Source organism: Rhodococcus sp. ARP2 (assembly GCF_001029585.1).
In the GTDB taxonomy this organism is placed as follows: Bacteria; Actinomycetota; Actinomycetes; order Mycobacteriales; family Mycobacteriaceae; genus Rhodococcus_F; species Rhodococcus_F erythropolis.
Window position 1 is genome coordinate 114,337 of record NZ_LEKE01000049.1, and the last position, 57,671, is coordinate 172,007.

Consider the following 57,671-nt stretch of genomic DNA (forward strand, 5'->3'; position numbering starts at 1 on the left):
CCCTCAAGTCGTACAACTTGCTGTCGATGAGCGTGGCCGTTTCCAGTGGTGAGCCATTGTTCGGCGAGTTCGAAGTACTCTCGCCCAAACCTGTCGTGTACTACGTCGGAGAAGGAGGGCAGGCTCCGTTCCAGCGCAGACTGCAGGCTATCGCCTGCGCCTACAAGGTGGACCTCGCAGATCTTCCGCTGCACGCTGTGTTCGAGGTCGGCGCACTGGACAGCCCGGTTTTCACCGACGCACTCAAGCGCAACCTGGATGAGATACAGCCGGGGTTGGTCATCGTTGACCCGTTGTATGCGTTCCACCCCAGTGGAGTTGAGGCACAGAACCTCTATGAACGCGGCCGAATGCTGGCAGGGCTTTCTTCGTTGGTGGCGGACGAAACTGCGCTGATCATCGCGGACCATTTCCGCAAGACGGGTTCCGCTGATCTGGACCTGGACAGCATCGCCCAGTCCGGTATGGGGCAGTGGGCCGACAGTTGGATTCTGCAGAAGCACCGCGAGAAAGCCAATCTGGGCACCGGCAGTTATCAGCTTGCTGTGGAGTTCGGCTCGCGACAATGGGGCGGCAGCCGTTGGGAACTCGACTGGCAGCTCCCAGCATTCGGTCAGTTGGAGGAAGGACAACAGGAAGAGGGCGGAGCGACCGAAGTCGGATGGGAGATTCGCCGTTCTGACGGTGGTGAGAGTGGTCGTGCGACGCGCCGACGCAACAGCGTGGACGTAGGGAAGAAGAACGAGATTCTGGAAGTGATCCGGGCTAATCCGTTCCTGTTCACGAAGAACCAGCTGTTCGCTGAGGTGGGTGGAAACAAGGCGGCAGTAGAGAAGGAGTTGAAATCGCTCGAAGTCGAACGACGTGTGGAGGTCAAGCATGCGGCAGCTCCCGACGCGAACGGACGGATGACTACCCGAGACAGATACGGGATCGGGCCAGGTATCACGTTCTCACCCATTATCAGAGGTTCGTGAGCGCGGGCGATGAAGGCTCGTCAGTGGTGCCACTGCAAAGTCAAGTCGCCCCGGCCTTTTAGGGCGTGTTGGGCCAACTTGGGGTGTGTTGCCTATAACCGCAGGCCAGAGGCGTAGTCGGAGTCGCCCCGCAACCCGACCCGACCCTTGAGCCGGGCTGTTGGGTGCGGCGGTGTGGGCAACATACCCCACCCGCCCTACGCCCTAAGGGGCATGTTGGTTTGGGGCATGTTGCCAGTGTTGTTGAAAAGCAGAGATTTTCGAGACGAAAGGTAGAAGACAATGATCGAGAACAGCTCGCACACAAAGGAATCGGTAGCCGATCAGCGTGCGGTCGTGGAGGTGTCGGTAGAGCCGATTCCAGACGCATCAAAGGTTGGAGGCAAGGAAGGCGCTCTCGCTACGGCATGGTCGGACGGAAGGCAGCCAGCGCGCCCGTGCACTGCGCATCGCACAAACGGCGAACCCTGCCGGAGGGCTGCTATCAACGGTGGGAACGTGTGCGGCACGCACGGTGGACGCAGCCCGCAGGTGAAGGCGAAAGCCCGCGTCAGATTGGAACTCGCGGCGGATCGTATGGCGAAGGAGTTGCTCGGCATCGCCACTGCCAACGATGCCCCGGCAGCGGTAAAACTCGCGGCGATCAAGGACGCGTTGGATCGTGCGGGCTTGAGTGCCAAAACTGCTGTCTCAGTGGAGGTCGGGCCAAGCAAGCCTTTTGAGGAATTGCTTACCGAGATGATGGAGGGTGGCAGCCGAGCGGAAAGCCGTGCAGCGCGGGGTGTTCCAGATGAGCTGTCCGCAGACTGGCGAGACATTTTGGATGCAGAGTTGGTGGACGATGACTACCTGGAAGGCGTCGTTCATGTGCCGAGTCGTACTGTCCGCGAACGACCCGACCAGGCCTCTGAACCGCAGAACCCCACAAGCGGCGGACTGATGCCGATGGAAGACGCACTCAACCAGCTACGGGCAACCACGCCACCGCTGGCACCGCAGGCGCGCCGCCGTAACCGCTAATAGACCGGCCCACCCGTCGCCGCATCGGATTTAATGGGCATGGGTGGGCGGTTGCCTGCACTGTGGGCTGTAGCTACTCAAATCCGAATTCGACACTCAGCCTTCTGGAGTTGTCGAATATTCAAGCGAGACAACATAACTCGACATCATGGGTGCAGGGTGTGCCGGTATGGTTGGGGCGCAAGGGGTGCAACCACCCTTGTGTTGCAACACCCCCCAACCTGCAAGGGAGAGAACGGGTATGAGGATCATCGGGTACGTGCGAGTGAGTACCAAAGCGCAGGGCGACGACGGCTATGGACTTGCTGCACAGCGAGATGCGTTGGAGCGTTGGTGTGAAGCCAGCGGCCACGAGTTGCTGACGGTAACGATGGACGTGGTGAGCGGAGCCAAGGCCGACCTGATGCACGGCAGGTCCGTTGCCATCGCCGCGATTGAGAACGGCGTCGCGGACGTGCTGCTGGTGCGTGCTCTGGACCGGGCAACCCGTGACCAGTTGGACGCCGCCGAACTATTCAAGCGAGCGGAGCGTTACGGCTGGCGACTCATGGACTGCAACGGTGCCGACAGCGGTGACCCGAGTCAGAGACTTGTTGCGGACGTACGCCTGGCAGTAGCGGCAGAGGAACGACGCAAGATCGCCGAACGCACCCGGGAAGGTCTTGAGGCGCAGCGGCAGCAGGGACGTGGACGGCTGATCGCGCCGGCGACACAGAGGCGTATTCAAGTGCTCCATGCAGAAGGTTTCGGGGCGAAGGCAATTGCTTCGCGGCTCACCGATGAAGGGGTGCTCACCGCTACTGGCGGCGACACCTGGCATTACTCAACTGTCCGTAGCGCATTGAAGCGCCTCGGCCTGACAACGAAGGCAGTGGTCTGACATGGCGTGGGTCAAGTCGTACGAGACGAAGCAGCGGAACCGTGGCAAGCCCGTGAAGACCTACAAGGTGATCTGGAAGGAGGTTGAGCGCGATGCCTACGGCCTGCCGATCCCGACCGACCCCGCAAATCCTGAAGGACGGAAGCGCACCCGAAACCGACAGGAGAGCTTCCCGACCAGGGAGGCAGCCGAAGCCCGCCGCGACGAATTGAACGCGGCCAAGCACACTGGCCAGACCAGTTCCTTGGCGGATCAGCGCAAGGCAGGCGATCTTCCGTTCGGTTATTACGCGCAGGCATGGATCGAGAGCCAGCAGGTCAAGGTTTCCCAGGGACGATTAAAGCAGCGCACCCTGGACGACTACGAGAACGTACTCAAGCGGTACTCGTTAGATCGGTTCGGCGGCAAGACAATTGCCAGCATCACTCCGCGGGACTGCGAGGAATTCCTAGCCACACTGGTGAGCCAGCAGTGCCGCCAGTCCGGCACACTCTCCCCCGCTACCGTGAAGCACGCATGGGGCACATTCGGTCGCGTGATGAAATACGCGCTTCGGCACGATGCGATCACGTCCAACCCAGCCGAGCGCGTGGACTTTGCCACCAACCGCGCTACCGGCGACCACGAAAAGTTCGAACATCACCCGCTGACCGCCAAACAGGTAGCCAACCTGAGCGCAGCCATCGCCGGAAGCATCTCCACCAGTGACGCCCGCGTCCTACCGACGTACCCGGTCTATGCGCTGATGGTGGAATTCATGGCGTATAGCGGAGTGCGAGCCAGCGAGAACGCAGGACTGGAGATCCAAGACCTAGTTTTCACAACCCGCCCTGGCCAGGATACCCGTTGCGTGGTCAACATTCACCGGACCAAGGAACGTAAGGGTGGCGAGTGGATCACCAGCACACCGAAGTCGCGTAAGTCGCGGAGGTCAGTCCCCTTGCCCGCGTGGCTGGCTCAGCGGATGCACGCTTATCTAACCGACCATCCTCGCGCCGACGAGCCCGCCGCACCGTTATGGCCAAGCCGGAAGAACGGCGGTGGATACCGGGAGAAGGGCACCCGGTACGCGGTGCCGTTGGACTGGTCACAACCATTGGCGATGGGCACCTTCTACGACACCATCGTGAAGCCCGCTTTGGAGGCGATCGGTCTCCCCGCCAGCCGACCAGCGACCGTTACCGCCCCGGCTCAACAGGGCGTCCGGCTGCACGATCTACGCCACACAATGGCGACAATGCAGCTCATGGCTGGGACGCACTTCATGCAGGTATCACGCTGGCTCGGGCACTCGACGTTCACCCTCACCCTGGATACCTACGGCGACTGGATTCCCGAGGAGGACGGTGGCGCCGGAAACAACCTCCCTGAACCAGAGGCGGTGTCAGCCCCGACGTCCGCGCCTGCGCCAGAACCCGAGCGCTCCAACGTCATCCAACTGTTCGGCCGCTAGCCGCCTATCACCTTTCGTCTAAGATTTCGCGGACTACGTCGCCGATATTGACGGTGACCTGTACCGCTCGCTGCTGCGGCAGCTTCGGGGACGTCGAATCGACCCCGAAGATCCTGTCGCGGTGACGCATGCTCAGCGCACCCAACCCCGAACGCGCCTGCGGCATCTGGAGATCGTACAGCGAATATGTTCGGAAAGTCTCTGCTACACAGTACTTCTCGTATACTTCTCTTACGCGAACGTCGAGAGTTTCGCTCGGTCGGTACCCGATAACCTCTCCCGTATCTGGGTCCTCTACAGGCTTCCCGTTCGCTGACGACTCCACGGTGAACAGTGTCCCTAGCTTGACTCCGTCCCTCGTGCCTTTGTTAATCAGGATCGTGTACTCGTCCTCGACACCGGCCACTTTGCCGACTATAGGATCTCTAACCCTCATGCTTCCCTTCTCTCTTGGCTATTCGTGTATTCGGGGCCGGAGCTATCGTCGGAAGAGGAAGCGGAAGCTTGTGGGTTGTCACCCTGTTTAACTCTTGGCCTTGTGGCGTTTAGAGCTTCACGGTTGACGGCGAAGAGTGCCTTGACGGAGCTTATTACGGTGTCATCCAATGCTAGTGCGCCGAGTTCATGTAGCGTCTGATGGGATGTCCCGTAAGCCAAGTGGACGGCCATCTCTGCTGCCCGCAGGTTTCCAACCTGTTCCATTGACTTCAGGTTGTACGCTCCTTCAACGGCAGCTTTGATTGGCTCGAGCGCGCTATCAAGGGCGTACTGAATACTGAGCGTTGTGTACGCGGCAAGGCGCACCTTCTCTTGGACCTTTCGCTCGCCCTCTTTGCGGTAGTAGGCGTCCGCTGCGAATCCGCCAAAGGCAAGTGCGCAAAACGGCACCCCGTAGCTTTGGGCCGTCGTCCCCCAGACGTCATCACGAACCACTCCCAGCACGACGCAGCCAATGAACGCAACCAGCGCCAGCGCGGCGAACCATGCGCTTATCGGCAACGCGGCGAGCCTCAGATTCGAACGACCGCCGTCGCCCGCGCTGCCTGCCGGTTGGCCTTCGTCTCCCATGCGGTAGATCATCTCACGAGCCCCGACCGCATTGTGGACATACCGCCGGTGGGTAACATGGGGGTAGCACGGGCACTACTCCAACTTCACCACCTAGCCCACGAAAACTCCTCTAACAGCGTCTACGCGGTGCCCCCAGTCGGACTCGAACCGACACTTGACGGATTTTAAGTCCGTTGCCTCTGCCAATTGGGCTATGGGGGCCTTGACGCACCCGACTGGTCGGGTGCGTCGGGAATCAGACTATCGGGTGGGTCTGAGCTATCGACATCGCGATGCCGTCGAGGATGTCGTGTTCGCTGACAACCAGTTCGGTGATCCCGGCTTTGGCTTCGAATGTCTGAGCCAACACCGTGGTGATGATCGCTCCGCCGCCGATGACGTCCACCCGCCCCGGATGCATCGGGCCGAAGGCGGCGCGATCAACCCGAGGCATGGCGGTAAGTCGCTCGCACACGTCGAAAAGTTGCTTGAACGGAATCCTCGACAGGTGCACCTTCTCGGCGTCGTACTCCGGAAGTTCCTGAGCAATCGCGGCCAGCGTCGTCATGGTTCCAGCGACACCCACCCAGGTGTGCGCCTTCTCGACGGGCACGGCCTCGAATGCCTCGGCCAATTTCGCGGTCGCAAAAGCCGTCGCCTCGGAAACCTGCTCTGCCGTAGGCGGATCCGACGGTAGGCACCGCTCAGTGACGCGCACACAGCCGATGTCGGTGGAGTACGCAGCCTGGACGCCCGACGCGTCGCCGAGGACAACTTCGGTGGACCCGCCGCCGAGATCGACTACCACGAAGGGGCCCTCGGAGGGATCAAGTTCTCCCACAGCACCACCGAACGAGAGTCGCGCCTCTTCGTCGCCGGTGATCACCTCCGCTCCGGATCCGGGAATCACCGCACCGAGCACGTCCCGCGTCATCGTGAAGAAGTCTTCCCGATTCGCAGCGTCGCGAGTAGCCGACGTCGCGACCATTCGAACGGCGGTTGCTCCGGCATCGGCGATCATCGACGCGTACTCGACCAGCGCGACCCGGGTGCGTTCGATGGCCTCGGGCGCGAATGTCCCTGTCGCATCAACACCCTGACCCAGTCGCACGACGCGCATCTCGCGCCGGACATCCACCAGACGGCCGTCGTCGCCGACGTCGGCGATCAGCAGTCGAATGGAGTTGGTACCGCAATCGACTGCGGCAACACGGCGAGTCACCGGTCGGCGGTGTCGGCGTCGTCGATGCCAGGCCAGTCCGCGGGAATTGCAGTTCCGCGGAGCTTTCCGTGGCCGGCCAAGGCAACGGACTCGTCACCGAGCGGATTGACGCCGGGACCCTTGGCAAGCGAATGCGCCATCAGCACGTGCAAGCACTTGACGCGATCCGGCATCCCGCCACCGGCAAAGTCGGTTCCGAGAGATTCGATCGCGTCCCGCTCGGCAAGGTACGACTCGTATGCCCGCCGGTAGGCCGCGGCAAGTTCCGGATCCTGGGTCAGGCGTTCGGTCATTTCACGCATGACGCCGGCGGATTCCTGACGGCTCGCTTCGGCCGTCAGTCGCGGGTCGGTGAGGTAGTACAACGTCGGGAACGGTGTTCCGTCCGGAAGTTTGGGGGCAGTCTTGACGACGCCGGGCTGACCGTCCGGGCTGCGGTACGCGATCTCGATCACTCCGCGTGGCTCACGGCCCAATTGAGCGGCAACGGCGTCGAGATCCGCTTGTGAAACCTGTGGGGAATTTTCGGACGTGTTGCTCACCCGGTGGGTACTCCTTGTTCTTCTGGCTCTATCGGCGCCAACGGCATCGGGGCCGGTGTCGTCGTCTCGGGAACCACTGGCGGTTCCGAAATCGTTTGCCACAGATCGCGATACCACGGACCTGTCAGCGGTGTTTCCTTTTCCTGCTTCTTCTCGGGTTCCTTGTAGTCGCCGGGAAGCTGAACCTGAAACGGGGTCTCGCCCGGTTTGACGTACCGAAGGCGTTCTCGTGCAAGAGCTTCGATGTACGCAGGGTCGTCGAAGCGCGCGTTCTGGCCCTGCAGCTTTCGCAGTTCTTCCTCGAGCACCTGACGTTCGGCCGCCACCTGCGCGGCATCCGAACGCTGGCTGATGTACGTACGCAGCGGCACTGCCAGTGTCAGCGCCAGCATGAGCACAACCATCGCGAGCACAACGGCCCGACTGGTGGACAAGCCGAAAATGGTGTTGTCCGACTTCGGAAGCCGAGACCAGAACTTGTTGGTTCCGCTCTTCCCCCGGGCCGACCTCGACCCACGCGCCGACGCTTTCTCGGCGGCGACCCCCGGTTGCGCGGGGTCTGTCGCAGCGGAATCAACTGCTGCCGGATCGACCGAAGATGCCGGTTCCGACGCGCGTGGGCGTCGAGCGCTGTCACGACGCGCACGCGACGGTGTGTCCCCACGACGGGAACCACGACCCCCCGGACTTCCGCCGGGGGATCGTGGCTTACCGCGCTGTGCAGACACTACTGAATCTTAGATTTCCGTCAGGCCTCGAAAGCGAAGCGCGGGAACGCAACCTCGCCGGCGTAACGTGCTGCGTCGCCGAGGTTCTCCTCGATACGCAGCAGCTGGTTGTACTTGGCAACGCGCTCGCTGCGGGCCGGAGCACCGGTCTTGATCTGACCGCTGCCGACGGCAACCGCGAGGTCGGCGATGGTGGTGTCCTCGGTCTCGCCGGAACGGTGGCTCATCATCGTCTTGTAGCCGTTGCGGTGAGCGAGATCGACGGCGTCGAGGGTCTCGGTCAGAGTGCCGATCTGGTTGACCTTCACCAGGAGTGCGTTTGCCGCACCCTTGACGATGCCTTCTTCGAGGCGCTCTGGGTTGGTGACGAAGAGGTCGTCGCCGACGAGCTGGACCTTGTTGCCGATCTGATCGGTGAGTGCGACCCAGCCGTCCCAGTCGTCTTCGTCGAGCGGATCCTCGATGGAAACGAGCGGGTAGGCGTCGATGAGCTCGGCGTAGAACGCCGCCATCTCGGCCGCGGTGCGGTTCTTGCCCTCGAACTTGTAGTCGGTGCCGTCGGTGTAGAACTCGGTGGCGGCGACGTCGAGAGCGAGCGCGACGTCGGTACCCAGCTTGAGGCCGGTCTTGTTCACGGCGATCGTGATGAGGTCGAGTGCTTCCTTGGTGCCCGCGACGTCGGGAGCGAATCCGCCTTCGTCACCGAGACCGGTGGAGAGGCCCTTCTCCTTGAGGACCGACTTCAGGGAGTGGTAGACCTCGGCACCCCAGCGCAGCGATTCCTTGAAGCTCGGTGCGCCGATGGGAGCAACCATGAACTCCTGGACGTCGACACCGGTGTCTGCGTGCGCGCCACCGTTGAGGATGTTCATCATCGGGACAGGGAGAACGTGAGCGTTGGGGCCACCGACGTAGCGGAACAGCTCGAGGCCCGAGGACTCGGCAGCGGCGCGAGCCACGGCAAGCGAGGCACCGAGCAGAGCGTTTGCGCCGAGACGCGACTTGTCCGGGGTGCCGTCTGCGTCGAGCAGCGCCTGGTCGACCGTGCGCTGCTCGGTTGCGTCGATGCCGATGATGGCCGGAGCGATCTCGCCGAGCACAGCCTCCACGGCCTTCTCGACGCCCTTTCCGCCGTAGCGTGCGCCACCGTCGCGCAGTTCGACGGCTTCGTGCTCACCGGTGGAAGCACCGGACGGCACCGCAGCCCTGGCGAAACTTCCGTCTTCGAGCAGAACCTCGACCTCAACCGTGGGGTTGCCACGTGAATCAAGGATCTCGCGAGCTCCGACCTGCTCAATACTGGCCACTGTGTGGTTCTCCTTCGAATGGGCTTCGCATTGTGGCACGCTCTGCGTGCTTGACACTTGGGCTCCGACCCCTCCGGTCGAAAGAGGACCACGATCGCGGCTGGGCCTCTGCAGTGCCAGCACCTCTGTAGTGCCAGCACACAGCCTAACCGCACGGGCCGAAGGCTTCTTTATCGACGCGCGGTCACGGGCCCGACCTGCGGATCGATCACCGTCAGTCCGGCCGTACCCCGACTGAATACGCCGACGCGCGATCACGAACCAGCGCGAGATAGTCGCCCGAGAGGTTGTACGCCATGAGCGCCTGCTGCCACCCGGCAGCGGCAGTGAGGTCTCCCCCGCGTGCACACAGGTAACGAGCGGCGGTGAGGGCAGCGTCGTCGATGTTGTCCGGGTCCACCCGGCCGTCGCCGTTGGCGTCGACTCCCCATTTGAGCCACGTCTCAGGGATGAACTGCATAGGCCCCATCGCACGGTCGTGCACTGGATCGCCGTCCATCGCCCCGCCGTCGGTGTCGGGTATCTCGGCAACTCCCGGGCCACCGTCCAGAGGGATTCCCCGAATCGTCGGGGCGACCTGGCCGAACGCGTCGACCGACGAACCGTCGTAGGTCCCGTGGCGGCTCTCGACGCTGCCGATACCGGCCAGCGTTGTCCACCCGATTCCGCAGCTGGGAAGCGTCTCGGCCATGACCGCAGCGGCGTACCCGTACGCCTCGAGTGCCGTGGTCCCGATCCCGATGTCGTCCGACAATCCCGCGGCCCAGTCGGCGAGTTGATCAGCACTGCGGCCGGGGGCATTGATGTCGATCGGCGGCGTCGGAGAGCCGGTACCTGGGGGTATGCCCTCCGGAATGGCTACTTTCGGTTCGTTCGATCCACACGCCACGATGCCTGCGCCCAGCAAGGCTGTTCCGGCAGCTACTGCGGCTACGACTCTCGAGAGACGCCGGGGACTTCTGCGGGCTGCGGGAGTTCGGTACACCCTTCCATCATCCACATGCGAGCGAAGTACTCCCGAATCCCTTGGTAAAGAACAGCAAAAGTACAGGTCAGGGCGTGGTTCACCATCGATTGTGGAGTATCTTCTTCTGAGTTAAGGCTGGCCTAGCCTCATACGTTCGGCAGAAGCTGTCGCACTCACTCAGTCAGGAGTCGCCCGTGCCCGTGTCGGTACTCGCTGCCGCGAGCACACCATCAGTTGCCACCCAGTTATTCGGCAGTGGACTGATCGGTCTGCGCGAAGGCCTCGAAGCGGGCATCGTGGTGATGATTCTCGCTGCCTACCTCGTGAAAGCTCAGCGCAGGGATGCACTCAAATGGGTGTGGCTCGGCGTCGCGATCGCCGTCGCAATGGTGGCGATCATCTTTTTCGCGATCCACTACGGAACGTCGACGGTCGACGGCCTGACCGCAGAGATCATCGCGGGCGTTGCCTCCCTGGTCGCCGTCGTCATCGTCACGATCATGGTCCTGTGGATGCGCACGGCTGCGAAGAACATTTCCGGCGATCTGAAAGCGGGGATGGAGAAGGCGTTGATCGCCGGCCCCGTCGCCATCTTGTCGCTGTCGTTCTTCGCGGTCGGTCGTGAAGGCGTCGAGACAGCGTTGCTCATGGTCGGTTACGCCGAGAACACCGCAGGCAGCTCCTGGCCGTTGGTCGGACTGCTCCTCGGAATTCTCCTGGCCGCTGTCTTGACCGTCGCCATGTACTTCGGCGCCCTCCGGCTCAACCTGACGACGTTCTTCCGGTACACGGCGATCTTCCTCATCGTCGTAGCCGCCGGAATCCTCTCGTACGGTGTTCGCGCTCTACAGACCGGAAATGTGCTTCCGGGCGGTTCGAATCTCGCGTTCAACCTGACGCCCGGCTACGACCCGTCGACCTCGTACGGCACCGTCCTCGCCGGAATCTTCAACTTCCGCCCGGATCCGACGGTCCTGCAAGCCGTCGCGTGGGTCGTCTACCTCGTAGTCGTCCTAGCACTCTTCCTGCGTCCCCTTCCGTCGAAGCCAACCGAGCCGACGGCCCCGCCTGCGCACGACACACACGTTCCCGAAAAATCCTGAGAGGCATTGCCGACATGCGTAAATCAACCCTCGTACTGGCCACGGCTGCGGTACTTCCCTTCTCCCTCGCCGCGTGCACCGAGAAGACGACGGCGAGCGACGGCGACATCGTCGTCACGGCCACCGACGATTCGTGTGACGTCAGTGCCACCACCGGAACCACTGGCAGTTCGACGTTCCAGGTGACGAACAACGGCTCGAAGGTCACCGAGTTCTACGTCTTCGCCGAGGGTGATCGAGCGATGGGCGAAGTCGAGAACATCGGCCCCGGCCTTACCCGGCAGCTGATCGTCTCTCTCCCCGAGGCTGCGACCTATCAACTCGCGTGCAAGCCGGGCATGGTCGGAACCGGCATCCGCCAGGACTTCGTCGTCACGGGCGATTCGCAGGCGGCCACCGACGAGAGCGGACAACTCGCCGAAGCTGCCGACGGCTACCGGCGGTACATCCGCAGCCAGATCGTCGCGCTGCAGGACACCGCAGCTCAGTTCGTCGCCGCCGTCCAGTCCGGCAACGTCGACCAGGCGAAGGCACTGTTCCCGATCGCACGTACCTACTACGAGCGCATCGAGCCCGAAGCCGAGAGCTTCGGCGAACTCGATCCCAAGCTTGACCTGCGCGAAGCGGACCTGGAGCCCGGTCAGGTCTGGACGGGATTCCACCGCCTCGAGAAGGATTTGTGGGTCACCGGACTTCAGCCGGATACCAACGCAGTCGCCGATCAACTGCTCGAAGACATTCAGTATCTTGCCGATCAGGTGAACGCCGAGGACTACACGATCGACCCAACCAAGATCGCCGGCGACGCCCAAGGACTGCTCGACGAGATCTCGACCTCCAAGATCACCGGAGAGGAAGACATCTTCTCGCACACCGACCTGTGGGACTTCCAGGCCAACGTCGACGGCTCACAAGCGGCGATCGCGGCACTGAACCCGATTCTGCAGGAACGTAATCCCGAGCTCGCCCAGCGCATCGCGGACCGCTTCGCCGACCTCGACGCCGCTCTGGCGCAGTTCCGCGTCGGCGACGGATTCGTGTACTACGACACCGTCACCGAAGCGCAGCGTCAAGAACTCTCGCGTAAAATCGATGCTCTGTCCGCCGAGGTCAGCCAGGTCCAGGAAGTAGTCGCGGGACAGTAGATGACTGATTCACCAGAAGGCACACCCGCTGCGGAAAACGCAGCACCGCATGCGGTCTCACGGCGCCGACTGTTCGGCGCCGTGGGGGCCGGCGCCGTCCTGGCCGGTGCCGGTGCCGTCATCGGGCGGGTGACCGCCGACGAGAATTCCGGCACCGATCACGCAGACGTGGTGGCATTCCGCGGCGAGCATCAGGCAGGCATCACGACGCCGGCCCAGGATCGCATGCACTTCGTCGCTTTCGATGTGACGACGAAGTCGCGCGACGAACTGATCACGCTGCTGCAGACGTGGACGGCGATGGCCGAACGAATGACAGCGGGTCAGGAAGCAACCGAGGACGGAGCGACCGGCGACGGTCCGTACGCGCCACCGAGCGATACCGGTGAGGCACTCGATCTCGCGCCGTCGCAACTCACCCTGACCATCGGATTCGGACCGTCACTTTTCGACGACCGTTTCGGGCTCGCAGACAAGAAACCTGCTGCCCTGCTGGATCTCCCCCACTTCCGCGCGGACAACCTCGATCCGAATCGCAGCGGGGGCGACATCGCCATCCAAGCGTGCGCCAACGATCCCCAGGTTGCCGTCCATGCGATCCGCAACCTCGCGCGAGTCGCTTTCGGGACCGCGTCGGTCAAGTGGTCACAACTCGGGTTCGGGCGAACGTCCTCGACCTCGACGACGCAGGCGACACCACGAAATCTGTTCGGGTTCAAGGACGGAACAGCCAACATCAAGGCGGAAGATCCAAACGCACTCGCCCAGCACGTCTGGGTTGATCCCACTGACGATCAGGCCTGGATGGCAGGCGGATCATTCCTCGTCGCCAGACGAATCCGCATGCTGATCGAGCAGTGGGATCGCGCAGTACTCAAGGAACAGGAAGCTGTCATCGGCCGCTCCAAACGCAGCGGAGCGCCACTCGGCGCCAAAGACGAGTTCGACGAACTCGATCTCGATTCCAAAATGGGCCACGACTTCGTCATCCCGGAGGATTCACACGTGCGCCTGGCCTCTGCCGAGGAACTCGGTGGGATTCAGATCTTGCGCCGCGGATACAACTTCACGGACGGCTCCGATGGCTTCGGCCACCTGGACGCGGGACTGTTTTTCGTTGCGTACTGCCGGAATCCGGTCGAGCAGTTTGTTCCGATGCAGCAAAACCTTTCACGACACGATGCGCTGAACGAATACATCCAGCACGTCGGTTCTGCGGTCTTCGCTTGCCCCGGCGGTCTCGCCGACGGCAAGGACTGGAGTTCCCAGCTGTTCACCTGATGCGCGTCTCCGGGTTCAGTATCTCCACGAACGCACCAAATTGACCGGTGCCCGATTCCGCTCGGTCAGTGGATCGATTGCCTTGGTAGTGGTCGGCGGCAACAACTCGGCGGTAGGTACCGGCGCGACAATCTCCGTTGTTTGGGTCAGCGGTGGTTCCGCCTGCGCAGGATCCGAGAACGGGCGCAGCACCGCCCACGCGAGGAAGCTGGTCAGTGCAACCAGCGAGAACCCAACGCCTACAAGGATTTGCATTCTCCCAAGCCCACCAGTAGGCAGCGAATCCGATTCCGTGCCTTCCTCGGTTTCACCGACACTGCGCACAACGGCCTGATCGGAAGACATGTCTACCGCATCCGTTGCGATTTCCGAGTCGGAGACGCCCGAAACCGAGACTTCCGAAACCGAGACTTCCGAAACCGAGACTTCCGAGCTGTGGTGCTCCTGATGTAAGACCTCGGCTATCAATGCTGCACCCTTGGCCGAGGCGAGCTCGGGCTCGGCCGGCCTGATCACCGGTACCGAAAACTCCCGCTCGAGTATCTTCTCCACCAGTGAAATTCGGGCGCCTCCTCCGACGAGAACCAAAGCGTCAGGGACACACCGGGCTCGTGCCGCAACTTCTCGGATCACCATCAGAGTGTCTTCGACTTCCCGCGTGACAACCGAATCAAAACGGATGCACATGGATTCGGGAACGGGCATCACCTGCGCACGACGGGAGCCACTGGCGAGGTATTCCTTGACTTCGCGGGCGTCGAACGCTGCATCAGCGTCGAGGGCTGCATCAGCCGTGGTTGCGGAGAGTAACTCCACGACTACCCCGTCGAGTCTGTCACCAGCGAGCGCCGTCGACCGCGTGGATGCGATAGTTGTCGCGGTTCCGATCTCGATCATCGAGACAGTCACCCCGGTTCGACCGATATCGAGAACTGTAAGTAACCGAAAACCCTCGGCCGCACCCGAAGTCCGTACCAGCGCAACAACGGCCACCGCTTCCGACACCGTGACAGCACCCTCGATACCTCGGGCACGCAATTCTGATTCGAGCGCCACGTTCTGCCGCTCGTCAGGAACCGCGATGACCATCCGTGACGTGTCCCCGCGAACCGCAGCAACTAGGTGAATCGCGGCTGTCCTCACCGGAGAGGCGTCGTATGCGTCTACCGTCCGAGTCAGGAATCGACCGCTCGCGGATCCGGTTTCCGGCTGAGAGTCGGCCCGAACAATACGAACCGATGCAGCGCCCAACGACGCACCGAACACTGGATCCATCGCTGTACGCACCCCCATATCCAACTCTTGCACTGCTTATTCGTCGCAAAACATACTTGCGGTATGTTATCCGTAGCGGGAAGTTTACCGGATCCTCGGGAAACCGGAGAACTACGCGAAACTGGCAGGCTGAATCAATGTGTGGAGAGGTCCTTGAACAAGTCGATGGCCAACATGACAAGCGCGATATCCGCACTACACGTCCCTCATCTCACCCCGCTGGAGACCACCCCTCGACACTTCCGCCACCGCCAGACACCGACCGGGATTCGCACGATTGACACTTGGATTCCAGGCCCAGGCGATAGGGCTCTGTTCGCCTCGCTTCACCTGCCTTCGGATGGTGCCGTGCGCGGCGCCGTCGTCATATGTCCACCCCTTGCGAAGGAACACATCAGCGCTTACCGGGGACTACGCCAACTCGCCCAAGAACTTGCCGAGTACGGATTCCTCGCGCTTCGTTTCGACTATGCAGGACAGGGTGATTCATCCGGCTGCCAGGATGACCCGCTCGCAGTTGCGCAATGGCAAGCCAGCGTTGCGGCAGCCGTTGCGTACGCGCGGCGCGCGGGCATCGAGTCCGTTGCCGTCACAGGTTTGCGCGCAGGGGCACTGATCGCGGCGGCCACCGTCGATACGCTTGGCGACCTACGTGCGATGGTCTTGTGGGATCCGGTCATATCCGGTCGGTCCTACGTTCGCGAACTGACTTCGCTGTACCGCGTTTCGGTCGACGACGACCCTCACCACGACGATTGCACATCCATCGTCGGCGGCGTGCTTGATTCCGCTGCGGTGAAAGACCTTTCCGGACTCGACCTCAGCACCTTCGATCCGGGTTCCTCGACGAAGGTCCTCGCCGCGATTCGCCCTGAATTCGCTGCTTCGCCCCGCACTGTTCGGATGCTCGCGCGATCCGGCGCAGACCGCATGTTCGTCGAACGCCAGAATCAGTTCGTATCCCCCAGCAGTTTCGTACTCTCGGTGCCAACGCACGACATCAAACAGATTTCGAGTTGGGTGTCACGTCAATTCGGAGAGGACAAGACTGTCGTCGATCCAGAGATCACGTCGGCGGCGCATGTCGCGACGGCTGACGACGGCGAAGAAATCTGGGAAACCTTGGAAAGACGGTCCACCGGATCACTCTTTGCAATCTCCACCGCCTCCCGCACGACTACGAGTCACGCTGCCACTGCGGTCTTTCACAGCACCGCGAACGAACACCGGATCGGGCCGGCCAGGCTGTGGGTCGAGTCCGCTCGAACTCTCGCAGCGCACGGCATCCGCTCGGTTCGCTTCGACAGGATGGGCACAGGAGACAGCGGAACTGTCCTCACCGACGAGAACACCCCCATCGTGTCTCCGGAAGCGCGCCGCAATGTGTTGGATCTGATTGACACTCTCGACGTACCGCCGTCCCGCCGGATGCACGTCGGAATGTGTTCCGGCGCATGGATGGGTGCCTACGTGGCAAGCCAGCGCGGCGCACGGTCCGTGGTGCTTCTCAACATCGTGAATTGGTCGATCAACAATCGACGACCACCAGTGAAGAAAGCACATGTCGATGCAATGGAGTCTGACGTTGCAAACCGAATTTTCGTCGTGGCCAGAACAATTCGCAATGCCGGACGACGAGCCCAGCGGTACGTGCCTTACCCGGTGTGGCTCGGTCTCGGCTTCCTCGGACTGGTCAACGCCCCTGAGTCGATGCTTCGCACCTTGACCCGCCGCGGGACGAAGACCGCAGTGTCCCTCGCGCCTGAAGACGAAGCGTGGTTCGAGGCGAACAGAGGCAGACAAGGTGTCACGCGTCTTTCGAGCTCGAAGAATCCCCCGCACGTCTTGTTCTCAGGCTCCGGTGATCACAACCTGTTCCATCGCAGTTCTCGAGAACGCGTCGGCCGGTTGATAGTTGCCTCTGCACTCGATGCGTTCGGAGACCGAAGACTCGCCGTGTCGAAGCACGACAAGGAGGGACTCGGAGCATGATGCGCACGTCTACCCGGGACGGAATTCGAACGTCGTCCTACGTATTCGTAGTCGTTGCAGCGACAACCGCGGCGCTTCTGACCGGTTGCGCTTCCGACACAGCGCCCGCCGAACCGGCTCCGACGTCCGCACCTCTTCCCTCGATCAGCGCCGACGCCGTCGCGGCCAGAGGCAAACTCGAAAGCACGTCCGCATTCGACAACGTCGATCCACTGATAGCCGGAGTGGGCGCGACTGCCCACCAGATCACGTACCGATCAACCTCAGGCACGGACGGAAGCTCAACGATCGTCTCTGGAGTCGTCTTCGTTCCGGAAGGCGATCCACCACCCGGCGGGCGATCTGTCGTCACCGTCGGTCACGGCACAACGGGAGTGACTGCGGAGTGCGGACCTTCGATGCACCCGGATCTCCTGGGCTACGCGAGTACGATCGTCCCTTTGATGAAACTGGGATTCGTGGCAGTCATGACCGACTACCAAGGGTTGGGTCCGGCAGGCGGCATCACCCCGTACCTCGATCCCAACACCAGCGCGTTCAACCTGATCGACGGAGTTCGCGCGGCGCGAGAAATGGTCCCGGACACGTCCGGGAAATGGGCAGGACTCGGCGTGTCGATCGGTGGGCAAGCCACATGGGCGGCGGCAGAGTTGTCCGGTTTCTACGCGCCCGAATTGAACTTTGTCGGATCGGTAGCGCTGGCTCCGGCCGCAGATCTTTCCAAGCTCGCCGACTTGGCCCAGTCGCAGTGGCTGACGCATGAACAGCAGATCATGATGTCGTACGTAGTATCTGGGCTGACCGTCGCTCGACCCGGCACCGATCCAGGCAACTACCTACACGGTGCGCTGTCGAGTAACTCTGAGATGTGGTTGGCATGTGCGGGCCCGGCGTTGAAAGAACGCGGCGAACAAGCATCACGACTGAATCCCGCCGATACCCTGCCGAGCTCCGACGAGGCCGGAGCAGTCCTGCGCGACTGGCTCACATCGATCGCCCTTCCGCAGCGTCCGGCCGGAGGACCACTCCTGGTCATCAACGGCGACGCTGATCAGACGATCCGCCCACAGTGGGTGCAAGAGGCCGTCGACAATGCCTGCGCGTTCGACGATTCGGTGCAGCACATCGTCAGGGCAGGCCAAACTCACAACAATCTGGATCCGGGGTCCGAGACCGCAGTCTGGCTCCAAGCGCGCTTCAGAGGCGAGCCACCGCCGTCGGACTGCTGACTATCGTCGAAAACTCGAATCGACCAGGTACTCCATGTTCTGAACCGCAGGAGTGGATGCGACGTCGGCATGTGTCTTCGCCGAAGACACTTCCGTCCCGTTCCGAACCACGCTGACCGAGACGGCGCCGACCGCCGATGGAACCGTGCAGATGTCCATCCCTGTATCGGCCCTGCACGTGGTCGTCGTACCGCCGACCGTAACTTTCACTTCGGCACCTTCGACCAAGAAGGTCAAAACCTCGATCGTGTCGCGAACCGGGGACGACCCCGCACGCAGAATCATCGGCGATACCGAGGGTAGTGCGGGTTGCGCGGACGACAGCTGGTTCCGATAGGTGACGTACGCGATATCACGTGTAATCGCCGGTGCCGTTCCGGTCTTGAACCAGTCGACAAAATATGCGTTCAAATCGAGCAGCGCACGACCGTGCCCCTCGCTCGGTGCAAACGCCGTACCTTCGCTGTAGTCGTTCCACGAAATTAGTTGCACCCATTCGCTATCCGATTCGCGCGCAATCTGCCAAGTGTTTCGGAGATTCCCAGTGTTCTGCGCTTCGTCGAAAACCGATTGGCTGGGGCGCGCATCCTGGAACGAGACCGACTGCATCCATATCTTGCCGAGAGCGTGCGCTCGGTTCACCTGATCCAGTGGCGAGCCGATCCCGGTGTCCGTCACTGGATTGAAGGAAGGGTTACGTCCACCCCACGTCGACATTCCGTAGCTTATCGACGCGAATGAATCCATATTCGTGGTGGAGTTCAGGAAGAGTGGAACGAAGGCCACCTCGATCCCGTAGCGGGCCTTCATGATTTCGAGAAACTGCGACCACCACGCCGGGTCGTGTTTCTCGGCAAGAAACGGCGAAATCACCACCCGGTTGTCCGTCAATCGAAAAACCGACGGCGATGACGCGTACTGCGACAACTCGCCTGCCAGATTCGCGGGGTCCAATGTGCCGAGTTCGCCGTTCATATCCGGCATCAGCATTATTTCGAACGCAGGATCAACCGCAGCCGAAGCAGCGAGAAGTTCGGACGGAACGGACGAAGACCACAACGGGTTCGACGACTTCGTCAGAATGTCAACCGAGAACCCACTGATTCCTGCGTCGATTGCCTGCCGCACTTCATCTTCGAGATCTCGCTGCCTCCACTGTGCGTCAGCTGAAACGGGCCGTGGTTGCGGCCGGTCTCGAAGAAACCCTCCGAATGCGGCGTATGAACCTCGTTCACCGTTCGGATTGAGATACTGAGTGGCGTAATAGTCTTCGCCCGACGGTAGGTTGTCGATCGAAAGGGGATACGGCGGGAAGTAGTGCGCAAAGACCATTTTGCCGGTCGACTGTCCGTTGTCCGGAAGCTCGACGGCGGGATGTGATGACACCGCCGCGTCAACCCTCGCGTTTGGGTCCACCCCACCAGAGAGCCTGAGGCCGGACGCTACGAGAAGCGCTGACGACACCAGCGCAATGCCGATTGCAACTGCACGAAATTTCCTGCCCCGCGAACCTTCGATACTCACCCGTTTCCGTTTTCGAGCATCGGCGTTCACCGAATCAGCCACCCCTTCTCACACACGGCCTTACGACGCAATGTCCGGTGAGTTGACATCCCGAACCTGGAAATCGAATTCCAATTCAATTCTGCTGCACAGAATCCGAAGCTTGCGTGGGGTGACTCGACATGGAATCGGAATCGCCGCTTTCACCAGGTGATCTTACCTGCCGCTCATCGGTCGGCAACTCGTCGCTCGACCGGTTTACCTTCGGCGCGACTTTCGTCCGGAGCATCGAGCGCGGGATCGCCACCGTGGGACTGTCCAGATCACTCCGCGTGTAGCGCTCTTCGGTCTCTGCCGGCTCCCATTCGTCGAAATCGATTCGCACACCGTCGGCAATAGATTCACCGGAATCGGCCGAATCATGCTTGTCCACTTCATTCTTCCCGGTCGAGCCCATGCCCGGTTCTGTATGGACCGAATGCGCAGCGGCTCCCCGTTCGACGGGGGGCCACGCGCCGACTCGTTCATTCGATGCATCATTAACCGGAGGCTCGCTCGGCGAAGGCTTGTCGACCACGCTCACTCGGCTGCGGCCCTTGACCGAGCCACTACGTCCGGCACCCGTCAGCACAGCACCCAACAAGTTCGCGCCGGCAGCGCGCAGAGTGGCCACTGCCCCTTCCACCTCGTCCACCGACGAAATACTCTGTGTTGAAACAAGAACCACACCGTCGACGACTGAGCCGATCACAGTCGAATCGGTATAGAGCGATAAAGGTGGGCCCACGACGATCGTGTATTCGAAATTCTCGATGACCTCCAAAAGCACCTCGCGTGCTGAGACCGATGCGATGGCGTCACCGGAATCGGATCGTATCGAGCCGGCGGGCAGCAGGGTCAATGAGCGACCAGGTACCTGAACGAGCGCGTCCACGAGCGGAATTGCGCCGGCAAGAACGTCGGAAAAGCCGGCTGCCGGTTTCATCCCCAAGTATGAATCCAAGCTCGGCGACCTCAAGTCACCGTCCACCAACAGTACTCGACGTCCCGCTTCGGACAGGACAACCGCGAGATCGGCTGCGATGCACCCCGCAGGCTCCGAGTACCGAGGCGAGGCGATAAGGACCGAACGGATCGCGTCGGCACTCGGGCCGGCGAACTCGATACCTGTCCTGAGCTTGCGTATCGACTCGGCATAGGCGGTCGCGCCGTCGGCGGGGAATGTCAACGCGTGAGATCCCCGCGAAGCCGATTCCGGAACTGTCGCCAAAATCGGTACACCCGCAACGGCCGAGAGCATGGAAGCGCTTCGAACGGATCGATCGAGCCGCCCGAGGAGCACCCGGACGCCGACGCCGACGACCAGGCCACCGACGAGGCCGAACAGGGACGTCATCACGAGATTCGAACCCCCACTGGCATCTTCAGCGTTCGCCTCGGTGACCACCTGGACAGACGTATTCGGACGTCCACCACCGTTAGGGGTCTCCAACTGCCCGACATATTGTGCAAAATTCTTCGCATACGCATTGGCGATACCAGCCGATCCTTCGGCCGTCGAATCCGTGACAGAGACCTGCAAGAGCACAGTTTTCTCCACTGCTGCCGCCGAGACCTGCGAGGCCAACTCGTGTCCGCTCATTGGAAGACCCAGGTCGTCGATCACCTTGACCGCGAGATCGTCGCTCGAAAACAATTGGGCATAGGTCGCCGCTCGTTGTTGAGAAAACAGATCGCCCTGATAGGCACCGGCCGAGTCGGCGCTGATCGGCGAGCCGATGAACAGCACAGTTGTCGACGTGTACGAAGACGGACTCGAAATGGCCATGAAAGCACCGAGGATCAAGCCGAACACCGCGAAGACAGGTACTGCCCACCCCCGCCTCAGGATTCGCGCGGCAGAGCTGAGTGCATTCATGTGTTCGCCTTTCTTGGAGACCGCTGTGTGCGTGTGTCTCCGTCGCGCCGTGGCGTGTGACTTGCCACCGAGTCAGTTGTTTCGGGCCGACCGCCGGGCAACACTGCCCCTCGCTGCCCTCGGCGTGTGGTGGTCAGGAGGACCGAACCTTCGATTTTCGCACCTGCGATTTCCAGATCGTGAATCTTCGTCATCAAGTCCTGCCTGTTCGTCGAATGAGACTGAACGACAAGGATTATCGAACGACACACCTTGGCCAATCGGCTCGAGTCAGCGTACTGCGTCCCGCCGGAGTCGAAGACAACCACAACGTCGAACCTGGCACTCAGATCTCGCAACATGCGTCCGAACGACTCCGACTCGAAGACTCGCTCGGGAGTTTCGGTCGGCGAACCGCTCCGGAGGAGAGTCGGCTGCAGCGGTGTCGAGATCAGAACATCGTCGAGGACGCTGTCCGACATGACGATGTCGGTGACCCCCAACTCGATATGAGCACGCGAGGATCGGAAGTTGCAGTCGACGAGAACCACCGAATACCCCAGAGCGCAAGCAGCATCGGCGATACCGCCAGCTGCGAACCTGCTGATCTCCCCCTCGTCGGCAGCGGTCACGAGCACAGGTGATGCCGGCGTGCCTGACCCGATGAGATCTCGGTTGAACTGCAGTCTCTCGAAAGAACTTCTCGATGCCGACTGAGCACCTTCCTCGGCGGACAGTCCCCTGTCACCGAGGTACGGGATGGACTCGAGCACAGGTAGACCCGTCCAGGCCGCCAATTCGTCGACACCCTGAACTGCTCTCGACCTCGCAGCAGCCAAGATCACACCAGTCACTCCAACCATCGATCCGACGACCAACCCCAGAAGAAGGTTCGGAATCGTCTGCGGGCCAGACGGGCTCGTCGGTGCTGACGCCGTGACGACAGTCAGCGGCTGAACCGTCGGGATCAAAGTCCCACTCGGCGTCTCGAGCCGCCGGATCGTCTCGTTCATCTCATCCGAAGCCGCGTTCGTCAGTTGCAGCGCCCGATCTGCACTGTCGGCGGTCCCAGAGATTTCGAGCAACACGGTGTCGGGCACAACGCGAACCGAAATGCTCTCGACGTCACGAAGACCACTCTCGCCCAGACGACTTGCGACACGGGCCGAGAAGTCGGCACCTTCCGCCAGACGCGTGTACGTACCGGCTCGTTGCTGCGAGAACTCGTCACCTTGGAAAGGGCTCGAATCGGCATTGCCCAGAGTGGTCGGTGTTCCCCACCCTGGCGTGGTGAGAAAGAGTTCGGTCGAGGACTTGAAAGTGGTCGGCGTGAGCATTGTCAACAGAACGCCTACCAGCAGGCCGAGCACTGTCGAGATGCCGACGACAATCCACCTGTCACGAAGGACTTCGAAGAAACGGGACGGGTTCATCGGAGAATCCCACCATTGGGCGCGCCGTCGCGAATCACACCGGAGGCAGTCAGCGATTCCACCAGCTTCTGAGCAATCACTGCATTCCCCACTGCATTCGGATGTACACCGTCCTCGAATTTCAGTGATTCGAGGTCGACGTCGGCGTACCAACCGTCTGCAACGGGATCGATCACGGTCGCGGCAACCGATTCCCCGTAACTTCGCAGCGCTGACACGAATTGCTCGTATCCTTCGTACGGCACTGGTGTGACGTATGTCGGCACGATGATCACCAGACGCGCATCCGGCCATGCATCCCGGACGGCGTCGATGTACGACGTCATGACGGGAAACAAATCCATCGGACTCATGTGCAGATCGTTTCGCCCACCGTCCACGAAAATGATGTCCGCTCGATACCGCTCGATCGACACCGATAGTCGATTCGCGAATCGTGTTGTAGTTCCCTGATACTCCGGTGCGCCGTCGTTGGCGAAACCGGTGCTTCCCTGTGCATCGACATTGCAGTCCCACCCCATCCGGACGCAGATGATTCTCGGGTACGCCCCGAGCCCGATTCCGTTGATCCCCGCAGTGAAGCTGTCGCCGAACCACATCGATGCCGGCGCTGTGTCCGCCGGCAACTGAGGAACCGTGGTCGCTGCGGTGAGGGCGGACCGGCCGTTTTCGGCAGCCGAATTCTGACGCACGGCCAGCGCCGTCGCACAGACGACCAATACCACCAGCAGAACAAGACCCACGAGTTCCAGCGGGCGACGGCCAGAGATTCTCGACGAGAATCGGCTCGTCCGAGTCATCGAGTCGCCTCCCGTCGTGAGACGAAGAATGCACAGCCGATGATGACGAGGAAGTACGACATCGCTTGCAGCAGTGACCCTCTGAGAAGGATGATCAGGTAGAAGGGCAGGATGCAGGCAAGAATCGTCGGCGCCCTGGACTGGCGCAGCGACAGTTCGATTCTTCTGTCCTGAATCCCCGCGATCAGGCCCAGAGCAACCATTCCGGCTATCAACGCGATCCACCCACCGTTGACGAACAACTCGGACCACAACGGCGCAGAAAGGTTCTTGACCGTGTAGTTGCGGCTCTCCGCGAGCAGGATGCCCGTGTCCGTAGCTTTGCCGGGCCAGATGGTCCGCGGAATCCAGAAAAGAACAACTCCGAGTGCCTGCTTGCCATCGGTAACCCCGTGCGTATTCACAAAGTTTACGGTGTTGTTGACCTGTGCAAATGCGTCGTAGTCCGGAGACGTGAGCGATTCGAGTGGCGAGCTTGTCTTGAACTGTGCCGACGTGCTGTACCTGAACGCATCGGCGAGCGGAAAGACCAGAACAAGTGCCGCCACGGCAAGCAGGGCAACCACACGGAATCGAACGCGGGTCGCGAAGAGTCCGAAAAGTGCCGCCACGGCGAGTGCTGCAGTACCGAACAGATACCTCGCACTCGAGATCGGATTGAACGTCAACAACAGCACGGCTCCGAGCACGATGGCGCAGAGAAGAAACAGACGATCCGCTCCGGGATTCTGATCACGGTATTTGACCACCGCGATGAATGCGACGAGCAAGGACATCATCGCGACGGCGCCGATGATGCTGGCGACCGTGGATTGCCCCAGCGACGCACTCGCCTGCTCCACCACGGCACTTCGGCTCGACAGAAGCGTCCCTACACCGAGTTTCTTGATGTAGTACGCGTTGGCGACAAGGGCGCAACCGGCAAGAATCAAAACCCGAACGGGATCCACACGCACGCTCGTGGCGTTTCCCCATCGCGTGTCTCTGATTCGACGCCAGACCGCACCGGAGAACACTAATCCCACCAGGAAGCCGACGATCCCCAGAATGACGATCGAGACCGCCGTCGAGTTGAGGGACGGATCCACTCGCGGCGTCGTAGGAGGAATCTCTCGCAGGCGGAGCTGAGCAAGTGGTGCAAGACCCATGAAGACATAGGTGAAGACCCAGAACGACATCTCGACGAGCCGACGAAAGCCCTCGCCGACAATCCACGCGTAGCGCAATCCCGAAATCGTGGTGACGGCAAGTACCGCCATCCACACGCGCCCTGGGGGTGTCGGAGTGAACTCGACGACTGCGAAAGGCACGATGATCACCATGATCACCGCGGTCCAGATCGCAATCAGTGGTGGCATCAACGAGTCTCGCCGATTGACGTCGAATTCCGCGAACTCGTGAGGCTTTGTCCGCCCGCTGGAAATTGTTTTCACGTGGTCGTCCCGGCCAGTGCGCCTGTTCGTGTTCGGCGCAGGTCGCCGGGTTCGGAACGATCAACAGTGGACGGCACGATCGCAGGGCTTTCGCGGCCAGAGTGCTTCCGTTGGGCAGCAACCACCAGGCAGACTGCGACCAAGATGGATGAGAGCGCCAGTCCGATCGCGACTCCGACCGCGGTTCCAGTGAGGGCTGCAGCCGCACTGCAGATGACAATTGCCGTGAGACTCTGGACGATTCGCAGTTTGAGCAGTCGTCCACTGGCTCCTTGAGTGCGGTAAAGATTGTAAACGCCCGCTATCCAACAGATCGCCGCGTACTCGAGTCCGAGAAACGGCAGGACATGGCGCGCCTCGGCCCAGGACTCTCCGAGAACGACCCGGCCGAGTGCATCTGGAAGGAAGGGAGCGGCAAATCCGATCGTTGCCGCCATCGCGGATGTGAGCCACGCCGCATAGCGCAGTGTGCTCCACACCTGGCGCGCGGTGTGGCCGGCCCGAACGGATTCGGGAATGACGATCAGTGGTAGCGAACTGATCAGCACGGCGAACGGACCCAGAACGGTCACTGCTCCGCGCAAAGACGCGGCAGCCACCGTTCCGATGAAGGCTGTGGACACCGCGACGATCACGATTGCGGCCAGTTGGTCGATACCGCTCTCGAATCCGAACCGGATTCGATGGGTCCAGAACGACGTCCACCAGCGATACAGACCAGTCAGTCGCGGTAGCGTCTGTACGCGAATCATCAGGTAAACGAGTGCAAGCGCTCCGGCGAGGGACCACAGCCAGATCATCTCAGCGATCGAAAGTGCCTCTGGTCGAAGCCAAGTCACGACAAGCACACCGAACGCCACACTGGCCCACAACGCGTCGCTGAAGAACGCATGTTCCGGTTCTCCCATCGACATCGCGGTGAACCGCAAGGCATCCTGCGCGAGGACAACCGGTGCAGCGACGGCGTATGCAATCCCCACCTGCGGTTCGTGCAGGAAAACAGAGACTCCGAGGGCAACGATCCCGACTACGATTCCGAAGAAGGCCGCACCCGAGATCGCATGTCTGCTCTCCGTGCGAATCCTGTTGCGGCTGTATGCACTCATCAACAGCAGCGGTGTGCCCACTGCGCCTCGAACGAATCCGAGCGCAGCCGTGAGGATGGAGAAAACGAGGATCGCCAGACCGAACTCACTCACGGACGACGGGCCTGCCATCGCGAACAGAATCAACGCGTTGCTGACACTGGACAGCACCTGATCACCCGCGCTGAACAGCACGCGCAGTTTGAGACCCGCCACGTCTCTCACGTCCCCCCTTGCGCTCGCCGCATTCCAAGACTTCGATGTTCCGCGACCGAGATTTCAAGACCGAGATCAATTTGAAACCATCGGTCGGCTCAGTTCACTCAAAACAGTCTATAGGATTGTTTACTGCGAAGTAGCCGAGGAGTACGAAGTGCCTGCAGACGCACCGTGGGACGCTGGTTTCCGCTATCGCTCGCCGAAGTGAAATCCTGTTTCCATCGTGACGTCGGCACCCGACAGGCCAGAGGCAGTCTTCACCGCCGCCATCAGTGAAGCCTTCGCGACATGTCCACCGGAATGACTGAACGTGCAATCGGAGACGTTCCCAGTCGCCCGAATGTTGATCGACAGCGCGTTCGGGGCGTAGGTCTGCATGCCACCGGAGTACACGAGTCGGCCATCCAGCTTCGCATACGGTCGATCGGCTGGGAGACGAAAACACGACATACTGGTGGTCAGAGGCTGTTCCACAATCTCGTCACCTTCGCCTGACCCACCGCTGGATCCGTGCCTGTAGTCAGCTGCGCGCGCAACCACCTCGCCTACTGATCGACGGATCAGCGCCTCACCCGACCGAATTCGCGACGACAGTTCACGCGCTACGTCCGCAGGGTCATCGACCGACCAATCGGCCCGAAATGGTATGTGACTGAACGCATTCCCATCGGTGAGCCCGAGAACCGGGGAATACGAGCGAAGGTCCGCCACCACGTGATGACTCTCGTGAGCCCCACGTCGCAACGCGGCGAGTAGTGCGCAGTAGAAGTAGACCGACGGCAATTTGCGATCAGTACTGCCCTCGAGCCGGGCGAAATACCACCACGCGCGCGAATCCAATGCATCAATGCCCGACTCGTCCGGGCGAGCAACAGGACGCGGAACCTCCTTCCGCATAGCGACAATCTGCCGTATCGCGCCGAAAGATGCTTTGGGACGAGCGACGGACATCCGAAGTCCGCCCTCGACGATCCTGCGCGCAGTCAACGGCCGCCGGTCCTGACGATCGGGCGCATAGTCAGGACTCAACCCACTCAATGCCAGAAAGAGTCGTTCCGACTTCGGCATGAACACGGTCTCGTCACCGAATCGGTGCGAGTAGATCAGTCCGAGCATTCCGGCACTTACGACCAACACGATTGTCGACGGGTCGACGAGGCGACTGTTGTGGAAGAAACTCACGAAGACCTTGTTGAATTCGTCGACATCGACGGTGTCGAACTCGTCGGGGAGATCGCCTGCCACGTCGTCGAGCACCAGATGCTCGGGTTCGATTTCGGATTCATCGACTCGGCGCACCAGCACGACGCGCACACGGATGTCGTCCGCGGGATCGAAAACATTGCTGATCCACACCGAAATCGCGTCGTCGACTACTGACGGTACAACTGTCGCAAACGCCTGCTGAGTATTGCAGCAGTAGATGTTCCCCCACGGATCAGACCTCATCATTTCCCCTCTGCCGCTGAATACACACAAACCGCAAGACGGTCAAAGTGCGATCGAACATTCACGCAGACCATTGCATGAGCACAGAATTGCACATGGTGCGAGAGCGCAGAATCCGGACCCGCCCGGACGCACACCACCCACCTCGACGCAACTATCACCAGAATCACATCCATCCAGTTATTTTTCGGCTAAATCAGTCGTCCAGACGGTTGCATGTCGGAATCCACCAGAGCGATTCGCCCATTTTGTCGAGTCCATCCAGCTGACCAGGTTGATAAACCGCCCTACTGGCGCTTAAATAGCTTGAATAAAACCGTTTGACTGTTTAACGCGCATTTTCCAAACCGGAGGTTCGTCATCAGTACACAGACCGACCAGATGCACGAGCACCCTGTCGACGATTCGGCGATTCCCGAGTTACCGACAAGTGCCACTGTCGGCTCGCTGAACATCACAATCCTCGGCATCAACTACGCGCCGGAAACCACGGGGATAGCTCCGTACATGACGGACCTTGCCGAATCGCTCGGTGAGCGCGGACACGAGGTGCACGTTGTCACCGGGTACCCGCACTATCCGGCATGGGAAATCGACGCTTCGTATCAGGGACGGTCGATAGACGAGGTCGTGAACGGCGTTCATGTTCACCGACGCCGCCACTTCGTGCCGAACCCACCGAACGCATTGGGACGAATCAAAATGGAGCTGAGTTTCGGCGCACGTGCCGCCAGCTCCGGGTGGAACACACCTGATGTGATCGTGTGTACCAGTCCGGCATTGCTGGCCACTGCGATGGTCCTCGGACGTGCTCGGCTGACGCCCAAACGTCCGGCCATCGGGGTCTGGGTCCACGACTTGTACGGACAAGGCGTCGTAGAGACCGGCGCGATGACAGGCCGCAGTGCCCGCGCAACGTCGAAGCTCGAGGCGGCTGTCGTGAAGTCCGCCGACGGAATCGCCGTCGTCCATGACCGTTTCGTCGACCACGTCGTCAACGAACTTCACGTCCCACGCGAACGAGTCACCGTCGTTCGGAACTGGACGCATGTGGCACCGATCGATGTGGACGATCTCACCGCCGCACGCACCAGATTCGGGTGGTCGCCCGACGAAACCATAGTTCTGCACACCGGAAACATGGGCGTGAAGCAAGGTTTGGAGAATGTGGTGGAGGCGGCTCGACTCGCCGACGAGCAGAATCTGCCCATCCGATTCGTTCTGGTCGGCGACGGCAATCAGCGACCGAACCTCGAAGCCGCGGCAGTGGGAGTCAATCGAATCGACTTCGTCCGTCCACTCGACGACCAGGACTTCCGTACTGCCATGGCCGCCGCTGACGTTCTACTGGTCAACGAGGCACCCGGAATCGTCGGGATGGCAGTGCCGAGCAAGTTGACGTCGTACTTCAGCAGCGGTACCCCGATCGTCGCCGCGACCGACGTGGCATCCACGACTGCTGACGAGATCCGTGCTTCCGGTGCCGGCGTCGTCACGCAGAACGGCGATCCCGCCGGCCTGCTCACCGCGGCCCTACAACTCGCGGGCGACGCGGAGACCTCCGCCAGACTTGGCGCCGCCGGGGTCCGGTACTGCGCTACCGCGGTCGGTAAAACCGCGTCCATCGACAAATGCGAACAGTGGATCCGCGACCTGGTGGCCGGCCGGAGTCAGCACGCGAGCCACTCGGAACAACACGTCACACATCTCGACGCACATCTCGACTCGGATCCGAAGACGACGAACACAGACAAGGCAGCTGACGCTCGATGACCAAACGCGCACTCATCACAGGGATCACCGGACAGGACGGTTCCTATCTGGCAGAACTGTTGTTGGCCAAAGGTTATGAAGTACATGGATTGATCAGACGCGCATCAACTTTCAACACGTCACGCATCGATCACCTCTATCAGGACCCTCACGAACAGGGCGCACGGCTGTTCTTGCACTACGGTGACCTGTCCGACGGCGCACGACTCGTCACGCTCTTGTCGAAGATCGCACCAGACGAGGTGTACAACCTCGCTGCGCAGTCGCACGTGCGGGTCAGCTTCGACGAGCCCGAACACACCGGCAACACAACCGGAATCGGGTCTATTCGTTTGCTCGAAGCAGTCCGCATGACGGGATTGCAGTGTCGCTTCTACCAGGCTTCGAGTTCGGAAATGTTCGGAGCCAGTCCGCCTCCACAGAACGAGGACACTCCGTTCTATCCTCGGTCGCCGTACGGTGCCGCAAAGGTGTACTCGTATTGGGTCACCAGGAACTATCGCGAGGCCTACGGAATTCACGCAGTGAACGGGATCCTCTTCAATCACGAGTCACCCCGCCGCGGTGAAACATTCGTCACGAGAAAGATCACGCGTGCAGTCGCACGGATCCAGGCCGGGATCGAAGATTCGCTGTACCTGGGCAATTTGGACGCGGTAAGGGACTGGGGCTACGCACCCGAGTACGTCGAGGGTATGTGGCGGATGCTTCAAGTCGACGAACCAGATGACTACGTGTTGGCCACTGGAGGAAACTTCACGGTCCAGGATTTTGTCGTGGCCTCATTCGAACACGTTGGTCTCGACTGGCAGAAGTACGTCAAATTCGATCCTCGTTACCTTCGCCCGACAGAGGTGGACGCTCTGGTCGGCGACGCAGGCAAAGCCGAGGACAAATTGGGCTGGAAAGCGACAGTACAGACCCCAGAATTGGCTCGAATCATGATGGACGCCGACATCGCAGCAATGGCACATGCCGGCACACCGTGGATCGACACGCCACATCTCCCTGATTGGAAGATCTCGCTCTCATGATCACGACGAAATCGATTGCACCTCTTGATCGCAGCGCCCCGACATACATCGCCGGACACAAGGGGCTAGTGGGATCCGCGCTGTGGCGCAAGCTCGAGCAGAGTGGCTTCACCGACCTGATCGGCCGCACATCTGCCGAACTCGATCTGCGAAACCGCGCAGACGTGTTCGCCTTCTTCGAAGCCACCACACCGTCGTGCGTTGTCTTGGCTGCCGCGAAGGTCGGGGGAATCGTCGCGAACAACACATATCCGGTCGACTTCATCTCCGACAACCTCCAGATCCAGACCAACGTGCTCGACGCAGCACTGCGGCACGGCGTGCGTCGATTGCTGTTCCTCGGGTCCTCGTGCATCTACCCGCGCCTGGCATCACAGCCGATCACCGAAGATCAATTACTGAACGGCCATCTCGAACCGACCAACGACGCATATGCGATCGCCAAGATTGCGGGAATCATCCAGGTCCAGGCCGTTCGCAGGCAGTTCGGGTTGCCCTGGATCTCGGCGATGCCGACAAGCCTGTACGGACCCGGCGACAACTTCTCGGAGAATGTTTCGCACGTACTTCCTGCGATGATCCGCCGTCTCGACCAAGCCAAGAAGGATGGAGTTGAATCCGTCACGAACTGGGGTTCTGGGAGCCCACGTCGAGAATTCCTCCACGTGGACGACTTGGCCGACGCACTCCTTCACCTACTCGACACCTTCGACGAGTCCGGACACATCAACGTCGGTACCGGTCACGACGAAACCATCAAAGATCTCGCAAACATTGTGGCCGAAGCAGTCGGATACGAAGGCCGAATGGACTGGGACACAAGCAAGCCCGATGGTGCACCGCGCAAACTACTCGACGTGTCCACACTGATGGCCACCGGTTGGCAACCACAGATCTCAACCCGCGAGGGCATCGAGTCGACCGTTGCCTGGTATCGCGAACACGTACGGGACTCGTCTGCAGCGGTCCGACTGTGAGCACAATCCGCACTCTGTCCGGATTCACCGGTGCCGGATACGACAAGGGACGCGGTCCGCTGGTTCAAATCTCCTGGCTCGTGATTTCCGGTGTACTGCTTTCTCATTGGTGGTGCCCCAACGGGATACGCGTTGCAGTTCTCCGGCGGTTCGGTGCAGACATCGCCGACGGGGTCCTGATTCGGCACCGCGTCCGTATCCACTGGCCGTGGAAGCTCACGGTCGGAGCAGACTCGTGGATCGGCGAGGGAACCTGGATACTCAATCTCGAACCCGTCACGATAGGGGCGAACACGGCTATCTCGCAGGATGTCCTCCTGTGTACGGGCAGTCATGATCACCGAAGTCCCACATTCGAGTTCGACAATGCCCCCATCGTCATCGGCGACCAGGCATGGATCGCCGCCCGCGCGACGATACTCCGAGGTGTAACGATCGGAGACAACGCAATCGTCGGCGCGACGGCTTTGGTGACGTCCGATGTTTCCGCCGGAACCACGATGTTGGCGCCACGGGCCGGCGCTGCACGATGAAGATACTGCAGATCGTCACTCTCTTCTCACCGGACGCCGCTTACGGAGGGCCTATCAGGGTCGCCCTCAATCAGTCGAAAGCATTGCAGGACAATGGCCATGACGTAACTATTGTCGCAGGTGAGCGTGGGTACGCGGTGCCCCCGACACGCGAGCAGGGTATCGCTCTGAAATTGTTTCCGGCGCGAACCGTGATCCCCAAGATCGGGTACGCGGGAATCGGCGCGCCGTCGATGCTTGTGTGGCTTCGCAAGCACATCCGAGAATTCGACGTCGTGCACATTCATCTCGCGCGCGACCTGGTGACCCTTCCTGCCGCCAAGTTGGCTCTGGCATACGGCATTCCAGTTTTCGCACAGACTCACGGGATGATCGACGAAACAGACAAGCTGCTGGCAAGACCGTTGGACGCTGCTCTCACGATCCCGGTCCTCAAACGCGCACGGACAGTGTTCTATCTCACCGAACGAGAACATGCAGACCTGCAGTCCGTTGTCGGAGACGGTCGCCTCAACTTGGTGGAACTCAACAACGGGATTCCGGAGGCGGAAGACCTCGAGTCGCCGCCTGTGGACAGATGCGACCCGCCCGAGGTCCTGTACCTCGCACGATTACAGGCAAGAAAGCGACCCCAGGTCTTCGTCGAAGCCGCAAAAGAGTTGTTGGACAGCGGACACACGGCGCACTTTTCGATAGTCGGACCGGATGAGGGCGAAGCAGAAGCCGTCAACCGACTGATCGACCGCTCCGGGCACAGCAGTGTCATCCGGTACGAAGGCCCACTTCCGTTCGACAAGTCTGCCGCACGATTTCGTCAAGCCGCGGTATACGTCTTGCCCTCCGTGAACGAGCCGTTCCCAATGTCCGTACTCGAAGCGATGGCCGCTGGACTGCCCGTAGTCGTCACCGACACGTGTGGCCTCGCACCACTGATTCGCGACGGTCGCTGTGGCCTCGTGATCGACAACGCCACCGAGTCACTGACTGCGGCGATCTCGTCGCTCTTGAAGGATCCCGTCGTCGCAGCAGAGATGGGCGCCCGCGCGCGAAAGGTTGCTCGCGAACGACTAGGAATGCCTGCCGTTCGTGCGGTGCTCGAAACCCAGTACGGGCTCTGAGCGGCTCCCACATCTGCACTACAGGAAGTAATTGTGAAATCCACTCGCCCCAAGGTCCGTCGACGCATACTCGTTCTCAGCGGGATTGTCGGCGGACTTACTGCAATCACTGCCGCCGGCTGGCCGGTCTACGTCGATCCGGTGATCGACACACCCGAAATGGCCGACGCGATAGTTGTTCTCGGCGGTGATCACGACGGCAGAGAAGAGTACGGACTGTCCTTGGCCGAGCAGGGCTACGCGCCCCAGATCATCTTTTCGAATCCGTATCGAAGCAATGATCCGAAGATCAACGCGATATGCGAGGGAACCTACGACTTCGAGGTCAGCTGTTTCAAGCCAGATCCGTCGACCACGCGTGGTGAAGGACAGGAGATTCGGCGTCGCGCAGAGGCACAGGGATGGAAGCGCGTCATCGTTGTGACCTTCGTTCCCCATGTCTCTCGCAGTCGCTACATCATCAATCGTTGTTGGGACGGTGACATCGACGTAGTCGCGGACCCCCGACCACTTCCGGTCTGGGTCTGGGCCGCGAACTACGTGTGGCAAACCGCCGGGTATGTTCGCGCCCAGTTCCAGGAATGCTGACTGCCTCTGGCCGGTCAGTACGCTCCGTCACTCCTGAGCACTGCGGATACGGTCTTGGTGATGATCAAGATATTCTGCGCCGCAGACCAATTCTCCACATACGACGAGTCGAGACGAACAGATTCCTCCCAGGAGAGATCACTGCGACCACTTACCTGCCAGAGACCGGTGATGCCAGGCTTGACCAGCAGGCGCCGGGCAACCTCGTCGTCGTACATCTCGACCTCGCGCCGCAACGGCGGCCGCGGACCGACAACGCTCATCTCGCCGCGAATGACGTTGAAGAACTGTGGTAGCTCGTCGATGCTCAATCGACGAAGGATCTTGCCGACGGACGTGATTCGTGGATCCTCCCGCATCTTGAACAACACGCCTCCCGCGCCTTCGTTGTCCCCCATCAGATCGACAACCTGCTGATCGGCGCCTTCCACCATGGTACGAAACTTCAACATAGGGAACGGTTTCCCGTTGATGCCGATGCGTTCTGCCTTGTAGAACACCGGGCCTTTCGACGTGAACTTGACCGCAGCGGCGGCGGCGACCATGACCGGCGCCACGAGGAGGATCATCAGCATCGAGAACACCGCGTCGAAAACAGCGGGCGCAAGCCGGTTGGCGCCCTGGTAGCGCGGTCGCGCAACGTGAATCAACGGGAGCCCTGCCGCCGGGCGAAACATCAAGCGAGCCTTCGACACGTCAGCTACGACCGGTGAAACCACCATGTCGACGCCCTCGGCTTCGAGGTCCCACATCAGCTTCCTTATGCCCACCTGCCCGAGGTCTTCGGTTCCGGTGACGATGACGGTGTCTGCGCCGCTTGCGCGCATCGCCTCGACCACCTCGAACTCGTTGCCCAATACCGGGACCGCTGCGCCGTCGACGACGATGTGATCGTCCAGCGCGGTCGCCCGACGCGGAATACACGCTCCCACAACGTCGTAGCCTGCCGAGGAGTCCCGCACGAAGGCTCGCGTAGTAGCAACGACGGACGCGTGTCCACCGACCAACAGCACCGAGTTGCGGCAATCCCCGCTCGCACGCTTCTTTCGAATGTCGCGTCGCCAGAGGTAGCGCCCGAGAAGCAGCGCAGCGAGCCCGACAGGCAGTGCGATCATGAGATAGCTACGCGCGATTCCTACGCCGAGAATGATCCCGGCCAATGCGCCCACTCCGAAGACTTGGCCGGTAGCGAGCAGCACCTTCTCGTACTCGTCGCTGCCCTCGCCCAGCATCGACTGATGACGGCTGCGTCCGCGTGCGAGCGCGATCATCCACAGGCCTCCCAGCGCTGCAGACGCAATCACCTTGAGTGGTGTCAGCCACTCGATCGGATGCGGCCACATGCTGCCGATCTGTGCGAGCGCGATCACGAACAGAACCGTGATCGAATCGCTCACGGCAATCCGCTTCCGGTATGCCCGACGCCAGTCGGTGCCGACATGAGCGGAATCCTGCAATGATGCCGACCGGCTCTCCACCTCAGCATGAACGCTCATTTGCCATCAGTCCTTCTAGTCATTCGAATGACTTCAGCGGGTCGAACGGATTCAGCGGATCGCTGATCGGTAGCCACTGCGAGCCTCCAGGTACGGCAACACCCCGCCGGTTGCCGTACCTCGCTGCTCGCAGTGCAGAAACGAACCGTCATCGGACCCCCCTACATAACCGCCGATCAAAGGCCACTTCGTGCGACAAAACGACCCAGTGTTGCTCATTTCGTACGTAAACATACCTTAGGTTTGTTTCAACTGCACTCACCGAGTCCAGGCTATTTCCCGGTTGCCAGATGATTACCGGGCAATTACGTCAAAGTGGGCTAATCCTCCATGTTTTGGAAACGTCTTCCCTCACGAATCCGAATGTCGGCGATCAACATGTCCAGGGCGCCCAGGAGTGCAGTGTCGGCGCGTCGGCACTGTTCGATCGAAGCTTCCAGATCAGCTTCATCGGCGCTTTCGATCACACCGGCTTTGGCGGCCCTGCTCAGTACTTTTTCGGCGAGGAGCAACGGCGGTTGCGACCGAGCGATGCCGTCCATGGACGACGCGCGCGCCTTCTCGGCAGCCTTCAAAGCGTCCCACGCCCGCTCCTGCTCAGCGATGTCGACCACTCCGGAACTGACCAGGTGCGGGCTGCGGTGCACAAGTTTCGCGATCAATGCGCCGGCCACGTCGTCCAATTCGAAAACGTCGTGAGATTGAGCGATCCGCGAGTGGAACAACACCTGGAGCAACAGATCGCCGAGTTCCTCACGGAGATCGCTCTCGTCGTCGCTTCGAATCGCGTCTAGTACCTCATAGGTCTCCTCGACGAGGTAAACCGAGAGGCTCTCGTGCGTCTGGGTCGACTCCCAACCGCCGCGATTCCACAACCGGTCCATGATCGACGCCGCTTCCACCAGTCGATCGCCGTGAATGGGTTCGGCGCGAATCATCTTTACCCCAGCGGCAGACAACGCCTCGATCTTCGGCTCGGCGGTGTCCATCATCACAGTCACCGCGGCGCCGGGCGTCGTGGCCGGCAGTGCGCCGCGTACTGAGTCGGGAACGTCCGGGTCGATATCGATCGCGCCGGACAGGAACGGGAGCGCCTCCAGCGGAAAGACATGCGGCCGCAAAGGATCGAGCAGTACGACGACGGGCGATTCGTTCACCGTGTGCTCACGCCTCGACCAGGACGGCACCGGCGGCGCGCCCGTCTATCGCCAGGATGAAGTCCGCGATGTACTGAAGTAGTTCGACGTCCCGCAGGCGATCCGAGCCGACTCCGCCGGTGCGAGGCAGCGGGAGTTGCACGAGCCCGGTCGTTGCCCGGTACTGCGCGCTCGGATAGATCCTCTTGAGCCTGATCTGCTTGGAATCGGGCAGTGACATCGGCGAGATCTTGAGCTGAGTTCCGGTGACGGCGACTTCCTCCAGTTGGTACTCGCGGCAGAGCAGTCGAAGCTTGGCCACCGAGATCAGCCGTCGAACCTCTTCGGGCAGTGGGCCGTAGCGATCGACCAGTTCTTCGACTACGGCAGCGATGCCGTCGGAATCAGTTGCCGCAGCGAGCTTGCGGTACCCCTCCAACCTGAGCCTGTCACTGGTGACGTAGTCGGGCGGGATGTGCGCGTCCACCGGTAGGTCGATCCGGACTTCCTTCGTGCCCTCGTCCATGGTGATCGGTTTGCCGTCGGCTGCAGCCCGGAAGGCTTCGACCGCCTCACCGACCAGCCTGACATACAGATCGAACCCGACCCCTGCGACGTGGCCGGACTGCTCTGCGCCCAGAACGTTTCCGGCTCCACGGATTTCGAGGTCCTTCATCGCGACTGCCATACCAGCGCCGAGGTCCGAATTCTGCGAAATCGTTGCCAGTCGATCGTATGCCGTTTCCGTCAACGGCTTTTCGGCCGGGTACAGGAAGTATGCGTATCCACGTTCACGACTACGCCCGACGCGTCCGCGAAGCTGATGCAACTGCGAGAGGCCAAGCGAGTCCGCACGTTCGACGATCAGTGTGTTCGCGTTCGAGATGTCCAGACCGGTTTCGATGATCGTGGTACAGACCAACACGTCGAAGTCGCGTTCCCAGAAGCCCTGCACGGTGTTTTCGAGAGTGTCCTCGTTCATCTGACCGTGCGCGACGACGACGCGAGCCTCCGGGACGAGTTCACGGATCTTCTTGGCTGCCTTGTCGATCGAGCTGACACGGTTGTGTACGTAGAAGACCTGACCGTCGCGCAGAAGTTCACGCCGGATGGCCGCGGCAACCTGCTTGTCCGCATACGCGCCGACGTAAGTGAGGATCGGATGACGTTCTTCCGGCGGTGTGAGGATCGTGGACATCTCACGGATCCCGGCCATGCTCATCTCGAGAGTACGAGGAATCGGGGTAGCCGACATCGTCAGGACGTCGACGTGGGTGCGTAGTGCCTTGATATGTTCCTTGTGCTCGACTCCGAATCGCTGTTCCTCGTCGACGATCACAAGCCCGAGGTCCTTCCAGCGAATACCGGTCTGCAGCAACCGGTGAGTACCGACGACGATGTCGATCTCGCCTTCGGCCATGCCGGCGATGATTTCCTTCGAGTCTTTGGCGTCGGTGAAACGGGACAGCCCTCGCACCTTCACCGGGAACGACGCCATTCGTTCGGTGAATGTCTGAAGATGTTGCTGTGCAAGCAGAGTCGTCGGGACCAGTACCGCCACCTGCTTGCCGTCCTGGACTGCCTTGAACGCGGCACGAACGGCGATCTCCGTCTTGCCGTACCCGACGTCACCGATCACCACCCGGTCCATCGGAACCGGCTTCTCCATGTCGGCCTTGACCTCACTGATGACGGTCAACTGGTCGATGGTCTCGGTGAAGGCGAACGCGTCTTCGAGTTCCTTCTGCCACGGCGTGTCCGGGCCGAACGCATGCCCCGGGGCCGCCTGACGCGCAGCGTAGAGCTGAACCAACTCACCCGCGATCTCACGAACCGCCTTGCGGGCCTTACGCTTGGTGTTCGCCCAGTCGGATCCGCCGAGCTTGCTCAGCGCAGGCAACTCTCCACCGACGTACCGGGAGAGTTGATCGAGCGATTCCATCGGGACGAACAGACGATCACCCGGGTGACCACGCTTGCTCGGCGCATACTCGATGACCAAGTATTCACGACGCGCCCCGCCGATGGTGCGTTCGACCATCTCGACGAACCGGCCGATACCGTGCTGATCGTGCACGACCATGTCCCCTGCAGACAGCGCGAGGGGATCGACCTGATTGCGGCGCTTGGCCGGCAAGCGCTTTCCGTCGCCGACCGCTGCAACGCGGTTGCCCGTCAGATCGGACTCGGTGACGATCACCATCCCCGGCGTCGAGTCGTCGCCGGCGAGTACCAGTCCGTCGTGCAGAGACCCGCGAAGCACCGCGACCTGTCCGCGGGCAGGGGTCGCTCCGCCTTCGAGCATCTTTGCGGGCACTTCGGCTTCACCGAGTCGCTCGACGACTCGGCTTGCTGTGCCGGCGCCTGCCACCACGATCGCCGCGCGACCGCCCGTGCTCACGTGTGCCCGGAGGCTGACGAACAGCTCGGCCAACAGGTCGTCGGAACCACGTACCTGCGGTGCCGCCTGAACCGGGATTTCAAGTTCTTCACCATTTCCCGACGCCAGCGGGCTGACCGTCCACCACGGACGGCCGGCAGCTTCGGCAGATTCGCGAACATGACGAAGCGACCGGTATGCGGAGGCACCGAGATCGACTCCCCCGCCGTTGAGGATCGACGTGTCGAGCGGTGCAGCGCCGCCGATCGACGCCGCCGTCCACGACGCTTCCAAGAATTCCTGGCCGGTGCGCACCAGATCGGTGGCGCGGGTGCGCACCTTCTCCGGATCGCACAGAAGGATGTGCGCCCCTACCGGAAGGACATCGGAAAGTAGTTGCAGTTCACCGGGTTTGAGAACCGGGAGCAGAGCTTCCATCCCCTCGACGGGGATGCCTGCCGAGATCTTGTCCAGCATCTCGACCAACGAAGCGTCAGCCTGATTCTCAGCAGCGAGTGCCGCAGCTCGATCGCGAACATCAGCTGTCAGAATCAGCTCACGACACGGCGGCGCGATCACGGAATCGACGTCGACGTCCGGTAGCGAACGCTGATCGGCGACAGAGAAGTACCGAAGCTCCGATACCTCGTCACCCCAGAATTCGATACGTACCGGATGATCCGCCGTCGGCGAGAACAGGTCGAGAATGCCGCCGCGGACCGCGAACTCACCACGCTTTCCCACCATGTCGACACGGCTGTACGCCATCTCCACCAGACGAACCAGAACAGAATCGAAATCGATCTCGGTGCCGACGCGCAACGTGATCGGCTCGATCTCGCCAAGACCCGGCGCCATCGGCTGAACGAGAGAGCGCACCGTGGTCACGATCACCCGAAGAGGCGAGCCGTACGAGGCGTCGTCTGGTCTGGCGAGTCGGCGCAGTACCTCCACCCGTCGCCCGACGGTGTCCGCGCTCGGCGACAGTCGCTCGTGCGGCAATGTTTCCCACGACGGGAACTGCGCGACGCCTCCACCGAGCATCTCGGTGAGTTCTGACGTCAGATCGTCGGCTTCGCGACCGGTGGCCGTCACCAGCAGCACCGGAGTGCGCGCGGCAAGTGCAGCGGCGATGAATGGTCGAGCCGGCTTCGGCGCCACGATGTCCAGGGCAGGCGCACCGATCGAGTCGATCACTGGAGTGAACGCGGCGTCTGCGAGGGCGACCTCGACGAGTCCAGCGAGCGCAGTCTGGGCAGAGGACAAGGAAGTCAACGAACGCGCTCCTGAACAGTGATGACGGGTTGCGGACGCACAGCCCGAGCGCAAGATCTCCACCGAGGCAGAGTTGTGCGCCGGTTCGATTCTATCGGTGCGCGATCTCGCAGCGCAGTCCGATCCGTTCAGTTTCCCGTAACGCTCGGCTTCTTCGTCGTCCGCTTGGCCGGTGAAGATCGGGTGGCCGGGGCGCTCGGCGGTGCCACGGCCACGCTGGTGTGAGAGTTGAGCGCCCGAACCCGGCCGATTACCTTCGTTGCCTGGCTGGTTCTCCGTAGACGTACAGTCCTGCGACCGTTCGGCGCGAGGTGGAACCAGGAGTCTTCGGGCTCGAAGCCCTGCAGTTCGAGGGCAACGTATTGGGCGGAAGCATCCGTCGAGACGTCGACTACCCACTCTTCGTCGCCGACGTTGCGCGCCGTGGCGACAAGTCCGACCGACCGCTCGAGGGGCCGTGCCGGGCTCCCCAGGAGGTGCACCACTTCGTCCACCATCTCTCCGTCTTCGTCTTCGAGTGTGACGGTGACGGCGTCGTATGTCCGCGCCCCGAACTGAAAGACGTGAGTGAGGTCGGTGAAACGGCCGACAAGGCTGTCCACGGACCAGGTCAGACTCGAGTGCGATTCCACCTTGACCGGTAGCGCGACGTCGACTGGGACGACACCTGACCGACTGTGCGCTCGAAACCTGATCTCGCCGACGACAGGTTCGGCAGTCTCGTTGATCGCGTCGAGCCTCAATCCGTCCATACCGTCGTCCGTGACGAGGAGCGCGATCGGTTTGGCGCTCCTACGGAGCACGAACCACGGAGCCTTGGGGCTGCCGCTCCAATCGAGGACCCCCCATCCCGGTCCGGGCTCCAGGTCTCGCAGTGCGAGTGTCAAGGCGCCGTCGCACCGAGAATCCGGGCGACGCCAGTAGCCGAGCGTCGAGGCGAACGCCTCACATACGGCTGCTCGCCCCAGGTCGAGATAGCGTTCCGGGTCGGACCACCGGACTTCACGAGCGTCTTCGCCGAAAAGCGCGTGGACGTAGTGATCCCGAACATCCTCGAAATCCCACGACGATCCGTTGTCCCGCGGCACCGCGGCTTTCCATGCCGGGTGGTGCCCTGCGACGGCGAGCGAACCGAATTCGTTCTCGATCACGGCATTCGACGGTGGAATCGAAAATGCCAATGATTCGGTCGCAAAACGTACTCGCGCGCTGAGCACGTCGGCCAGTGGACGACGATAGGCACCCACCCCGAAGTAGTGAGCGACCCCGCTTCCGACATGCGTTGCCAATTGCTCTCCCCCGCGAGGCGCCGAGGGCGACGACGTCACGTATTCGAGTTCAGGTGCCACCGCTGAGATCAGCTCCGGCAGTCTCGAATGAATGAGCGGGATGTGTTGATCGACCAAGCCCAGCATGGTCGGCTGCTGTTCGGTCTCGCTGCCGCCGCAGAAGACTGCCAAAGCGGGATTTCCACGCACTCTGTGCAAGAACGCGGTGACCTCTGCTGCAACGAGTTCGAAGAATTCGTCGGTGTCGGGCGGATCAAGCGTCGCCAACATCATGTCCTGCCACACGAGAATGCCCAGTCGCGCGCATTCCTCCCAGAAGTGGTCGCTCTCGTAGACCATCGTCCCCGGGATTCGAATCATGTTCAGGCCCGCCTCAGCCAGGCGTTCCAAGACACGAGTGGTGCCGGCGTCGTCTTGAAGCGAGATCGGGTCGGTCGGCACCCACACCGAACCACGGCAGTACACCCGGATGCCGTTGACATTCAAACGGAATCCACCATCGGATCTGTCGGCCTCCACCGTCCGGAAGCCCACTGAACCGAGATGCTCGGAGACTCCGATCGTTTCTATCGTCACCGGATACGTGCGAGGAGCGCCATGAGTGTGCGGCCACCACAACTGCGCGTCCGGCACTTCGACGACGCCGGACACCTCGAGGAATCCGTCCGGTCCGGCAATTACAGCCAATTGTCGCGAGTGTTCGCCGACGCGCACGGTCACGTACTCCAGCGAGGCCGGCAATCCGGTGAGCCGAGCGCTGACGGCAACGTGACCGGTTGTGCCGTCGACACTCGCGTGCTTGACAGCCGAGACTACGGCGGCAACTCCCTTGTCCAACAACCGGATACCCCGCCACGGTCCCACCGGTACCGGAACGCCACTGAATACGGGAGCCATACCGAGCATCGTGGTTCGGATCCACCGAAGACCCTGTTCACGGACCATCGACGAGCGCCAACGTCCTCGAGGACGCCTCGATCTCAGAATCGCGGACAGAGAATGAAAATGAATAGCGACCTGGACGCGTTTACCAGCGCCGACTACGGCCGGAATGCTCACTTCCCCAGGCATGAACATGGATTCAGTGGACGCGACATGGACGCCGCCGATCCAGACATCGGCAAACGCCGTCACACCGTCGAACTGGAGCAGCCACGACCCCTCACCGGTCGTGGCCACGGTAGTCACGAACCACCAGTCCGATGATGCAACAGACGATGATGAAACCGACGACGATGCAACGGACTTCGTGCGTCCGGCGTCCGTTTGCGCCGCCTGTATCGCACCAACGACTGTCCCAGGCACAGACGCTGCGACCCACTCGGTCACGGTTTCGAGGGCATCCGGATCAGATATGGATCCGGGTTCGGTTGCAGCGCATCGCCATATCGCGCCGGCCAGCAGGTCTGCTGACGAACGAGGCACTGTTAGACCAACCTCAAGTGTCGATGCGAGTCGACGCCGACTGTGTCGGCAACGACTTCCATCGCTCTCTTCCACGACACGGCCATCTCGTCGAGTTGCTCACGCGGGTCCACCGCGCGGCCCCTGGAGGCACGCGCCATCTGAAACTGCACGCTCTTGGCCCCGGACGCCACTTTGCGGAAATCTGGCGCAGCTTCGCCTGTCCCGGAGAAACCTGCAGTGTCCAAAAACTCGCTGGCGTCGGCTGCCAGCTCCGCGCTGGCACCACACTGACGAAGTAGCCCGAAGGACCAGAGGTGAAAGGCATCCATACCCGCCCCCTGCACCCATTCGAGGTCGTCGATCACCCGGCGTCCCAGCTCTCGCACGGGATTACCCGCGGCTCGAACCGCTACGTTCCGCCGAGCCACTTCGGCGATGTTTCCGGCGTTGGTCGCGTGAACCGGATTCAACCTGATCTGTTCGACGTAGGGCACGAACGAAGGAAGTGAGGAACGATCGAGATCGAAGACACCGGAGAAATCGTCGCCTCGCAGCAAGTAGTACCCGCTGTTGTGGAAGTATTCGAGCTCGCCGGCAACGCGATCGATCCGATTGGGCACGATCGTGGTCTTGGTGTGCCCCTCGTGATAACTCGTTCCGAGAGTGTCGGGAAGCCAGTATCCGTCGACTTCAACCGTCGACAGCATCCCAACCGCGAGGTTGTCCTCGACATGGATCAGCGGGGCCCGCCAGACGTTCATCTCGGCGACTTCGATTCCGTACAGCGCGTAGATGTCCTCGGCCTTGAGCTTGAGGAACGTCCACTGAGTCCCGTCGAACCGCGATGAGAAGGCACATGCCAGCGCCGGGACGGGGTCCAATCCCAGCGAATGCAACACTTCGATCCACAGATCCGTATAGCAGTTGGTCTGCGCCCACACCCGGTCGTCCTGGTGCAACGAATGGGGTTGGTAGCGATCAGGTGAAATGTCGATGAGCCGGGACATCAGATGCCCATTCGTTCGCGTACGGAGGTTGGCCACGCAGCCACATCAAGACCATGAGTCCGCAACAAGGACAACGCGATTCGCTCCATCCCGAAGCCGACGCACGAGCTGTGCGCCACCTCCCCCTCCGCCGTTCGGATGTCGAAGTTGACACCGAAATGGTCGAGATGGTTGTTCGAGGACACGATCGCCGTGCCCTCGTCGAGATCTCCGTAGAGCCGAACCGTCAGTTCCGTCTTGAGATTCTCTTCACGCTGGTTGGCTGCAAGCATCTTTCCGGCGCGTCCGAAGAAAGGATCATTGGCAATCACCGGGGTGGCGTCGAGTTCGAGCCGGCCGAGCACCTCGAGCCCCCGCTCGATCCAGTGCTCGCGATGCGCTCGCGCTGCCGCGGCGTCACCGATCGTCACGAACTCGTGCATCCGAAACGCTTGCATGCGAGCCGGATCGATCGCCGGTTCGTGCCGGAAGCAAAAACCGTAGATGTCCAGCAGCACCCCGCCTTCGGGGAGAACTCCGGTGTATCGCGCATAGGCAGGATGGCACGCTGCGGAGACGAGCATGGTCTCGGTCGGCTCGAGGTGGCGATCCCACGATTGTCCGTCGGCGCGATCGGCCAGCAGTCGCGCGTGATCGCGATTGGAACCAGCGAAGGTGTTGATGGCGCCGGTGAGGTTGGGAAACGAAGCGATGTAGTCGGTGCGCTCGAAACTGCTACGAGGGAACACCGGCGGGAACCGCAGCCGAGTCGCGGCGGCGCCTGGCCCCGCTGCAACCACCACTCGGTCGATACCGTCGACGATGTCCTCGAACACGCCGGAACGCCCGTAGAGTCCCGGTACCTCTGTCTCGACTAGTAGTCCTTCGACGAGCAGTTCGCGTTGAAATGCAGCCCGAGCCCGATCCAGATCGGTCTCGCCTGTCACAGTCTCGGTTGTCACATTCTCCGTCGTCATAGCGTTCCCCGGTATCCGATAGCCATGTGCGCTGAACCTGCCATGATTCGATCGTTGTTCACCATCACCGCTGCGCCGTGCGCGTCACGAAGGTGCCGACCGAGCGAAAATTCGGTGTCCTCGCGATATCCCGAGATGCCACAGATCAGCATTGTCTGCCCCACGATTTCCACCACCGCGGTGGAGGCTGTGACTTTCAGGTTGTTCATCGCGAGCGAAAAGCCCACCGCTCCTGTCGCCTCGAAATCGGCGGCGCCTTCCGCAGCGTGGACTGCGCGGTCGTACCTGCGTGCAGAGGCGTCGACGAGATCGGCGAATTGTTGTGCCGAAGCAGCAACTTCGGCGAGCCGCAGCGCTCCGGGGGAAGTGACTCCGGGCTGCTTGCGGGCGGCGGCACGCACGTACTTGCGTGCCTTCTCGACTGCAGCGTCGGCAATTCCCAACCACACCGAGCTCCAGACGACGTGCGAGACCGGAAGCATCGTATGGGTGGAGATATCGGAATACGGTACGTCGGCGACCATCTCGGGCGTCGAGGTGGCCCGAAGGATGTAACCAAGACTGCAAGTTCCCCTGAGTCCCAGCGTGTTCCACTCGGTGGTGCGTTCGAGCGTCAGGTCTGGGGTACGACACACAACGAGAACCTGATCGTTCGGCTGACTCTCCGGGGTTCGCCGAGCCGTCACGACTATCGCGTCGGAGTGTTCGCCGTACGAAATGACAGGCGCGTTCTTGATCAACAGCAGATGACCGCCCAAGTCTTCGACCGCGCAATAACTCCGGCTGACGTCACCACCGATTCCCAGCTCAGTGGTTGCCGATGCCAACAGCAGTTGCTTGTCGACCGTTTCTTCGACAAACCCGCGTAGCGCTTCGGTGTTGCCGTGCTTGACCAACGAGTAGATCTGCGTCTGATGCATCGCGAAAATCATTCCGCTTGCTGCACAGCGTGTTCCGATCACACGGGCGATCTGCGACACTTCCTGCAGCGAGAGTCCTTCGCCGCCTAGTTCCCTCGGCACAGCTACGGACAGCAGCCGTTCGCTTCGCATGGCGTCGACAGCTTCACGCGGAAACCTTGCCTCGGCATCGACTTCGTCGGCCCACGCCGCTGCAACTTCGTCGGCCAACCGTGTGGCTCGCTCGAGGGCCGTCCCGGTGGCGCACTGCGATTGCGGAGCGTTCATGCAGCACCCAACTCCGTCAACGCACCCTCGATCGCCTTGACGCTTGCGAAAGTACTCTTCCGCAACAACTCGTCAGGAAACTCGATGTCGAACGAATCCTCCAGCGCTAACATGACATTCACGCTCGCGTGCGACGTCAAACCCAACTCGTAAAGATCGGCCTCTCCATCGATCGTGCTCACGTCGACTGCCAGCCGACCGTGCTCGACGAGCACTTTCCGAATTGCCTGATCAATCATCAGCGATGTCGTCCTTCTTTTCGATGCGAGCGCCCGAGCGTGTTGCGATCACCATTGCGATGGCCACGTCCGCTTCGTGCGAGATAGATACTTGAAAATCGTGCAGATCCTGGGCCCGCGCGAGTTCCGCGGCATTACCGGACAGCGTCACCCCACAGCCACCCCACTCGGCCCGAGTGATTTCGATGGAATTCCACGGAACGGGGACGTCACCAGGCCGCAGTACCTTCACAACAGCCTCTTTGGCGGCGAAGCGTGCAGCCAATCGTTGATCCCGTGCCGGCCCGGCGCACGTCTGCAATTCGTGCGGGGTGAAGGTCCGATCGAGATACCTCCGCCCGAAGAGTTCGATACTTCGAGTGACATCTACGACGTTCACTACGTCACAGCCGATCCGCGGGCCGATATCGAGCATCGGCGTCGGCGCAGTGTCACCCATCTGTTGACTCCCCATCTGGGGTCGTACACGCCGGGCAGCCCCCTATGCTGCCCGGTGCGCCGACGCCGTCACCCTGCCCTGACAAACCTTCATTCTCAGCAATTCTTCAGCTACCGGTAGAACATACCGCAATCCGAAGATGATGGGCAAGATCAGACTTCCAGATTCCCATCCACACTATAAACATACTCTTAGTTTGTTTCGAATGCAGAACAAAGAGAACAATGTCGCTACCAGGACATTTGCAGCAAACTGACCAAAGGAGCAGTACGGAGAGCCAGTGATTTCAGTGATCGCTGGCAAGGCGGCGGGCCGCGAATTGCCTGAAGTACTCCACTTTCGATTCCGGGACCACGATCGGAAGTATCAGGTTCCACGATGCCTTCATGGAGTCCGAAAGCTCACGAACGGTCCCGGTCGCGGCTGCCATCAGCCGAACTCCGGACGCCACTTCCAACAGGAAACGAGCGATGTCAGCAGAATCCGCGTCCGAACGCAGATCACCTTCGTCTGCCGCACGGCTGGCAAGTTCACGGTAAATGTCGAGCCACACGTCCAGAGTCGCCGGCCCGGAGCCCCGATAGTCCCCGATCTCGACCAACAAGCGGAACGTCGCTCTAACCATGGCGTCATGCGCACCGATGTCGACGATGACCGACGAAATACCGATCAGCGACTCGAGTGCGGGAGTGCGACGGTCCAACCAGAGCTCACATTTTGCGTCGAAACGCGCCGAACCCTCGTCGATCACCGCCCGCGCGAGTTCTTCCTTGGACCCGAAATGGAAGTACAGCGCGCCTTTGGTCACCTGCGACTCAGCGATGATCTCGCTCAAGCTGGCATTGGCATAACCCAGGCGCAAGAACACACCCGCTGCTCCGCGCAGCACCGAATCACGGGTGGCTTCTGCCCGTTCTTGCCTCACCATCGATCCGGCCTCCAATCACCACACATCGAACGAATCCTTGGTCTTACCCGTTCACAGCGTCAAAATGGAAGGCACGGTTCGGCATTCAACCCACCCTGCAAACAAATGAGACATTTGCCCATCAAACGATCGTGATACAGCGAACACAGCTTAGACCGCGATCCATCTCTGCGCGGCAGGCGCGCCTGGTTAACCCTCCAATTGTGGGTCGGCTTCCAGATTCGTCAGCCCATTCCAACACAAATTCACGAGGTGAGCGGCGACAACTTCCTTCGACGGAGTCCGTTCGTCGAGCCACCAAGTAGCCGTAGTGGACACCATGCCGACAAGCGCCTGTGCGTACATCGTTGCTAGTCCGGGGTCGAAACCGCGTCTGGAGAAGTCCCCCGCAAGCAGGTAGCCCACCTGACTGATCGCATCGTTGAGCAAGCTCGAATACGTCCCACTGGGCGCGACGACGGACGAATCGCGCACGAGTATCCGAAATCCGTCAGTGTGCTCTTCCACGTAGGTGAGCAAAGCCAACGCAACCCGCTCGACTCGAACTCTCGAGCGATTTTGCGAGAGCGACGACGTGATCATCTCGAGGAGTCGCGACATCTCCCGGTCCACTACTACGGCGTACAGCCCCTCCTTGCCTCCGAAGTGCTCGTACACGACCGGCTTGGACACGTTTGCTCGCTGGGCGATCTCCTCGATCGACGTCGCTTCGTATCCCCGTTCGGCGAACAATGCCCGCCCGATCTCGATCAGTTGTTGCCGACGTTGGGTACCGGTCATCCGGATCCGTGTCACTCGTTCGGGAACTGGATCCCCGCCACCCGAACCGGACACCGCCGCCATTGTCTTCCTCTCGCCGACACACAAATTACTGCTGTGGACGCTCAGCCTATCGGGACTTCGGGGACCCAATCAGAGGAGCGGTTCGACCTACGGCGGGTCGGCATGCGATTATTCTTGCGCGCGTTCGGCCGCAAGGCTCGGCAATGCGTGGCAATCCGCCGTGGTGTAATGGCAGCACCTCTGATTTTGGTTCAGATAGTTCAGGTTCGAGTCCTGGCGGCGGAGCTGGTGAACAACATGCATTTTCCGAGCGGAAATGCGTGTCTTGATCGACAGTTTGATCGACAGTTTGATCGACAGAGGGAGCTCAAACCAGTGCAAACCGCCGTGATCGTTCTCGCAGCGGGTGCCGGTACACGAATGAAGTCGAAGACTCCCAAGGTCCTCCACACTCTCGCCGGACGCAGCATGCTGGCACATTCGCTTCACGCGGCAACCTCACTGAACCCCACGCACCTGGTGACCGTCGTCGGTCACGATCGTGAGCGTGTCACCGAAGCAGTCAACGCAGTCGCGAGTGAACTGGGCCGGCCCGTCACCGTCGCCGTTCAGGACGAGCAGAAGGGCACCGGGCACGCCGTCAGTTGCGGACTCGAGGGTCTGCCGGCGGACTTCGCCGGAACCGTACTCGTGACGGCCGCCGACGTGCCGCTGCTCGACGGCAAGACCATCGCAGACCTCCTCGCTCAGCACACTGCCGCCCCCGCGGCTGCGGTCACGGTGTTGACGTCGACTGCCCTCGACCCCACTGGCTACGGACGGATCCTTCGCACGACGGACGGCGAAGTCAACGCCATCGTCGAAGAGAAGGAAGCCACCGATTCGCAGCGCTCGATCACCGAGGTCAATTCAGGTGTCTACGCCTTCGACTTCGAGACTCTGCGCGATGCGCTGGCGTCTCTCGACTCCAACAACGCACAGCACGAGTTCTATCTCACTGATGTGATCATGATCGCCCGTCGCGCGGGCAAGCGTGTTCGCGCGCAGCACATCGCGGATTCGGTTCTCGTCGCGGGCGCCAACGACCGCGTGCAGCTCTCGACGCTCGCCCGCGAGATGAACCGTCGGATCCTCGAGACGTGGATGCGTGCCGGCGTCACCGTCGTCGATCCGGCGAGCACGTGGATCGATTGCAGCGTGCACATCGCACAGGACGTGACGCTCCTGCCCGGAGTTCAGTTGACCGGCACAACGTCGGTGGGCGAGGACGCCGTGATCGGCCCCGACACCACCTTGGACAACGTGAGCGTCGGGGAGCGCGCGCAAGTCGTCCGCTCCCACGGGACCGACTCCGTGATCGGAGCCGACGCGACCGTCGGTCCTTTCGCCTACCTGCGGCCGGCTACACGCCTCGGTGACCACGGGAAGATCGGCGCATACGTGGAAACGAAGAACGCGGACATCGGCGAGCATTCGAAGATTCCGCATCTTACCTACGTCGGCGACGCCACCATCGGCCATCACAGCAACATCGGGGCTTCGAGCGTCTTCGTCAATTACGACGGCGTGAACAAGAGCCGTACTGTGGTGGGGTCGCATGTGCGAACCGGCTCCGACACGATGTTCGTCGCCCCGCTCACCGTTGGTGACGGCGCATACACCGGGGCCGGAACCGTTCTGCGAAACGACGTACCGCCAGGGGCGCTTGCCGTCTCGGGTGGTTTGCAGCGCAACATCGAGGGCTGGGTTCAGAAGAATCGTCCCGGCACGCCCGCGGCCGATGCTGCAGCAGCAGCTGCACAACCGGACGGCCCTGCAACAACCTGACAGCCCTGCAACAACCTGACAGCCCTGCACTACCTGACAGCACAGATCACCACCAGATCGACCGGCAAGTACAAAAGGATGGCATGAACCAGTGACTGCGAATTGGATCGACAACCAGAAGAACCTGATGTTGTTCTCGGGTCGCGCACATCCCGAGTTGGCGGAGCAGGTGGCGAAGGAACTCGACATCCGCGTCACCCCGCAGACCGCGCGCGACTTCGCGAACGGTGAGATCTTCGTTCGATTCGAAGAGTCGGTTCGCGGCTCCGACGCGTTCGTCCTGCAGAGTCATCCGGCACCGCTGAACACGTGGGTGATGGAGCAGCTCATCATGATCGACGCTCTCAAGCGTGGATCGGCAAAGCGCATCACTGCCGTTCTTCCGTTCTACCCGTACGCCCGCCAGGACAAGAAGCACCGCGGACGCGAGCCGATCTCCGCTCGCCTGATCGCTGACCTGCTCAAGACCGCCGGCGCCGATCGCATCATCACGGTCGACCTTCATACCGATCAGATCCAGGGCTTTTTCGACGGCCCCGTCGATCACATGCACGCACACAGCCAGTTGGCCAACCATATTCGCGCGGGCTACAACCTCGAGAACATCACGGTGGTCTCCCCCGACTCGGGCCGCGTTCGCGTCGCCGAGAAATGGGCCGACTCGCTCGGCGGAGCGCCGCTGGCGTTCATTCACAAGACGCGCGATCCCTTGGTACCCAACCAGGTCAAGTCCAACCGCGTCGTCGGTGATGTCGAAGGTCGCACCTGCATCCTGATCGACGACATGATCGACACCGGCGGAACCATCGCCGGCGCGGTCAAGGTACTCAAGGAGGCCGGAGCGGGTGACGTCGTCATCGCTGCAACCCACGGCGTCCTCTCCGACCCTGCTGCCGAGCGCCTGTCGACGTGTGGCGCAAAGGAAGTTGTTGTCACCAATACACTTCCGATCGACGAGTCGAAGAAGTTCCCGACGCTGACGGTGCTGTCCATCGCACCGCTGCTGGCTCGCACCATCAAGGAAGTTTTCGAGAACGGTTCTGTGACTTCGCTGTTCAACGGCAGCGCCTAGTCTCACGCTGCTCTACGGGCGCGTACCTGTGACTTCACGGTCACTGGTACGCGCCCGTCGTCGTCTTCGTGAACACCACAGAAACAGACCACCCGGTCATCATGAAACCACCTGCGGGACACACGAATACCACCGAATACGGCATTCAGCATGATCTTGATCACGCCCACGACCAGAAACCCAGGTCGATGTTGGGGCGGTGTTCACCGCGCCGCAATCTTCGCCTAGTGTGGCTCGTCGTGATCGACGCGCAAACCCTGGAATCCCGGCCCGAATCTCATTCCCTGAATTCATCAGTTCCGACGATCCGGCGGTGGCGCCCAGGATCTTGTGTCTGGTGCGGAGACGACAACTCCGTGGACATGTTCCGCAACGAACCCCGCTGTGGAAAATGTCGTGAAAACGAAGGCATCATCGACGACGCGAAGCGCTTCCTCGGTATGTACGGTCTGCGCCCGCTCGGCGGCACGCTGCAGTCCGACGACGACGAAGAACGCGAGTACCGCGTCAACGCTCGCGAGGCTCGCCGAGTTCTGAACGAGATCCGCATGGACGTCCTTCCCGATGCGGCCGCCGTTCGCAAGGCAATTCGACCCCGTGCCGCAACGGTTGTCGCCGACACGTCACCCGCACGGGCTTCCCGCCCCGCCAGCACGGGCACAGCGACGCGCGTTGCCGCTCCGGTCAAGACGGACACCGTGGACATCGACACGCTCCAGGCTCGCGTCCTAGGGCTTCTCGATCAGCTCGGTTCGATCGACGAGCAGATCAAGGTCGCCGAACTCGCACAAGGGTTGCCGGCGCGCGCGCGACTGAGCGATCTCAACAAGCAGAAGGCCACGGTTCTTCGCACGCTGGCCGCTCTCGAGAAGGCTCGCATCGCCGCCTCCAACTAATTCCTTCGCGTCCGTCCCACGGCCCCGTCTCCCTTGCGAGACGGGGCCGTTCTGTATGAGCAGGTACCTTTACGAATCGTGAATGACATCACCATCACCTTTGTCGTGCTTGCACTGGTCGTGGCGCTGTTCGTGATCGGCCGAATCCCGGTCGGCATCATCGCGATCGGCACTGCCCTGGCGCTCTACGCCACCGGTGTCATCACGATGGAGCAGGCGCTTGCCGGATTCGGCGATCCCACGGTGGTGTTCATCGCCGCGCTCTTCGTCGTCAGCGAAGCCCTCGACGCCACCGGTGTCACCACGTGGGCGGGCGAGAAATTGCTGGCAAAAGTCGGTGAATCCCGAGTCCGTCTCTTGAGTGCGATCATGTTGCTGGTTGCCGCGTTGACCGCATTGATCAGCGTCAACGGAGCCGTAGCCGCGTTGGTGCCGATGGTGGTCGTCTTGGCAGTGCGTCTCGGTAAGTCGACGTCACAACTGCTTCTGCCGTTGGCATTTGCCGCCCATGCCGGTTCGATGCTCACCTTGACCGGAACACCGGTCAACATCATCGTTTCCGAAGCCGCCGAGGAATCCGGGGCCGGTGCTTTCGGGTTCTTCAGTTTCACCTTGGTCGGTGCGCCGCTCGTATTGGGAACGATCGCGATCGCCGTACTTCTCGGTCCTCACGTCCTCCCCCATCGTGCGGGGACGTCGATGTCGCCTGACCTGAGTCGGCACGCCAAGACCCTCGCGAAGCAGTATCAGTTGATGGGCAGGGATGCGCCGTCCGCAGAGCCCTTGATCACCAAGCACGACGGTGTGGTCGAAGTGATAATCCCGCCGCGCTCGGAAATGATCGGCGACAGGGCTTTTCCCGGCATGGTGACCGACAGTGGCGATCTGGTGATCCTCGCGGTCCAGCGTGCCGGTGAGGACTGCGGCCCGAAGGGCGTCAAGTTGGCGGCAGGTGACACGCTCCTCCTGCAAGGCAGCTGGGACGATCTCGACACGCACACCGCGGTCGATCCGAACGTCCTCGTGGTCGACGCACCTGGTCAGATCCGTAAGCAGGCAGCGCCGTTGGGAACTCGTGCGGTCATCGCCCTCGTCGTCGTCGCGGCGATGGTCGTGATGTTGACCTTCGGATTGGTACCGTCGGCGATAGCCGGACTCCTCGCGGCGTGTGCAATGGTTTTGTTACGAGTGATCAGCGTGGAGCAAGCGCATCGGTCCATCTCGTGGACCACGTTGATTCTCGTCGGCGGAATGATCCCGCTCTCGACCGCGATCCAGCAGACCGGCGCAGCCGAGAAACTCGCTCATGCCTTCGTCGACGTCGTCGGTGGTGCAAGCCCGTATGTCGTCGTCGCCGGACTCTTCGTCGTGACGGCGACGCTGGGTCAGCTGATCAGCAACACCGCGACCGCGCTGATCATCACGCCGATCGCCATCTCGGTCGCCGGCGAACTCGATATCTCGGTGCTGCCCCTTCTGATGACGGTGACTGTCGCTGCCGCAGCCTCCTTCCTAACACCCGTCGCCACTCCCGCGAACATGATGGTGATGGGACCTGGCGGATACAAGTTCGGCGACTACTGGAAGCTCGGACTCCCGATGTTGTTGTGGTTCCTGGTAGTTGCGACGGTGTTGATCCCAGTGATCTGGAGTTTCTGATGTGCTCACCGAAGGTGTTGTCGGAGGTCTACGAATCGATCGGACGAGAGGGCAGGAAAGTCAGCCGACGATCGATGTTCGCGGCGCTCGGCACTACTGCGCTCGGTGCGACCGTCGTGGCCGGCGCGGTGCAGCCCACTGCGTCGGCAGCGCCATCGGGTCGGACCATCGTCGATCTGACCCATGTACTGACGCCGGATTTCCCGGTGTGGCCGGGCGCGCGCTCGTTCGAGATGAGGAACCTGGCGAAGATCGCCGACGCCGGCGGGTCCATGGGCTCGCTCGGGTCCGCTGGTTTCGGCGGAAACTTCTACCTCAACGAACTCCGCCTCGAGGAACACACCGGTACGCACATCGACGCGCCCGCGCACGCCAGTGCGGACGGAATCACCGTCGAGAAGATTCCGGTCGCCGACCTCGTCGTACCGATTGCGGTCGTCGATATCAGCGCCCGAGCCGCCGTCGACCCTGACGCGTTGCTCACCCGCCAGAACATCCTCGATTGGGAAGCCGCCCACGGGACGATCTCTCCTCGCAGTCTGGTGGCGATGAACTCGGGCTGGGATACCCGGGCCGGTGCCGGCGGAGCCTTCACGAATCGAGATGTACACGGCGTGCAACACACTCCGGGATTCGCCCCCGAAGCGATCGACTTCCTCGTCCGCGAGCGCGACATAGTGGCCGTGGGTTCGGACACCCTCAGCATCGACGCGGGCCGAAGCACCACCCACGGGGCTCACCGAAGCGCTTTGGGCTCAGGAAAGTACGCAGTCGAAGCCCTCGCGAACCTGTCCGCACTTCCGGCCGTCGGCGCCACGGTGATGGTGGGAGCGCCGACGCATGCGGGTGGTTCGGGTGGTCCGTGCCGGGTCATCGCCTGGTATTGAAGATCAGGGCGTGGGCGTCACCCGCAGCACCTTGTCGCCTGCTCCGTTGTCGGTGGTCACCAGGAGCGAGCCGTCCGGCGTCGGAGTCACCGAGCGCAAGCGCCCGAACTGGTTCACCAATCCGAAGGTCTGCGCGTCGACCGAGCGTCCGTCGGCACTGAGGCGGAGGAAAATCAGTTCCTTGCTCTTGAGACCACCCATCACGAGTGCACCGTCCCAGGCGCCCCACGCGGCTCCGCCCGTGAAGGCAGCGCTGGCGGTAGCCAACGTGGAGCTACCCGAACGCCACACTGCCGCAATTGCTCCCGGCACTCGCACGGGATCGGTCATCGGCACGGATTCGTCGTACGTTCCGGGAAGCCGATCCGGGCGGTAGCCGTAATTTCCGCCGGGGGTAAGCAGGTTGACTTCGTCGTCGACGCTTGTGCCCTGTTCAACCGAGTAGACCCGGCCGGTTCCAGGTTGCACGGCCAAGCCTTGGACGTTGCGGTGACCGAGCGTGTAGACGGGGCTGCCTGCATTCGGATTCCCCGCTGCTGGAGATCCGTCGGCGTTGATGTGCAAGACCTTGCCGCCCAGCGAATTCGGATCCTGCGGAACGCTCGGCGTCGCGGTGTCACCCGTCCCGACGAACAGCGTTCCGTCCTGGGCCGCAAGAATTCGGCAACCCCCGTGACGCCCGGACGAGACCGGGATTCCTGGCAATACGGTTCCGGTTCGAGTGAGGGCGGTCCATCCGGCGTCGACGGTCCACGAGATCACTCGAACGTCCGTGACTCCCCCAGCGCTGAATCCCTGGCAGGTGTAGAGGGTGCGCGACTGAGCGAAGTCACGGGCAAGCGCGATGCCCATGAGCCCGGTTTCGGACTGAGCGTAGAGATCCGAAAGGTCAGCAGAGACTGGACCTGTCGTGTTGTCGCCTCGGCGAACGAAGAATCCGCCGGACCGTTGTCCCGTCAGGATCGCGCCGTCCGGGGCTGCCACGACGTCCCAGGGGTGATCGAGTCCGTCGACGAGTGTGGTGACCGACAGCTGCGGGAGGGTGTTCTCGATGGGGATGTCCGGGTCGTCACCGCCCAGCGATCCAGTGCTTCCGTTGCCGAAACTGCCGGGGTCGAAGGGGAAGGGTTGAGCCACGCTCTGCGTTACCGGCATCACCAGTACTGCAGTCAGGGCCACGGTCAATGCGGCGAGCTTCGGATGACGCACGCGTTCTCCTCGGGTCGGAAACCGTTCTGCGCCTCACTATAAACAGACAAACACCATTTTTCGGGCCCTCTCGCTATACCCGCAGGCCACAGGAGAAACGAAACCCCTTCAGAAGTCGGCAAACTCCGGCAAGGCGTTCGCCAGTGGGGACTCGTTGCGTCTTGATGCAGTTCGTGCCTTCCGCCAGCCGGGCACACTCCAGTCCAGGAGGTATTCGAGATCCGCTTCCACTCCCCTGTCCCGAAGTCCGAAACGTCGTTCCAGCGCATCGTCGTCCGTCAAATGCAGTCTCGCCGCGTCGGGCACTCTCAGTTCGGGGTCACAGAATGGGCCTACGGGCGCGGTAACCGTTCGTCGTCCTGAGGGATCTTTCCACTCCAGAAGACCACCTCCGATTTGCTTCACTGTCCACCTGCCAAACGTCTTCAGTCGGTGATGTTTTCGACACAGACAGGCCAAGTTCCGTTCTGCAGTAGGCCCTCCCTGAGCGGGGTTGCCGTGATCGAACGGCACCGTGTGATCGATATCGCAACTATCAGAACGCACAACACAATTCGGAAAGCGGCACGTACCGTCTCGCGTCCTTACAATCGTCGCCAACGCGGCGGACGGCTGGTACGTGGATTCACCGCGCCGCGAACCACTGTTCCTTCTCGAGCGATTACCCCTTGCCGCAGCGGGCAATATCTCCGGTGAGCGCATCGACCGACCCACGCCGAGCACCGGTCCGACTGCACCCGCAGTCGAACAATGTTGCACCTCGGACGGTGCAAGGGTGAGGACTCTCTGCCACGTGGCGTCCGCGGCGATCGCGCACGCAAGGTCGGCATCGATGTGGCCGTACCCCTGCAAATAGCCTGGCAGGTCGTCGAATCCGAGCAGGGTGGAAGCGTTGACACCCACAAGAATTGTCGCAATCGGGAGCGCGGAGGTCTTCGCATCATCCCTACGGGTGCAATCGCCGTCGCACTGACAATCCAACGACGTCTTTCCTTCCGCCAATGCGATCAGTGCATCGGCACGCCGTTGCCCGAAAGTTCTCGGATCGGAACCACAGACCTGCATCGACATCGCACGGAGTCTGGTCGCCAAAGTCTGAGCGCCGACCGCTGGAAGCATTCCGTCCAGAGTCGACATACCGTCGTGCGACGCGCACGTCCGAACGTCCCGATCCGCCTCCGCACGAACTCGCCTGGCACGCACCCCATCAGGGTCGTGCCGAGCAATGAGACCTCGTGCGCGCGCCTTCAACTTGTTACCGGTTGCACGACAGGCACCGTCCACGAGGAGTCGCTCGATGTCATCGAGCGCGTGCTCGGAAACGTTGGCGAGAGCTTCGGACAATGCCGTCGCTTTGGCCAGATCGATGTCACCGCAAGCAAAAGCGGCCGCTACCCGCGGAAGCCGCCAGCGCAGGTCACATCCCAGTGCAATCATTTTCTGCGCGGCGTACTCCGTAATGCTCAGTATCGACGCGATCTCCACGTGCGCGAATTGACCCCGAAAAGCCTCATTGACTCCAACCGCGGCATCCTCCTCACAACGGTCCAAGTACAGCGCAGTGACCGCGTCGATCTCGAGGAAGT

The 57,671-nt window shown here is 61.5% G+C and carries 48 protein-coding genes and 2 tRNA genes (2 of these 50 only partly in view); 21 read left to right on the forward strand and 29 right to left on the reverse strand.

The window, feature by feature from the left end; all coding sequences use genetic code 11:
• The 4 genes from ABX74_RS30910 to ABX74_RS11975 all read left to right on the forward strand — a co-directional run.
• Positions 1–977 carry the 3' portion of an AAA family ATPase gene (locus ABX74_RS30910; protein WP_082148494.1) on the forward strand. 1,228 nt of this gene lie to the left of the window's left edge, so only the last 977 of its 2,205 coding nucleotides appear in the window; its start codon lies off the left edge, out of view; it ends in the stop codon at positions 975–977.
• A gap of 498 nt (positions 978–1,475) precedes the next feature.
• Positions 1,476–1,997 (forward strand): hypothetical protein, encoded by a 522-nt coding sequence (locus ABX74_RS11965; protein ID WP_144419576.1) that lies wholly within the window; start codon positions 1,476–1,478, stop codon positions 1,995–1,997.
• 241 nt (positions 1,998–2,238) lie between these two features.
• Positions 2,239–2,877 carry a recombinase family protein gene (locus ABX74_RS11970; protein WP_082148495.1) on the forward strand — a complete coding sequence of 213 codons (639 nt, stop codon included), beginning with the start codon at positions 2,239–2,241 and terminating at the stop codon, positions 2,875–2,877.
• 1 nt (position 2,878) lies between these two features.
• A complete protein-coding gene (locus ABX74_RS11975) occupies positions 2,879–4,330 on the forward strand; it encodes a tyrosine-type recombinase/integrase (RefSeq protein ID WP_047888889.1) in 1,452 nt (483 codons plus the stop codon).
• Positions 4,331–4,337: 7 nt separating this feature from the next.
• Here the strand turns inward: ABX74_RS11975 and ABX74_RS29695 are convergent, their stop codons facing one another.
• The 8 genes from ABX74_RS29695 to ABX74_RS12015 form a co-directional block, all read right to left on the reverse strand.
• Positions 4,338–4,736: a hypothetical protein gene (locus tag ABX74_RS29695; protein WP_144419577.1), complete on the reverse strand. Its 399-nt coding sequence runs from the start codon at positions 4,734–4,736 to the stop codon at positions 4,338–4,340.
• Between the two features lie 26 nt (positions 4,737–4,762).
• Positions 4,763–5,398, reverse strand: coding sequence for a hypothetical protein (locus ABX74_RS11985; protein ID WP_144419578.1), 636 nt, complete (start codon positions 5,396–5,398; stop codon positions 4,763–4,765).
• Between the two features lie 130 nt (positions 5,399–5,528).
• Positions 5,529–5,602 (reverse strand) — tRNA-Leu (locus tag ABX74_RS11990).
• Positions 5,603–5,636: 34 nt separating this feature from the next.
• Positions 5,637–6,602, reverse strand: coding sequence for a Ppx/GppA phosphatase family protein (locus tag ABX74_RS11995; protein WP_029255864.1), 966 nt, complete (start codon positions 6,600–6,602; stop codon positions 5,637–5,639).
• Entirely contained in the window at positions 6,599–7,144 is a 546-nt protein-coding gene (locus ABX74_RS12000; RefSeq protein WP_020908542.1) for a DUF501 domain-containing protein, read from the reverse strand. Before ABX74_RS12000 ends, ABX74_RS11995 begins: the two co-directional genes overlap by 4 nt.
• Positions 7,141–7,872 (reverse strand): FtsB family cell division protein, encoded by a 732-nt coding sequence (locus ABX74_RS12005; protein WP_029255865.1) that lies wholly within the window; start codon positions 7,870–7,872, stop codon positions 7,141–7,143. Before ABX74_RS12005 ends, ABX74_RS12000 begins: the two co-directional genes overlap by 4 nt.
• A 20-nt stretch (positions 7,873–7,892) precedes the next feature.
• Positions 7,893–9,179 carry a phosphopyruvate hydratase gene (eno, locus tag ABX74_RS12010; protein ID WP_047888891.1) on the reverse strand — a complete coding sequence of 429 codons (1,287 nt, stop codon included), beginning with the start codon at positions 9,177–9,179 and terminating at the stop codon, positions 7,893–7,895.
• Positions 9,180–9,393: 214 nt separating this feature from the next.
• A complete protein-coding gene (locus ABX74_RS12015) occupies positions 9,394–10,086 on the reverse strand; it encodes a lytic transglycosylase domain-containing protein (protein ID WP_021345070.1) in 693 nt (230 codons plus the stop codon).
• A 260-nt stretch (positions 10,087–10,346) separates the two neighbouring features.
• On the opposite strand from ABX74_RS12015, the gene efeU reads away from it, so the two are divergent.
• From efeU to efeB, 3 genes are read left to right on the forward strand one after another with little or no spacing between them, the layout of a single operon-like run.
• Positions 10,347–11,249, forward strand: coding sequence for an iron uptake transporter permease EfeU (efeU, locus tag ABX74_RS12020; protein WP_047888892.1), 903 nt, complete (start codon positions 10,347–10,349; stop codon positions 11,247–11,249).
• 14 nt (positions 11,250–11,263) lie between these two features.
• Positions 11,264–12,394 carry an iron uptake system protein EfeO gene (efeO, locus tag ABX74_RS12025; RefSeq protein WP_019744631.1) on the forward strand — a complete coding sequence of 377 codons (1,131 nt, stop codon included), beginning with the start codon at positions 11,264–11,266 and terminating at the stop codon, positions 12,392–12,394.
• On the forward strand, positions 12,395–13,675 hold the full coding sequence (gene efeB / locus ABX74_RS12030; RefSeq protein ID WP_029255867.1) for an iron uptake transporter deferrochelatase/peroxidase subunit: 1,281 nt from the start codon (positions 12,395–12,397) through the stop codon (positions 13,673–13,675).
• Positions 13,676–13,690: 15 nt separating this feature from the next.
• Here the strand turns inward: efeB and ABX74_RS12035 are convergent, their stop codons facing one another.
• A complete protein-coding gene (locus tag ABX74_RS12035) occupies positions 13,691–14,968 on the reverse strand; it encodes an Hsp70 family protein (protein WP_144419579.1) in 1,278 nt (425 codons plus the stop codon).
• A 330-nt stretch (positions 14,969–15,298) separates the two neighbouring features.
• Between ABX74_RS12035 and ABX74_RS12040 the strand changes: the two genes are divergently transcribed.
• A complete protein-coding gene (locus tag ABX74_RS12040) occupies positions 15,299–16,942 on the forward strand; it encodes a serine aminopeptidase domain-containing protein (protein ID WP_053062021.1) in 1,644 nt (547 codons plus the stop codon).
• Positions 16,939–18,171 (forward strand): lipase family protein, encoded by a 1,233-nt coding sequence (locus ABX74_RS12045; protein WP_053062022.1) that lies wholly within the window; start codon positions 16,939–16,941, stop codon positions 18,169–18,171. The genes ABX74_RS12040 and ABX74_RS12045 overlap by 4 nt, the downstream gene beginning before the upstream one ends.
• On the opposite strand, the gene ABX74_RS12050 is transcribed toward ABX74_RS12045, so the two are convergent.
• The 7 genes from ABX74_RS12050 to ABX74_RS12080 all read right to left on the reverse strand — a co-directional run bounded on the left by ABX74_RS12050 (position 18,172) and on the right by ABX74_RS12080 (position 27,993).
• Positions 18,172–19,557: a glycoside hydrolase family 71 protein gene (locus tag ABX74_RS12050; RefSeq protein WP_223257897.1), complete on the reverse strand. Its 1,386-nt coding sequence runs from the start codon at positions 19,555–19,557 to the stop codon at positions 18,172–18,174.
• A 253-nt stretch (positions 19,558–19,810) separates the two neighbouring features.
• A complete protein-coding gene (locus ABX74_RS12055) occupies positions 19,811–21,592 on the reverse strand; it encodes a polysaccharide biosynthesis tyrosine autokinase (protein WP_047888895.1) in 1,782 nt (593 codons plus the stop codon).
• A complete protein-coding gene (locus tag ABX74_RS12060) occupies positions 21,589–23,004 on the reverse strand; it encodes a hypothetical protein (protein ID WP_047888896.1) in 1,416 nt (471 codons plus the stop codon). Before ABX74_RS12060 ends, ABX74_RS12055 begins: the two co-directional genes overlap by 4 nt.
• Complete coding sequence (locus ABX74_RS12065) at positions 23,001–23,804, reverse strand: SGNH/GDSL hydrolase family protein (protein ID WP_047888897.1); 804 nt, start codon at positions 23,802–23,804, stop codon at positions 23,001–23,003. The genes ABX74_RS12060 and ABX74_RS12065 overlap by 4 nt, the downstream gene beginning before the upstream one ends.
• Positions 23,801–25,237 carry an oligosaccharide repeat unit polymerase gene (locus ABX74_RS12070; protein WP_047888898.1) on the reverse strand — a complete coding sequence of 479 codons (1,437 nt, stop codon included), beginning with the start codon at positions 25,235–25,237 and terminating at the stop codon, positions 23,801–23,803. The genes ABX74_RS12065 and ABX74_RS12070 overlap by 4 nt, the downstream gene beginning before the upstream one ends.
• Positions 25,234–26,547 (reverse strand): hypothetical protein, encoded by a 1,314-nt coding sequence (locus ABX74_RS12075; RefSeq protein ID WP_047888899.1) that lies wholly within the window; start codon positions 26,545–26,547, stop codon positions 25,234–25,236. Before ABX74_RS12075 ends, ABX74_RS12070 begins: the two co-directional genes overlap by 4 nt.
• Before the next feature lie 183 nt (positions 26,548–26,730).
• Entirely contained in the window at positions 26,731–27,993 is a 1,263-nt protein-coding gene (locus ABX74_RS12080; protein ID WP_144419581.1) for a hypothetical protein, read from the reverse strand.
• A gap of 378 nt (positions 27,994–28,371) precedes the next feature.
• Here ABX74_RS12080 and ABX74_RS12085 point away from each other — a divergent pair, with 378 nt between their 5' ends.
• From ABX74_RS12085 to ABX74_RS12110, 6 genes are read left to right on the forward strand one after another with little or no spacing between them, the layout of a single operon-like run.
• Positions 28,372–29,763, forward strand: a complete 1,392-nt coding sequence (locus ABX74_RS12085) for a glycosyltransferase family 4 protein (RefSeq protein ID WP_223257898.1) — start codon at positions 28,372–28,374, stop codon at positions 29,761–29,763.
• Positions 29,760–30,797 (forward strand): GDP-mannose 4,6-dehydratase, encoded by a 1,038-nt coding sequence (gene gmd / locus ABX74_RS12090; RefSeq protein ID WP_047888901.1) that lies wholly within the window; start codon positions 29,760–29,762, stop codon positions 30,795–30,797. Before ABX74_RS12085 ends, gmd begins: the two co-directional genes overlap by 4 nt.
• The gene (locus tag ABX74_RS12095; protein WP_047888932.1) at positions 30,794–31,774 is read left to right on the forward strand and encodes a GDP-L-fucose synthase family protein; all 981 of its coding nucleotides are present in this window, start codon (positions 30,794–30,796) and stop codon (positions 31,772–31,774) included. Before gmd ends, ABX74_RS12095 begins: the two co-directional genes overlap by 4 nt.
• A complete protein-coding gene (locus tag ABX74_RS12100; RefSeq protein ID WP_029255881.1) occupies positions 31,771–32,307 on the forward strand; it encodes a DapH/DapD/GlmU-related protein in 537 nt (178 codons plus the stop codon). Before ABX74_RS12095 ends, ABX74_RS12100 begins: the two co-directional genes overlap by 4 nt.
• The gene (locus ABX74_RS12105; RefSeq protein ID WP_047888902.1) at positions 32,304–33,425 is read left to right on the forward strand and encodes a glycosyltransferase; all 1,122 of its coding nucleotides are present in this window, start codon (positions 32,304–32,306) and stop codon (positions 33,423–33,425) included. Before ABX74_RS12100 ends, ABX74_RS12105 begins: the two co-directional genes overlap by 4 nt.
• A 33-nt stretch (positions 33,426–33,458) precedes the next feature.
• Complete coding sequence (locus ABX74_RS12110) at positions 33,459–34,013, forward strand: YdcF family protein (RefSeq protein ID WP_029255883.1); 555 nt, start codon at positions 33,459–33,461, stop codon at positions 34,011–34,013.
• Positions 34,014–34,027: 14 nt separating this feature from the next.
• Here ABX74_RS12110 and ABX74_RS12115 read toward each other — a convergent pair whose 3' ends face one another.
• From ABX74_RS12115 to ABX74_RS12165, 11 genes are all read right to left on the reverse strand, one after another.
• A complete protein-coding gene (locus tag ABX74_RS12115) occupies positions 34,028–35,509 on the reverse strand; it encodes a sugar transferase (protein WP_047888903.1) in 1,482 nt (493 codons plus the stop codon).
• Between the two features lie 320 nt (positions 35,510–35,829).
• On the reverse strand, positions 35,830–36,666 hold the full coding sequence (locus ABX74_RS12120; RefSeq protein WP_047888904.1) for a MazG family protein: 837 nt from the start codon (positions 36,664–36,666) through the stop codon (positions 35,830–35,832).
• Between the two features lie 7 nt (positions 36,667–36,673).
• Positions 36,674–40,300 (reverse strand): transcription-repair coupling factor, encoded by a 3,627-nt coding sequence (gene mfd / locus ABX74_RS12125; protein ID WP_047888933.1) that lies wholly within the window; start codon positions 40,298–40,300, stop codon positions 36,674–36,676.
• A gap of 128 nt (positions 40,301–40,428) precedes the next feature.
• Complete coding sequence (locus ABX74_RS12130) at positions 40,429–43,014, reverse strand: glycosyl hydrolase 2 galactose-binding domain-containing protein (RefSeq protein ID WP_047888905.1); 2,586 nt, start codon at positions 43,012–43,014, stop codon at positions 40,429–40,431.
• 2 nt (positions 43,015–43,016) lie between these two features.
• Entirely contained in the window at positions 43,017–44,003 is a 987-nt protein-coding gene (locus ABX74_RS12135; RefSeq protein ID WP_019744648.1) for a DUF1839 family protein, read from the reverse strand.
• Positions 44,003–44,959, reverse strand: coding sequence for an amino acid--[acyl-carrier-protein] ligase (locus ABX74_RS12140; protein ID WP_047888906.1), 957 nt, complete (start codon positions 44,957–44,959; stop codon positions 44,003–44,005). Before ABX74_RS12140 ends, ABX74_RS12135 begins: the two co-directional genes overlap by 1 nt.
• Positions 44,956–46,146: an acyl-CoA dehydrogenase family protein gene (locus tag ABX74_RS12145; protein WP_047888907.1), complete on the reverse strand. Its 1,191-nt coding sequence runs from the start codon at positions 46,144–46,146 to the stop codon at positions 44,956–44,958. The genes ABX74_RS12140 and ABX74_RS12145 overlap by 4 nt, the downstream gene beginning before the upstream one ends.
• Positions 46,143–46,385: an acyl carrier protein gene (locus tag ABX74_RS12150; protein WP_003946296.1), complete on the reverse strand. Its 243-nt coding sequence runs from the start codon at positions 46,383–46,385 to the stop codon at positions 46,143–46,145. Before ABX74_RS12150 ends, ABX74_RS12145 begins: the two co-directional genes overlap by 4 nt.
• On the reverse strand, positions 46,378–46,824 hold the full coding sequence (locus tag ABX74_RS12155) for a holo-ACP synthase (RefSeq protein WP_020970291.1): 447 nt from the start codon (positions 46,822–46,824) through the stop codon (positions 46,378–46,380). The genes ABX74_RS12150 and ABX74_RS12155 overlap by 8 nt, the downstream gene beginning before the upstream one ends.
• A gap of 286 nt (positions 46,825–47,110) precedes the next feature.
• Positions 47,111–47,752 carry a ScbR family autoregulator-binding transcription factor gene (locus ABX74_RS12160; RefSeq protein WP_003946317.1) on the reverse strand — a complete coding sequence of 214 codons (642 nt, stop codon included), beginning with the start codon at positions 47,750–47,752 and terminating at the stop codon, positions 47,111–47,113.
• A gap of 189 nt (positions 47,753–47,941) precedes the next feature.
• Entirely contained in the window at positions 47,942–48,595 is a 654-nt protein-coding gene (locus ABX74_RS12165) for a TetR/AcrR family transcriptional regulator (RefSeq protein ID WP_019744652.1), read from the reverse strand.
• A 154-nt stretch (positions 48,596–48,749) separates the two neighbouring features.
• On the opposite strand from ABX74_RS12165, the gene ABX74_RS12170 reads away from it, so the two are divergent.
• From ABX74_RS12170 to ABX74_RS12195, 6 genes are all read left to right on the forward strand, one after another.
• Positions 48,750–48,820, forward strand: a tRNA-Gln gene (locus ABX74_RS12170).
• Between the two features lie 90 nt (positions 48,821–48,910).
• Positions 48,911–50,362, forward strand: coding sequence for a bifunctional UDP-N-acetylglucosamine diphosphorylase/glucosamine-1-phosphate N-acetyltransferase GlmU (glmU, locus tag ABX74_RS12175; protein ID WP_082148496.1), 1,452 nt, complete (start codon positions 48,911–48,913; stop codon positions 50,360–50,362).
• Between the two features lie 91 nt (positions 50,363–50,453).
• On the forward strand, positions 50,454–51,434 hold the full coding sequence (locus ABX74_RS12180; protein WP_019744654.1) for a ribose-phosphate diphosphokinase: 981 nt from the start codon (positions 50,454–50,456) through the stop codon (positions 51,432–51,434).
• 239 nt (positions 51,435–51,673) lie between these two features.
• The gene (locus tag ABX74_RS12185) at positions 51,674–52,330 is read left to right on the forward strand and encodes a hypothetical protein (protein ID WP_024487329.1); all 657 of its coding nucleotides are present in this window, start codon (positions 51,674–51,676) and stop codon (positions 52,328–52,330) included.
• A 78-nt stretch (positions 52,331–52,408) separates the two neighbouring features.
• Positions 52,409–53,989 (forward strand): SLC13 family permease, encoded by a 1,581-nt coding sequence (locus tag ABX74_RS12190; protein ID WP_047888908.1) that lies wholly within the window; start codon positions 52,409–52,411, stop codon positions 53,987–53,989.
• Positions 53,989–54,876 (forward strand): cyclase family protein, encoded by an 888-nt coding sequence (locus ABX74_RS12195; RefSeq protein ID WP_047888909.1) that lies wholly within the window; start codon positions 53,989–53,991, stop codon positions 54,874–54,876. The genes ABX74_RS12190 and ABX74_RS12195 overlap by 1 nt, the downstream gene beginning before the upstream one ends.
• A gap of 3 nt (positions 54,877–54,879) precedes the next feature.
• Here the strand turns inward: ABX74_RS12195 and ABX74_RS12200 are convergent, their stop codons facing one another.
• A complete protein-coding gene (locus ABX74_RS12200) occupies positions 54,880–56,085 on the reverse strand; it encodes a PQQ-dependent sugar dehydrogenase (protein WP_020908570.1) in 1,206 nt (401 codons plus the stop codon).
• A gap of 108 nt (positions 56,086–56,193) precedes the next feature.
• Positions 56,194–57,671 carry the 3' portion of an HNH endonuclease signature motif containing protein gene (locus ABX74_RS12205; protein ID WP_053062024.1) on the reverse strand. The gene runs 64 nt beyond the window's last position, so only the last 1,478 of its 1,542 coding nucleotides appear in the window; its start codon lies off the right edge, out of view — the gene reads right to left on this strand; the stop codon is at positions 56,194–56,196.

What these genes read in the sequence shown, in the direction of transcription:
- ABX74_RS11970 (WP_082148495.1), top strand. Translation starts at nt 2,239, where the DNA reads ATGAGGATCATCGGGTACGTGCGAGTGAGTACCAAAGCGCAGGGCGAC.
- ABX74_RS11975 (WP_047888889.1), top strand. Translation starts at nt 2,879, where the DNA reads ATGGCGTGGGTCAAGTCGTACGAGACGAAGCAGCGGAACCGTGGCAAG.
- ABX74_RS11985 (WP_144419578.1), bottom strand. Translation starts at nt 5,398, where the DNA reads ATGGGAGACGAAGGCCAACCGGCAGGCAGCGCGGGCGACGGCGGTCGT.
- efeO (WP_019744631.1), top strand. Translation starts at nt 11,264, where the DNA reads ATGCGTAAATCAACCCTCGTACTGGCCACGGCTGCGGTACTTCCCTTC.
- efeB (WP_029255867.1), top strand. Translation starts at nt 12,395, where the DNA reads ATGACTGATTCACCAGAAGGCACACCCGCTGCGGAAAACGCAGCACCG.
- ABX74_RS12035 (WP_144419579.1), bottom strand. Translation starts at nt 14,968, where the DNA reads ATGGGGGTGCGTACAGCGATGGATCCAGTGTTCGGTGCGTCGTTGGGC.
- ABX74_RS12045 (WP_053062022.1), top strand. Translation starts at nt 16,939, where the DNA reads ATGATGCGCACGTCTACCCGGGACGGAATTCGAACGTCGTCCTACGTA.
- ABX74_RS12055 (WP_047888895.1), bottom strand. Translation starts at nt 21,592, where the DNA reads ATGAATGCACTCAGCTCTGCCGCGCGAATCCTGAGGCGGGGGTGGGCA.
- ABX74_RS12060 (WP_047888896.1), bottom strand. Translation starts at nt 23,004, where the DNA reads ATGAACCCGTCCCGTTTCTTCGAAGTCCTTCGTGACAGGTGGATTGTC.
- ABX74_RS12065 (WP_047888897.1), bottom strand. Translation starts at nt 23,804, where the DNA reads ATGACTCGGACGAGCCGATTCTCGTCGAGAATCTCTGGCCGTCGCCCG.
- ABX74_RS12080 (WP_144419581.1), bottom strand. Translation starts at nt 27,993, where the DNA reads ATGATGAGGTCTGATCCGTGGGGGAACATCTACTGCTGCAATACTCAG.
- ABX74_RS12085 (WP_223257898.1), top strand. Translation starts at nt 28,372, where the DNA reads ATGCACGAGCACCCTGTCGACGATTCGGCGATTCCCGAGTTACCGACA.
- gmd (WP_047888901.1), top strand. Translation starts at nt 29,760, where the DNA reads ATGACCAAACGCGCACTCATCACAGGGATCACCGGACAGGACGGTTCC.
- ABX74_RS12095 (WP_047888932.1), top strand. Translation starts at nt 30,794, where the DNA reads ATGATCACGACGAAATCGATTGCACCTCTTGATCGCAGCGCCCCGACA.
- ABX74_RS12105 (WP_047888902.1), top strand. Translation starts at nt 32,304, where the DNA reads ATGAAGATACTGCAGATCGTCACTCTCTTCTCACCGGACGCCGCTTAC.
- ABX74_RS12115 (WP_047888903.1), bottom strand. Translation starts at nt 35,509, where the DNA reads ATGAGCGTTCATGCTGAGGTGGAGAGCCGGTCGGCATCATTGCAGGAT.
- ABX74_RS12135 (WP_019744648.1), bottom strand. Translation starts at nt 44,003, where the DNA reads ATGTCCCGGCTCATCGACATTTCACCTGATCGCTACCAACCCCATTCG.
- ABX74_RS12140 (WP_047888906.1), bottom strand. Translation starts at nt 44,959, where the DNA reads ATGACGACGGAGAATGTGACAACCGAGACTGTGACAGGCGAGACCGAT.
- ABX74_RS12145 (WP_047888907.1), bottom strand. Translation starts at nt 46,146, where the DNA reads ATGAACGCTCCGCAATCGCAGTGCGCCACCGGGACGGCCCTCGAGCGA.
- ABX74_RS12150 (WP_003946296.1), bottom strand. Translation starts at nt 46,385, where the DNA reads ATGATTGATCAGGCAATTCGGAAAGTGCTCGTCGAGCACGGTCGGCTG.
- ABX74_RS12155 (WP_020970291.1), bottom strand. Translation starts at nt 46,824, where the DNA reads ATGGGTGACACTGCGCCGACGCCGATGCTCGATATCGGCCCGCGGATC.
- ABX74_RS12160 (WP_003946317.1), bottom strand. Translation starts at nt 47,752, where the DNA reads ATGGTGAGGCAAGAACGGGCAGAAGCCACCCGTGATTCGGTGCTGCGC.
- ABX74_RS12165 (WP_019744652.1), bottom strand. Translation starts at nt 48,595, where the DNA reads ATGGCGGCGGTGTCCGGTTCGGGTGGCGGGGATCCAGTTCCCGAACGA.
- ABX74_RS12195 (WP_047888909.1), top strand. Translation starts at nt 53,989, where the DNA reads ATGTGCTCACCGAAGGTGTTGTCGGAGGTCTACGAATCGATCGGACGA.